We start from the raw sequence: 46,282 nt of genomic DNA on the forward strand, positions 1-46,282 counted from the left end.
ACAAGCTGGGCGCGGACTTCTACTACACCGTGAGCACCATCGAGGACCGGCTGCACGCCAAGCCGCTGGTCCTGCAGCTCCCGATCGGTGTGGAGTCCGAGTTCGAGGGCGTCGTCGACCTGGTTCAGATGAAGGCCCTGACCTGGCGTGGTGAGGTGTCCAAGGGCACTGACTACGAGGTCGAGGACATCCCGGCGGATCTGGCCGACAAGGCCGCCGAGTACCGGGAGAAGCTCGTCGAGGCCGTCGCCGAGACCGATGAGGCCCTCATGGAGGCCTACTTCAGCGGCGAAGAGCTGACCCAGGAGCAGATCAAGGAAGGCATCCGCAAGATCACCGTCGAGCGCAGCGCGTTCCCGGTCCTCTGCGGTACCGCGTTCAAGAACAAGGGCGTTCAGCCCATGCTCGACGCGGTCGTCGACTACCTGCCCTCGCCGCTGGACGTCCCCGCCGTGCAGGGCACCCTGCCGGACGGTGAGACCCCCGCGGAGCGCAAGCCGAGCACCCAGGAGCCGTTCGCCGCGCTGGTCTCCAAGATCGCGGTGCACCCCTTCTTCGGCAAGCTGACCTACATCCGGGTCTACTCCGGCAAGGTCGCCTCCGGTGCCCAGGTCATCAACTCGACCAAGGGCCGCAAGGAGCGCATCGGGAAGATGTTCCAGATGCACTCCAACAAGGAGAACCCGGTCGAGGAGATCCAGGCGGGTCACATCTACGCGGTGATCGGTCTCAAGGAGACCACCACCGGTGACACCCTGTGCGACTCCGCGAACCCCATCGTCCTCGAGTCGATGACGTTCCCGGCGCCGGTCATCGAGGTGGCCATCGAGCCCAAGACGAAGGCTGACCAGGAGAAGCTCTCCACGGCGATCCAGAAGCTCGCCGAGGAGGACCCGACGTTCCAGGTCAAGCTGGACGACGAGACCGGTCAGACGATCATCAAGGGCATGGGTGAGCTGCACCTCGAGGTGCTGGTCAACCGCATGAAGAGCGACTTCAAGGTCGAGGCGAACATCGGTAAGCCGCAGGTGGCCTACCGCGAGACGATTCGCAAGTCGATCGAGAAGTACGAGTACACGCACAAGAAGCAGACCGGTGGTTCCGGTCAGTTCGCGCGCGTGATCATCAAGCTCGACCCGATCGAGCAGACGTCCGACAGCGCGACCTACGAGTTCGACAACAAGGTCACCGGCGGTCGGATCCCGCGGGAGTACATCCCGTCGGTTGACCAGGGTGCGCAGGACGCCATGCAGTACGGCGTGCTGGCCGGCTACCCGCTGGTCGGCGTGAAGGTGACCTTGCTCGATGGCCAGTACCACGAGGTCGACTCGTCGGAAATGGCCTTCAAGGTCGCCGGTTCGATGGCGCTCAAGGAGGCGGCTGCCAAGGCTTCTCCGGCGCTGCTCGAACCGATGATGGCGGTCGAGGTGACCACGCCCGAGGACTACATGGGCGATGTCATCGGAGACCTGAACTCCCGCCGTGGCCACATCCAGGCCATGGAGGAGCGCAGCGGTACCCGCGTCGTCAAGGCTCTCGTGCCGCTGTCCGAGATGTTCGGGTACGTCGGCGACCTGCGGTCCAAGACCCAGGGTCGTGCCAACTACTCGATGGTGTTCGACTCCTACGCCGAGGTTCCGGCCGGTGTGGCTAAGGAGATCATCGCCAAGGCAACGGGCGAGTGACCCGCTGGTCGGCCTCGGGTGACCGGGGCCGGCCAAGAGGCGACGCCTCGCGAAGGCGACCGGGGAGCAATCCCCTCCAGACGGCGGCGAGCGGGCAGCGACCACTTCGGAAGCGATCCGCTCGTCACCTACCCGACAGGACTCCGCCTGGCACAACAAGTCGTACGGCGGAAAGTTAACAAGTCCAGGAGGACAATCCAGTGGCGAAGGCGAAGTTCGAGAGGGACAAGCCGCACGTCAACATCGGGACCATCGGTCACGTTGACCACGGCAAGACCACGCTCACCGCAGCCATCACCAAGGTTCTGCACGACAAGTACCCGGAGCTGAACCCCTTCACGCCGTTCGACGAGATCGACAAGGCGCCGGAGGAAAAAGAGCGCGGTATCACGATTCAGATCGCGCACGTGGAGTACCAGACGGAGAAGCGTCACTACGCTCACGTCGACGCTCCGGGGCACGCTGACTACGTGAAGAACATGATCACCGGTGCCGCCCAGATGGACGGCGCGATCCTGGTGGTCGCCGCGACCGACGGCCCGATGCCGCAGACCCGCGAGCACGTGCTGCTGGCTCGCCAGGTCGGCGTGCCCTACATCCTGGTCGCGCTGAACAAGTCCGACATGGTCGACGACGAGGAGATCCTCGAGCTCGTCGAGATGGAGGTCCGCGAGCTGCTGTCGTCCCAGGAGTTCCCGGGCGACGACGTGCCGGTCGTGCGCGTCTCCGCGCTGAAGGCGCTGGAGGGCGACGAGGAGTGGGCCAACAAGATCGTCGAGCTGATGACCGCCGTCGACGAGAACGTTCCGGACCCGGTGCGTGACACCGAGAAGGCGTTCCTGATGCCGGTCGAGGACGTCTTCTCGATCACCGGCCGCGGCACCGTCATCACCGGCCGCATCGAGCGCGGCATCATCAAGGTGAACGAGGAGGTGGAACTGGTCGGCATCAAGGAGAAGCCGCTCAAGACCACCGTCACCGGTGTCGAGATGTTCCGCAAGCTCCTCGACGAGGGCCAGGCGGGCGACAACGTCGGTCTGCTGATTCGCGGCATCAAGCGCGAAGAGGTCGAGCGCGGCATGGTCGTCGTGAAGCCGGGCACCACCACCCCGCACACCGAGTTCGAGGCGCAGGTCTACATCCTGTCCAAGGACGAGGGTGGCCGTCACACGCCGTTCTTCAACAACTACCGTCCGCAGTTCTACTTCCGGACCACGGACGTCACCGGCGTTGTGACCCTGCCCGAGGGCACCGAGATGGTCATGCCGGGCGACAACACCGAGATGTCGGTCCAGCTGATCCAGCCCATCGCGATGGACGAGGGTCTGCGCTTCGCGATCCGCGAGGGTGGCCGCACCGTCGGCGCCGGTCGCGTCACCAAGATCACCAAGTGACGTGACGAGGGCCCGCTTCCCTCGCGGGAGGCGGGCCCTCTCTTGTTTTGCGGTGACCTCGGTCCCGTAAAACGACCCCCGATTTTGGGTGGTGCAGAGGATGTGCCATCCTGTATGGGTTGCTCGTTCAGGGCGGCCGGAATTTCAGACTCGCGGATCGACGTGATCGGTCCTGGTAGTCGCGACGAAGCTCCGGCCGCCCTGGTGCGAGGGCCTCGCGCCCTTGTTCGGTGTTCGGCTCCGTTCTCTTTCGGAACCCGATCCCCCGGCCGCTTTCGGTCGGCCGAGCAGGGCACAAGAAGGTGTACGGGCTTTCGGGCCCACCCCATCGGCGACGTTCGAGGGGACCGGTATGCGACAGCTGGGCGACACGCCCGACCGCGTGTACCGGGCACCAACACACTTGAACAGGGGCGGACTGAGAGCTGTGACGGCTCCCGGTATCGGGGACGACACCACGCTGAGGGCCGTGAGGGGCACCGATGGGTGCGCCCTGCACCCATGTACCTGACCGCGGCACGAGACTAGAGGAACGGCAAGCCACCATGGCGGGACAGAAGATCCGCATCCGGCTCAAGGCCTACGACCACGAGGCGATCGACGCGTCCGCACGCAAGATCGTCGAGACCGTGACGCGCACCGGCGCTCGGGTCGTGGGGCCAGTGCCGCTGCCCACTGAGAAGAACGTCTACTGCGTCATCCGCTCCCCGCACAAGTACAAGGACTCGCGGGAGCACTTCGAGATGCGTACGCACAAGCGGCTCATCGACATCCTCGAACCGACGCCGAAGACGGTCGACGCGTTGATGCGCATCGACCTGCCGGCCAGCGTCGACGTGAACATCCAGTAAGGCACGGCGACGAGGTAGCGGAGAGAACGAGACCAATGTCTGACAGGCAGATCAAGGGGATTCTGGGCACGAAGCTCGGCATGACCCAGGTCTTCGACGACCAGAACCGGGTCATCCCGGTGACCGTCGTGCAGGCCGGGCCGAACGTGATCACCCAGATCCGGACCCCCGAGAAGGACGGCTACTCGGCCGTGCAGCTGGCGTTCGGCGCCATCGACCCCCGCCGGGTGAACAAGCCGCGTGGCGGCCACTTCACCAAGGCCGGTGTCACCCCGCGCCGCCACGTCGTGGAGCTGCGCACCGCGGATGCCGGTGAGTACGAGCTCGGCCAGGAGATCAGCGCGGACCTCTTCGAGGCCGGCGCGGTGGTCGACGTGGTCGGCACCAGCAAGGGCAAGGGCTTCGCGGGCACCATTAAGCGGCACGGTTTCCACCGGCAGCCGATGAGCCACGGTGCTCAGGCGGTGCACCGCAAGCCGGGTTCCATCGGCGGCTGCGCGACCCCCGGTCGCGTCTTCAAGGGCATGCGCATGGCGGGGCGGATGGGTTCCAACCGCGTCACCACGCAGAACCTGAAGGTGCACAAGGTCGAGGGCGACAACGGCCTGCTGCTGATCAAGGGCGCCGTGCCCGGTCCCAAGGGCGGCCTGGTGCTGGTTAAGAGCCCCGCGAAGGGTGGTGCGTGATGAGCTTGACGCTCGACGTCCGTACCCCGGACGGCAAGACCGACGGCACCGTCGAGCTGCCGGCCGAGATTTTCGACGCGCAGGCCAACGTGGCGCTGATGCACCAGGTCGTCGTGGCCCAGCTGGCCGCGGCTCGCCAGGGCACGCACGCCACGAAGACCCGCGGTCAGGTCTCCGGCGGCGGCAAGAAGCCGTACCGGCAGAAGGGCACCGGTAACGCCCGTCAGGGCTCCATCCGCGCCCCTCAGTTCGCCGGCGGTGGCACCGTCCACGGCCCGCAGCCGCGGGATTACACCCAGCGGACCCCGAAGAAGATGGTGAAGGCCGCCCTGCGCGGTGCCCTCTCCGACCGGGTTCGCGCCGGCCAGCTGCACGTGGTCACCGGCGTTGTCGGCGGCGAGCAGCCGTCCACGAAGTCGGCCAAGACCGCGCTGCGGAACTGGACCGAAGCCAAGAAGGTTCTGGTCGTGCTCGACCGCCACGAGGAGCAGAACTCGTGGCTGAGCCTGCGGAACCTGCAGAACGTGCACCTGATCGACCCGGGTCAGCTGAACACCTACGACGTGCTCAACAGCGACGACGTTGTGTTCACCAAGGCCGCCTACGACCGTTTCGTCGCAGGTCCGGCCAAGGGCCGGTCGGTCAAGGCCGCCGCTTCTTCCGCTGAGGAGGCAGAGCAGTGAGCGCCGACCCCCGGGACATCATCCTCAAGCCGGTGATCTCCGAGAAGAGCTACGGACTGCTGGAGCAGTCGCAGTACACCTTCTTGGTGGACCCGCGCTCGAACAAGACCGAAATCAAGATCGCCATTGAGCAGATCTTCGACGTCAAGGTCGCCAGCGTCAACACGATCAACCGCAACGGCAAGCGCAAGCGCACCCGCACCGGGTTCGGCAAGCGCAAGGACACCAAGCGGGCCATCGTCACCCTGACGCCGGAGAGCAAGGCGATCGAGATCTTCGGCGGTCCGGCCGCCTGACGGTGCTGATTAGGACGAGGTTGCTTTAGAAATGGGCATTCGCAAGTACAAGCCGACGACGCCTGGCCGTCGTGGCTCGAGCGTGTCCGACTTCGCCGAGATCACCCGGACGGAGCCGGAGAAGTCGTTGATCGTCCCGCTGAATCGCAAGGCGGGCCGCAACGCTCAGGGCAAGATCACCACGCGGCACAAGGGTGGCGGTCACAAGCGGGCCTACCGCCTGATCGACTTCCGCCGCAACGACAAGGACGGTGTGCCGGCCAAGGTCGCGCACATCGAGTACGACCCGAACCGCAGCGCTCGGATCGCGCTCCTGCACTACGCCGACGGCGAGAAGCGGTACATCATCGCGCCGAACGGTGTGAAGCAGGGCGACCCGATCGAGAGCGGCGCTCGGGCCGACATCAAGCCGGGTAACAACCTGCCGCTGCGCAACATCCCCACCGGTACCGTGATCCACGCGATCGAGCTCCGCCCCGGTCAGGGCGCGAAGATCGCTCGCTCGGCCGGTGCCCGGGTGCAGCTGGTGGCCAAGGACGGCCCGTACGCCCAGCTGCGGATGCCTTCGGGCGAGATCCGCAACGTGGACGCGCGCTGCCGTGCCACCGTCGGCGAGGTCGGCAACTCGGAGCACGCCAACATCAACTGGGGCAAGGCCGGCCGCATGCGGTGGAAGGGCAAGCGCCCGACCGTCCGCGGTGTCGTCATGAACCCGGTGGACCACCCGCACGGTGGTGGTGAGGGCAAGACCTCCGGTGGTCGCCACCCGGTCAACCCGAACGGTAAGCCGGAGGGTCGTACCCGTCTCCGCAAGCCGAGTGACAAGCTCATCGTCCGCCGCCGGCGTACCGGCAAGAAGCGCTGAGCAGGGAGGTAAGCAAACATGCCACGCAGCCTGAAGAAGGGCCCGTTCGTGGACGACCACCTGCTCAAGAAGGTGGACGCGCTTAACGAGTCGGGCAAGAAGACCGTGATCAAGACCTGGTCCCGTCGGTCGACGATCATCCCGGACATGCTGGGCCACACCTTCGCGGTGCACGACGGTCGCAAGCACGTCCCGGTGTTCGTCACCGAGTCGATGGTGGGGCACAAGCTGGGCGAGTTCGCCCCGACCCGCACTTTCAAGGGCCACGTCAAGGATGACCGGAAGTCGCGCCGCCGCTGAGCGGGTCTGTGACACGAACGAGTAAGAGCAAGGGGTAGCAGGATGACAGCCCGTTCCGACTCCACTGCCGCGGAAGCCCCGCGGGCAGTGGCGCGGGCCCGGTTCGTCCGCGTGTCGCCGATGAAGGCGCGGCGCGTGGTCGAGCTCATCAAGGGCCGGAGCGCCAGCGATGCCCTGGCTGTGCTTCAGTTCGCGCCGCAGACCGCCAGCGGTCCGGTGTCGAAGGTGCTCGCCAGTGCGATCGCCAACGCGGAGAACAACCTTTCCCTCGATCCCGAGACGCTGGTCGTGAACCACGCGTACGTGGACGAGGGTCCGACGTTGAAGCGGTTCCGGCCGCGCGCGCAGGGCCGTGCGTACCGGATCCGGAAGCGGACCAGCCACATCACGGTCGAGGTCGAATCTCGGCCCGCGGTGACCAAGTCCCGAAAGAGCCAGAAGGGGAGTGCCCGGTAGTGGGTCAGAAGATCAACCCGCACGGCTTCCGACTCGGCATCACCACGGACTGGAAGTCTCGCTGGTACGCCGACAAGCAGTACTCGGAGTACGTCGCGGAAGACGTCAAGATCCGCCGGCAGCTGTCTCGCGGGATGGAGCGCGCTGGGATCTCGAAGGTGGAGATCGAGCGCACCCGTGAGCGCGTCCGCGTGGACATTCACACCGCCCGGCCGGGCATCGTCATCGGCCGTCGCGGTGCCGAGGCGGACCGCATCCGCGGTGCGCTGGAGAAGCTGACCGGCAAGCAGGTTCAGCTCAACATCCTCGAGGTCAAGAACCCCGAGGCGGACGCCCAGCTGGTCGCACAGGGTGTGGCCGAGCAGCTGTCCAACCGCGTGTCCTTCCGTCGCGCGATGCGCAAGGCCATTCAGTCGGCCATGCGCTCGTCGCAGGTCAAGGGCATCCGGGTGCAGTGCGGCGGACGTCTGGGTGGCGCGGAGATGTCGCGCTCGGAGTTCTACCGCGAGGGTCGCGTCCCGCTGCACACGCTGCGCGCGGACATCGACTACGGCTTCTTCGAGGCCCGCACCACCTTCGGGCGCATCGGCGTCAAGGTGTGGATCTACAAGGGCGAGCTGGTCGGTGGCCTGAAGCAGAAGCAGCAGGAGTCCGAGGTCCGTCCGCCGCGCGGCGGTGGCAACGACCGCAACGAGCGTGGTGGCCGCGGTGACCGCGGTGGCCGTCGTCGTGGCGGTGCGGACCGCGGTGAGCGCGGTGCAGCTGACAAGTCCGCCAAGGCCGAGACCAAGGCCGCGGAGGGCGAGCAGCCGCAGGCTGCGCCGGCTGAAGAGAAGACGGAGGGCTGAGACGTGCTCGTCCCACGCAGGGTGAAGTGGCGCAAGAGCCACGCGCCGAAGCGTAAGGGCTTCGCCAAGGGTGGCACCCGGATCAGTTTCGGCGAGTACGGCATTCAGGCGATCGAGCACGGCTACGTGACCAACCGGCAGATCGAGTCGGCGCGTATCGCGATCACCCGGCACGTCAAGCGTGGCGGCAAGGTGTGGATCAACATCTTCCCGGACCGCCCGCTGACCAAGAAGCCGGCCGAAACCCGTCAGGGTTCCGGTAAGGGTTCGCCGGAGTCCTGGGTCGCCAACGTCAAGCCCGGACGCATCATGTTCGAGCTGACCTTCCCGAACGAGAAGACGGCGGTCGAGGCGTTGACTCGTGCGGCGCACAAGCTCCCGATGAAGTGCAAGATCGTGTCCCGCGAGGGTGGTGACTTCTGATGGCAGCGGGTGTCACCGCATCCGAGCTCCGCGAGCTGGACAACGAGGAGCTCGTGCAGCGGCTGAAGGAATCGAAGGAAGAGCTGTTCAACCTCCGGTTCCAGATGGCCACTGGTCAGCTGCAGAACAACCGGCGGCTGCGCGTCGTCCGACAGGACATCGCCCGGATCTACACCATCATGCGCGAGCGCGAACTGGGCCTGACGGTTAACCCCGAAGGCGCTGAGGAGGGCGCGGCATGAGTGAGAAAGGACAGGGCGTGGAGCGCAACAGCCGCAAGGTGCGCGAGGGCTACGTCGTCTCGGACAAGATGGACAAGACGATCGTGGTCTCCCTGGAAGACCGCAAGAAGCACGCCCTCTACGGCAAGGTCATGCGTCAGACCACCAAGGTCAAGGCGCACGACGAGGCCAACTCGGCCGGCGTCGGTGACCGGGTGCTGCTGATGGAGACCCGGCCGCTGTCGGCCAGCAAGCGCTGGCGACTGGTCGAGGTCGTCGAGAAGGCCAAGTAACGAACACCAGTGAACCGGCCGGTCGCCGGCAAGATCAGCGGCCGGCCGTTTCGCTTGTGGTAGTTGACCGCGCGTGTCAGGTCGGCAATTTGGCACGCCAGAGTGTGTCCGGGCACAAGGTTCGGGCACTTAGGGTCAGGAGTCATACGTGATCCAGCAGGAGTCGCGACTTCGCGTCGCCGACAACACCGGGGCCAAGGAGATCCTTACGATCCGTGTCCTCGGTGGGTCGGGCCGGCGCTACGCGGGCCTCGGGGACATCATCGTGGCGACCGTCAAGGAAGCCATCCCCGGTGCCGGAGTCAAGAAGGGCGATGTGGTCAAGGCCGTCATCGTCCGCCAGAAGAAGGAAAAGCGTCGCGCGGATGGTTCCTACATCCGGTTCGACGAGAACGCCGCCGTCCTGGTGAAGCCGGGTGGCGAGCCGCGAGGCACCCGCATCTTCGGGCCGGTGGCCCGAGAACTGCGCGACAAGAAGTTCATGAAGATCATCTCGCTCGCGCCGGAGGTGTTGTGATCATGAAGATCAAGAAGGGCGACACGGTCGTCGTCATCTCCGGTAAGGACAAGGGCGCCAAGGGCAAGGTCATCCAGGCCATGCCGGCGGAGCAGCGGGTCCTGGTCGAGGGTGTCAACCGGATCAAGAAGCACACCAAGGTCTCCCGGACCGAGCGTGGCGCGCAGTCCGGCGGCATCGTCACCCAGGAAGCCCCGATCCACGTGAGCAACGTGATGGTCGTGGACTCGGACGGCAAGCCGACCCGCGTCGGTCACCGCATCGACGAGGACGGCAAGAAGGTTCGCGTCTCGCGCCGCAACGGTAAGGACATCTGATCATGACTACTGCTGAGAAGATCGTCCCCCGGCTCAAGACCCGGTACCGCGAGGAGATCCGCCAGGCCCTGAACGAGGAGTTCAACTACTCCAACGTGATGCAGGTGCCGGGCGCGGTCAAGGTCGTGGTCAACATGGGTGTTGGCGACGCCGCGCGGGACAGCAAGCTGATCGAGGGCGCGGTTCGCGACCTCACCTCCATCACCGGCCAGAAGCCCGAGATCCGTCGGGCCCGCAAGTCCATCGCGCAGTTCAAGCTGCGCGAGGGCCAGCCGATCGGCGCGCGGGTGACCCTGCGCGGCGACCGCATGTGGGAGTTCCTGGACCGCCTGGTCACCATCGCGCTGCCGCGAATCCGTGACTTCCGCGGTCTCTCGCCGAAGCAGTTCGACGGCAGGGGCAACTACACGTTCGGCCTCAACGAGCAGTCGATGTTCCACGAGATCAACCCGGACAACATCGACCGCCCGCGGGGTATGGACATCACCGTCGTTACCACTGCCACCAACGATGACGAGGGCCGGGCGCTGCTGAAGCACCTGGGCTTCCCGTTCAAGGAGAACTGAGCGATGGCGAAGAAGGCGCTGGTTATCAAGGCGGCCCAGAAGCCGAAGTTCAAGGTTCGCGGCTACACCCGCTGCCAGAAGTGCGGGCGTCCGCGCTCCGTGTTCCGCAAGTTCGGCCTGTGCCGCGTTTGCTTCCGCGAGATGGCGCACGCGGGCGAGCTGCCCGGCGTGAGCAAGTCTTCCTGGTGAGCACCCGCCTGCTTCGGGGTCCCGGTTGCCCGGTCTGATCCGGCGACCCTTACCCTGAAGCAGGCGCTACCAGGGCTGATGCCCACGCTCCGCACGCGAGCCGTGCTTGCGCACGACTGAACAGGGCCCCGTCACCGTGGCGGGAGACCCCGAACTTCGTCCAGGCCAGAGTCCAGACGCCCGCCCTCCGGGTGGGTCGCGGTCCGGGCTCATCGGAACCAGACGAGAAAGGTTGAGCAGGTCATGACGATGACCGATCCGATCGCAGACATGCTGACGCGTCTGCGCAACGGAAACTCGGCATACCACGACGAGGTCGTGATGCCGCACTCCAAGCTGAAGGCGAACATCGCCGAGATCCTCAAGCGGGAGGGCTACGTCGCCGGCTCCCGCGTCGAGGACGGGGAGACTCACAAGAACCTCGTCGTCGAGCTGAAGTACGGCCCGAACCGCGAGCGGAGCATCGCGGGCCTGCGCCGGGTCTCCAAGCCCGGTCTGCGGGTCTACGCCAAGTCCACGAACCTGCCCAAGGTTCTCGGTGGTCTGGGCGTCGCCATCATCTCGACCTCCGGCGGTCTCGTGACCGACCGGCAGGCCATGAAGAAGGGCGTGGGCGGGGAAGTCCTCGCCTACGTCTGGTAAGGGAGGAGGAGCGGCTATGTCGCGCATCGGAAAGCTGCCGATCACCGTCCCCTCCGGCGTCGAGGTGAACATCGACGGCCAGGCGGTGACCGTGAAGGGCCCCAAGGGCGAGCTTGCTCACCAGGTCCGCGAGCCGATCGTCGTCGAGAAGGACGAGGACGGCGCGGTGCTGGTCAAGCGCCCCAACGACGAGCGGGAGAGCCGGTCGCTGCACGGGCTGACCCGGACTCTCGTGAACAACATGGTGATCGGCGTCAGCCAGGGATACCAGAAGGACCTGGAGATCATGGGCGTCGGTTACCGAGTGCTGCAGAAGGGATCGAACCTCGAGTTCTCCCTCGGCTACAGCCACCCCATCGTGATCGAGCCGCCGGACGGCATTCAGTTCGCGGTCGACGGCCCGACCAAGCTTTCGGTCAAGGGCATCGACAAGCAGCTGGTCGGCGAGATCGCGGCTCGTATCCGCAAGCTGCGCAAGCCCGACCCGTACAAGGGCAAGGGTGTCCGGTACGCGGGTGAGACCATCCGCCGCAAGGTCGGAAAGACGGGTAAGTGACCATGAGCGAGACAGCTACCAAGCGCAAGCCGGTTGGCAAGGACATCTCGACCAAGCGTCGGCTCGCCCGCGCCAAGCGTCACACGCGCCTCCGGAAGAAGATCCTGGGCACCGCCGAGCGCCCGCGTCTGGTCGTCACTCGGTCGCTGCGCAACATCACCGCGCAGGTCATCGACGACACCAAGGGCCACACCGTTGCGTCGGCCACGAGCCTGGAGTCCGAGCTCCGCGGCTTCGAGGGTGACAAGAAGGCCGTGGCCACCAAGGTCGGCGAGCTCGTCGCCGCCCGTGCCAAGGACGCCGGTGTCGAGAAGGTCGTGTTCGACCGCGGCGGCAACGCCTACCACGGTCGCGTGGCCGCTCTGGCCGACGCCGCCCGTGACGGCGGACTGGAGTTCTGACAAGTGCGTAAGAACGAGACTGGAAGGGACGCCTGATGCCTGGACGCACTCGGCGTGAAGGCGGCGGGGAGTCCGGCGGCAAGGACCGCCGGGACCGCCGCGACGGCGGCCGTGGCGGGGCGGCCCAAGAGAAGACCCCGCAGTTCGAACGTGTCGTGACCATCAACCGCGTCGCGAAGGTCGTCAAGGGTGGTCGGCGCTTCAGCTTCACCGCGCTGGTCGTCGTCGGCGACGGCGACGGCATGGTCGGTGTCGGCTACGGCAAGGCCAAGGAAGTTCCCGCGGCCATCGCCAAGGGCGTCGAGGAGGCGAAGAAGAACTTCTTCCGCGTCCCGCGCCTGGGCGGCACCATCACGCACCCGGTGCAGGGCGAGGACGCCGCCGGCGTCGTGCTGCTGCGTCCGGCCAGCGCCGGTACCGGTGTCATCGCCGGTGGCCCGGTGCGCGCGGTGCTGGAGTGCGCCGGTGTCCACGACGTGCTGAGCAAGTCGCTGGGCTCGGACAACCCGATCAACATCGTGCACGCCACGGTGGACGCCCTCAAGCAGCTGCAGCGTCCGGAGGAGGTCGCGGCTCGCCGTGGCCTGCCGCTGGAAGATGTCGCTCCGGCGTTCATCATGCGTGCGCGTGCCGCCGGGACGGGGGTCTGATCGTCATGGCACAGCTCAAGATCACTCAGGTGCGCGGGCTGGTCGGCTCGAAGCAGAACCAGCGCGACACCATGCGCAGCCTCGGCCTGCGCAAGATCCGTCAGTCCGTGGTTCGCCCGGACGACTCGAACGTGCGCGGCATGGTCAATGCCGTCCGTCACCTGGTGACGGTCGAGGAGGTCGACTGACATGGTCATCAAACTGCACGACCTGCGTCCGGCCCCTGGCGCCAAGCGCGACAAGATCCGCGTCGGCCGCGGTGAGGGCTCCAAGGGCAAGACCGCCGGCCGCGGTACCAAGGGCACCAAGGCCCGCAAGACCGTCTCCCCTCGTTTCGAGGGTGGGCAGATGCCGATCCACATGCGGCTCCCGAAGCTCAAGGGCTTCAAGAACCGCTTCCGCACCGAGTACCAGGGTGTGAACCTCGGCAAGCTGGCCCAGGCGTTCCCCGAGGGTGGTACCGTCGGTTTCGACGAGCTCGTCGCCAAGGGCCTGGTCAAGAAGAACGAGCTGGTGAAGATCCTCGGCGACGGGGACCTGGAGGGCGTCAAGCTGGACGTCACCGCTCACGCCTTCACCGGCAGCGCTCAGGAGAAGATCACCGCCGCTGGCGGCTCTGTCACCAAGCTCGAGCGCTGATCCAGTTCTGTAGAAGACCCGCCATCCAACCGGGATGGCGGGTCTTTTATTTTCTGGTGATTCCCACACATTCACGGACGCGATACCGTGTGCGCACGGGGAATCACCCTTGGCAGTTCACTTAGCCAGATCGCGATTCCCGCACGGCGACACGTCGGAATCCCCGGGCAGCTCTTCAGCCGAACAAGATCCACCGAAGAGTTTCAAGCGAAGGTGGGTTCGCACAGCTGCTCTTCGATGGTGTTGTCCCCGTCACAGGACTCCCTAGCTTTATCGACGCCGTTTCACCCGGACGGCGCTGATGAATCGAGGGAGGAGCGACGGCATATGCGACCACGACAGGTGGGACGGCGTGCCGTCCTGGTGATCGTCGCGGTGTTGGCCGCGGTTGTCCCGGGAACAGCGGTGGCCCAGGCCGGCGGGCCGGTGGCCCCGAAACCGGATTCGCACTGCAGCTATCACTTCAGCACCGGCGAAACGCTGTGCTTCAAGACGCTGGCCGAGGCCACCGCGCAGTCGAGGGACGCGCGTGGGGACGTCATCCAGGCGACGTTGTTCGCCGACCCCAACTACGGCGGCGGGAGCTTCACCGTCTACGGCTCCGGCATGTGCGAGAAGGACGGTGTCGTCAACTTCCAGATCAACCTGCCCGACGACTGGAAGAACGTCGTCTCCTCGGTTCAGCCGTGGGGCGGTTGCTGGATCTGGCTGTACCCGGAGCCCGATCTGGGCGGCGAGCGCGACGGGCCGTTCAAGGAGAACACGCCCGACGTCGGTTCGATGCTGAACGACCGCACCCAGTCCGTCGGTCTGAGCTGAGGGGAATTCGCCATGCGAGCACGAACGATTCGCACCCTGGTGGCGTCGGCGAGCGCGTTCGGCGCGCTGGTCGTGCCCGTCACCGCGAACGCGGCCGCTGAGGACGCGGGCGTCATCAACGCCCGGGGCGTCAACGCCGCCGAGGACCCGACCGTTCGCGAGCTGCTGGAGAAGTGCGACAACGGCACCGACAGCTGCGTGTTCCACCCGGCCGGCGAGCCGGAGTACTTCACCGCGGACAGCAAGCAGGTCGGCGACCCGGTCTACAACTGCACCCCGGACGACCAGCGCCACAGCGTCACCTGGTCGGACACCACGTCGCAGAGCAACAGCGTCGGTTTGTCGATGACCACCGAGGCCGGCTTCGGCAAGGTCTTCGCCGTCACCTACGAGCAGACCTTCCAGCACACCTGGGAGGAGTCGCACACCGAGTCGCAGTCGACGTTCGTCGACACCGGCTCGCACCAGGTGGGCTGGGTCGAGCGGGCCGCCCAGATGCAGAAGGTGCGCGGCACCTACGAGCTGCACTTCGAGGACAAGTTCCACGACCACTACATCTGGTACGTCAACGACTTCGAGGCGACCGGCCCCGCCCAGGACTCTTCGACCGCGGTCAGCCAGCACTCCCGGGACATGACCCAGGAAGAAGTCGACGCCTGCCCGTAACCGCCCACCAGGCCTGACCGGATCACCCCCGTATTCAGGCCCCCGATTACGGCAGTAATCCGTCCCCCGAAAACGGCCGTAGTCCGGTCTCGGAACACGGCCGCAGTCCGGTCTCCCCGAAAACGGCCGTAGTCGGGTTCCTGAGTACGGCCGTAATCAGGTTCCCGATTACTGCGGTAATCCGGGTTCTGGGAGGGGTCGGGACGGGCGTGGTGCGGTTCTCGGGGGCGGGGGTTGTTCGGTTGGTCTTCAAGTTGATCGAGAGGAACTCGATGATGAAGCGCATCGCGGTGAGCTGCGTGTCGGCGATCGGGGCGGCTCTGCTGCTGGCCCCGCCCGCCACGGCGGCCGACGAGCCCACGGTTCGCGAGCTGCTGGAGAAGTGCGACAACGGCACCGACAGCTGCGTGTTCCACCCCGAGGGCGAGGTGGAGTACTACCAGAACAGTTCGGAGGCGGTCGGCTCGCCGGTGTTCAACTGCACCGACAAGGAGCAGATGATGAACGTCGCCTGGTCCGACAGCACCGCGGAGAGCAACAGCGTGGGGCTGTCGATGAGCACCAGCTTCGGCGAGGTGTTCAAGGTGACCTTCAAGGCCACGTACGGTCACGAGTGGCGGTCCGAGCACACCGAGTCGCAGACCACCTTCATCACCGTGCGTCCCGGTGAGGTCGGGCAGGTCTACCACGGCCCGAAGATGCAGAAGGCCAAGGGAACCTACGAGCTGCACTTCGAGGACAAGTTCTACGACCACTACATCTGGTACGTCAACGACTTCGAGGCCAGCGGCCCGGCCGACGACCAGGGCGGGACGGTCACCCAGTCCACCCGGGCGATGACCGAGGAAGAAAAGCAGGCCAACTGCGGTTGACCCCGATGTGATCGTCGATCTTCGACAACACCGCAGGTCAAGCTGGGAATAACGGCAACCGCGCCTGACAGGGCGCGGTTGCCGCTGCTTGGCGGCGATGTTGCGAAACGTTGATCGTCGTGAGGGTTCGGTCGCTGTCCGTATCCACCTCGCGGCCTGCTAAAGTCGCGCGGTAGTGCCGTGGGTGACCACGGCCTTGTCCATGGAGTTTCCCGCCGTGCCGGCTGGCGAAGCCGGCCGCTTGTTTTCCGGCCGGTTCCGACCGGTTCGCGTACAGGAGGTTCGCGTGCTCGGCGCCTTCCGCTCGGCTCTGGCAACGCCGGACCTGCGCCGCAAGATCCTGTTCACGCTGGGAATGGTGGTGCTGTACCGCCTCGGTGCGACGATTCCGTCGCCCGGGGTGTCGTACCCCAACATCCAGCAGTGCATCGAGCAGATTCAGGGCAGCGGCGCTCAGAGTGTCTACTCTCTTCTCACCCTCTTCAGCGGCGGTGCGCTGCTGCAGCTGTCGGTGCTGTCGCTGGGCATCATGCCCTACATCACGGCGAGCATCATCATCCAGCTGCTGCAGGTGGTCATCCCTCGCTTCGAGCAGCTGAAGAAGGAAGGCCAGTCCGGCCAGGCCAAGCTCACCCAGTACACCCGATACCTCACGATCGCCCTGGCGGTCCTGCAGGGCACCGGCATCGTCGCGCTCGCGGTGCGCGGGCAGCTGTTCCAGGGCTGCTCGGTCTCGCCGATCCCGGACGACTCGGTCCTGAACCTGATCACCATCGTGGTCGTCATGACCGCCGGTGCGGCCGTCCTGATGTGGATGGGCGAGCTGATCACCGAGCGCGGCATCGGCAACGGCATGTCGCTGCTGATCTTCGTCTCGATCGCCTCGCGGATCCCCGCTGAGGGCGGCAACATCCTGACCTCGCACGGCGGCCTGGTCTTCGCCATGGTCTGCCTGTTCGCGGTCGCGATCATCGCCACCGTGGTGTTCATCGAGCAGGCGCAGCGCCGGATCCCGGTGCAGTACGCCAAGCGCATGATCGGCCGCAGGATGTACGGCGGCACGTCCACGTACCTGCCGCTGAAGGTGAACCAGGCGGGTGTCATCCCGGTCATCTTCGGTTCGTCGCTGCTGTACCTGCCGCAGCTGATCGGTCAGCTGGCGGGCAACCAGGACAGCTGGTGGGCGCGCTTCCTGCAGACCTACATCGTCGATCCGGCCAGCTGGGTGCACATCCTGCTGTACATGCTGCTGATCATCTTCTTCGCCTACTTCTACGTGTCGATCACGTTCAACCCGGAAGAGCGGGCGGACGACATGAAGAAGTTCGGCGGGTTCATCCCCGGTATCCGCCCCGGTCGTCCGACTGCGGAGTACCTGAGCTTCGTGCTCTCCCGCATCACCCTGCCCGGCTCGCTGTACCTGGGCATCGTGGCGATCCTGCCGATGTTCTTCCTGGGCCTGACCGGTGGTCAGGGCCAGAACCAGAACTTCCCGTTCGGCGGCACCGCGGTGCTGATCATGGTCAACGTCGGTCTGGACACCGTGAAGCAGATCGAGAGCCAGCTCACGCAGCGCAAGTACGAGGGTTTCCTCAGGTAAGGTGGAGCGTCCGGGCGTGTGCTGCACACGGCCGGACCAGCGTGCTTGCCCTTGCGCGGACTTCCGCATGGGCGTGTTCGCCCGCCCCTCGTCAATGCGTAGGGTGGTTGGGATCGCAGCGCCGTCGGTACGGGGCGGTGCCGCGTAGCTCGTCAGCAGTTGGCGCGCGATGGTGAGGATTCGGAGGCAGACCCTTGGTGCGATTGGTTCTCGTCGGCCCGCCTGGTGCCGGTAAGGGTACCCAGGCGGCTGTGCTCAGCGAGAAGCTCGGTGTGCCGCACATCTCCACCGGAGATCTGTTCCGCGCGAACATCGGCAACTCCACGCCGCTCGGCCAGAAGGCCAAGAGCTACATGGACGCCGGTGAACTGGTGCCGGACGAGGTCACCAACGAGATGGTGCGCGACCGCCTCGGCGACGAGGACGCGGCCCAGGGCTTCCTGCTCGACGGCTACCCGCGCAACACCGCTCAGGCCGAGGTGCTCGGCGGCATCCTGGGCGAGAAGGACCTCGCGCTGACCGCGGTCGTGCAGTTCGACGTCCCGGAGGAGGAGCTGGTCAAGCGCATGCTGGCGCGCGGCCGCTCGGACGACACCGAGGACGTCATCCGCCGCCGCCTCGCGGTGTACCACGAGGAGACCGAACCGATCCTGGGCTACTACCAGGACAAGGTCATCAAGATCGACGCCATGGGCTCGATCGAGGAGATCACCGGCCGCGCTCTGGAAGCGCTGCGCAGCCACCAGTGAGCGTTCGCGCGGCCGGTCACCGATGGTGGCCGGCCGTCGCATTTCCCTCGCCGGGCGCGAACCGGCGTCGTCCAGCAATACTTCGAAGGTGAGTGCCTTGTTGCGTCGGGGTAAGGGCATCGAGCTCAAGTCGCGCGGTGAGATCGAGGCGATGCGAGCCGCCGGACTGGTCGTCGCGCGTGCGCTGGCGGCCGTCCGGGAGAAGGCCGTGCCGGGTGCGAGCACCGGCGAGCTGGACGCCATCGCCGAGCAGGTCATCCGCGACGCCGGTGCGGTTCCCTCGTTCAAGGGCTACCACGGCTTCCCCGGTTCGATCTGCGCTTCGCTGAACGAGAAGGTCGTGCACGGCATCCCGTCGGTGCGCGAGGTGCTCTCCGAGGGCGATCTGCTGTCGGTCGACTGCGGCGCGATCCTCGACGGCTGGCACGGCGACTCCGCCGTCACGCTGGCCATCGGTGAGATCAGCGACGCCGACCGCGCGCTGTCGGCCGCGACGGAGGCGTCCATGTGGGCGGGCATCGAGAAGGTGCGCGCCGGCAACCGCCTCACCGACATCTCGCACGCCGTGGAGACCGCCGCGGTGTCGGCGGCTGCGGCCGACGGCCACGACTACGGCATCATCGCCGAGTACGGCGGCCACGGCATCGGCACCCAGATGCACATGGAGCCGTTCCTGCCGAACCTCGGCAAGCCGGGCCGCGGGCCGAAGCTGCGGGTGGGCATGGCGCTGGCGGTCGAGCCGATGCTGACCGGCGGCACCGCCGAGACCGAGGAGCTCGACGACGCCTGGACCGTCGTCACCGCTGACGGCTCCCGTGCGGCCCACTGGGAGCACACGGTCGCCATCACCGAAGACGGTCCTTGGGTCCTCACGGCCCCGGAAGAGGCCTGAGCCCTCAGCCCTTGGGCCGGCGGCAGGCGTAGACGCGCGCTGGCGGCACGTTGCGCCAGACGGCGCTGCGGGGGAACACCTCGTCGAATGTGTCGTCGAGCGCGCCGATGAACTCCTTGGTCTGCGCGCGCCACAGCGTCGTCAGGTAGGTGACGGTGGTGAACACCCCGCCCGGGGTCATCACCGCGGCGGCCTCGTGCAGCAGTTCGCGCTGCTTGTCGCCGGGCAGCAGCGTCCACGGGATCGAGCTGATCACCGCATCCACCCTGTCCACGCCCGCGTCGGCGAGGAGTTTGCGCAGGTCGGAGGCGTCCCCGTGGATCACCTCCAGCCACGGCTTGGTGCGGTTGAGGTAGCGGACCAGCTGCGGATCGATCTCCACCGCCAGATGCCGCGACCCGGGTGCGACGCGCTCCCGGATGGGATCGCTGAGCGCCCCGGTGCCGGGGCCGAGCTCCAGCACCGTGCTGGGGCCGTGGCTGGGCACGACGTCGGCGACCGCGCGGGCCACGTGTTCCGAGGTCGGCAGCACCGCGCCGACCTTCGACGGGTTCTGGACGGCGCGGCCCACGAACATCAGGTACTCGCGTGACTTGCTCACGGCTCTCCTGCCCTCCCCGGGTTTGATGCCGCCCGACCGTAACCGGTCCGCAATCGGACCTCCACGTCGACCGAAAATCGGCCTTTCGCCTGGAAGTACCCGGTTGTCGGAATGCTCAGACCAGGGGACGGCGGCAGATGTAGTGCAGGATGGGCGGGAAGTTGCGCCACGTGGTGTGGGTGAGGACCTCGTCGAAGGTCTCGTGCAGCCGCTCGCGGAAGCGGCGCGCGTTGCGGGTGCGCTCGGCCGGGACGTAGGTCAGGGCCGTGAACGCGCCGTTGGGCGCGAGGACCTCGGCCGCCTGTTCGAGGATGTGGCCCTGGGCCTCGTCGTCGAGCAGCGACCACGGGATGCTGCTGACCACCGCGTCGACCCGGTCGATCCGGTGTTCGGCGAGCACCGACACCAGGTCCCCGGCGTCGCCGTGCACGACCTCCAGCCACGGCTTGTGCTCGCGCAGGTGCGCGACCATGTCGGCGCCGAGCTCGATGCCCAGGTGGCGGGCACCCGCGGGCAGGCGGGCGTGGATGCCGTCGGACAGCGATCCGGTCCCGGGGCCGAGCTCGACCACGACGGGGCTGCCGGTGCTGGGCACGACCTGCGCGACGGTGGCCGCCACGGCGGCTGAGGTGGGTGTGGCGGCGCCGACCATGTGCGGGTTGCGGACCGCGGTGCTGAAGAAGGTCCGGTATTCGGCGAGCTTGCCGGCCAACGCCTGCACCGTGCTGCCGGTGGGCTGCTGCTGCGCTGTCACGCTGCTCCTCGGGTGTTTCCGGGGTGGGCGCGCCTCGACACCGGTGTCGAGGGTTCGAGTATGTGGTCGAAAGTAGTGAGGGCCCGAAGATCGGCGCAAGCCGCCGCTGGCGGCGGATGCGGTGTGAGCAGCCCCGATGTGTGGTGCTCATCGGGCTGCGCGTACGATGGACTATCGGCGCACGAGTGGCGCCGGTTCGTTGTGCCCGGAGTGTCCGTCCGCGCGACTCTGCTCAAGAGTATCCGGATCGGGTGGTCATCGGTATTTCGAATCGGATCCCGCGTGTGTCGGTCATGCGTGCCGGGGCCTCCGGTTCGTGTGGCAGGGGCTTCGCCCCGCAAACCGTCACCGTCACGAAACGCGGAGGACATGGGCAAGAAGGACGGGGCCATTGAGGTCGAGGGTCGGGTGATCGAGCCGCTTCCCAACGCGATGTTCCGTGTCGAGTTGGAGAACGGCCACAAGGTCCTCGCACACATCAGTGGCAAGATGCGCCAGCACTACATTCGAATCCTCCCCGAGGACCGGGTTGTGGTGGAGCTCTCGCCTTACGACCTCTCCCGTGGGCGCATCGTCTACCGCTACAAGTGACCTCCACGGTGTCCGGGGAGACCTGGACACGCGTCCAACAGGAGAGCACGACCGTGAAGGTCCAGCCGAGTGTGAAGCGCATCTGCGACAAGTGCCAGGTCATTCGTCGTCACGGACGAGTCCTGGTGATCTGCGACAACGCCCGACACAAGCAGCGTCAGGGCTGACCGCAGACCACTGAGGTCGCAGCAAGCGAAACAGAGAAGAACTCCCACGACCTGTCGGCTCGCGAGTTGAGCCGGCTGACCTCCGGACCAGGCCGGGGCTCCGCACATCCCGTGCGGGGGCGGCGTGGGAGCAGACCTGGACTGACATAAGGAGAAGGAGCCGACATGGCACGGCTCGTTGGCGTCGACCTCCCGCGCGAAAAGCGCATGGAGATCGCGCTTACCTACATCTTCGGGATCGGCAAGACCCGGGCCAAGGAGATCCTCTCCGGCACCGGCGTCTCGGCCGACGCGAAGCCGCGTGACCTCGACGACGAGCAGCTGACCAAGCTGCGCGACTTCATCGAGGAGAACTACCGGGTCGAGGGTGACCTCCGCCGCGAGGTCCAGGCCGACATCCGCCGGAAGATCGAGATCGGCTGCTACGAGGGTGTGCGCCACCGTCGTCACCTGCCCCTCAACGGGCAGCGGACGAAGACCAACGCGCGTACCCGCAAGGGGCCGAAGAAGACGGTCGCCGGCAAGAAGAAGGCCGGGAAGAAGTAAGCCTCGCTAGGAGAAAGCTAAAGCTATGCCACCCAAGGCTCGCGCTGGCGCCGTCAAGAAGGTGCGGCGCAAGGAAAAGAAGAACGTTGCCCACGGGCAGGCTCACATCAAGAGCACGTTCAACAACACGATCGTTTCGATCACCGACCCCACCGGTGCGGTGATCAGCTGGGCCTCGGCCGGCCACGTTGGGTTCAAGGGCTCTCGCAAGTCCACCCCGTTCGCCGCGCAGATGGCCGCCGAGAACGCGGCCCGCAAGGCCGCCGAGCACGGCATGAAGAAGGTCGACGTCTTCGTCAAGGGTCCGGGTTCGGGCCGGGAGACGGCGATCCGCTCGCTGCAGGCCGCAGGCCTCGAGGTGGGCACCATCCAGGACGTGACCCCGCAGCCGCACAACGGCTGCCGCCCGCCGAAGCGTCGTCGGGTCTGAGCCGCGGGAAAGGAGTAAGGATCACCAATGGCTCGTTACACCGGTCCCGCGACCCGCAAGTCCCGTCGTCTCAAGGTTGACCTTGTCGGCGGAGACCAGGCATTCGAGCGTCGCCCGTACCCGCCGGGGCAGCACGGTCGCGCGCGCATCAAGGAAACCGAGTACCTGCTGCAGCTCCAGGAGAAGCAGAAGGCCCGGTTCACCTACGGCGTGCTCGAGCGTCAGTTCCGCGCGTACTACGAGGAAGCCAACCGCCGCCCGGGCAAGACGGGTGAGAACCTCCTGCAGCTGCTGGAGAGCCGGCTGGACAACGTCGTGTACCGCGCTGGTCTGGCTCGCACCCGCCGCATGGCGCGTCAGCTCGTCAGCCACGGTCACTTCCTGGTCAACGGCAAGAAGGTGAACGTCCCCAGCTTCCAGGTTTCGAAGTGGGACATCATCGACGTCAAGCCGAAGGCCCTGGGCACCACGCCGTTCCTGATCGCCAAGGAAACCCTCGGCGAGCGCCCGGTTCCGGCCTGGCTCCAGGTCGTGCCCTCGAACCTGCGCATCCTGGTGCACCAGCGCCCGGAGCGCGCGCAGATCGACACCCCGGTCACCGAGCAGCTCATCGTCGAGCTCTACTCGAAGTGACGCGTCCCGCCAGCGGCCTTCCAGAGGCGGCCGCCGGCGGTCCGCAACCAGCGGTGGCGGTGCAGGAATCCGTCGCCGGCCCGCGATTCTCTCGCGGGCATGCCGTTCCATCGGCGTCAAATAGCGGGCGCCGTGAGGAAAGGAATACGAAGTGCTCATCTCCCAGCGACCCACACTGTCCGAAGAGGCCGTGTCGGAGACCCGTTCCCGGTTCGTCATCGAGCCGCTGGAGCCGGGCTTCGGTTACACCCTGGGCAACTCGCTGCGTCGTACGCTGCTCTCCTCCATCCCGGGGGCGGCGGTCACCAGCCTGCGCATCGACGGTGTGCTGCACGAGTTCACCACGATTCCGGGTGTGAAGGAGGACGTCACCGACGTCATCCTGAACATCAAGGAGCTCGTCGTCTCCTCCGAGGAGGACGAGCCGGTCACCATGTACCTGCGCAAGCAGGGCCCGGGTGAGGTCACCGCCGCGGACATCGTCCCGCCGGCCGGTGTCACCGTGCACAACCCCGAGCTGCACATCGCCACGCTCAACGCGAAGGGCAAGCTGGAGATCGAGCTCGTCGTCGAGCGCGGTCGTGGCTACGTCCCCGCGATGCAGAACAAGCAGACCGGTGCTGAGATCGGCCGCATCCCGGTCGACTCGATCTACTCGCCGGTTCTGAAGGTGACCTACAAGGTCGAGGCCACTCGTGTCGAGCAGCGCACCGACTTCGACAAGCTGATCCTCGACGTCGAGAGCAAGCCGTCCATCACGCCCCGCGATGCGGTGGCGTCGGCCGGACGCACTCTCGTCGAGCTGTTCGGGCTCGCCCGCGAGCTCAACGTCGATGCCGAGGGCATCGAGATCGGCCCGTCGCCGGCGGAGGCCGACACCATCGCGGCCTACGCGATGCCGATCGAGGACCTGGACCTGACGGTTCGCTCTTACAACTGCCTCAAGCGGGAGGGCATCCACACCGTCGGCGAGCTGGTTTCGCGCAGCGAGGCCGACCTGCTGGACATTCGCAACTTCGGTGCGAAGTCCATCGACGAGGTCAAGATGAAGCTGGCCGGTCTGGGCTTGGCCCTCAAGGACAGCCCGCCCGGGTTCGACCCGTCCGCAGCTGCGGCCGAGTACCCCGCGGAGAGCTGGACCGCCGAGGACGAGGTCATCGTTGGCTCGGCGGGTCCCGTCGAGGACAACGGCTACGACGACGGTCAGGACTACGCGGAGACAGAGCAGCTGTAGCTGTGTTGCGCGTCCGGGGTTCACCGGCGCGCCCTCGAGAGGAGCAACCGATGCCCACCCCGACCAAGGGTCCGCGTCTCGGCGGGTCCCCGTCGCACGAGCGGCTCATCCTGGCCAACCTGGCCACCTCGCTGTTCGAGCACGGTCGGATCACCACCACCGAGGCGAAGGCGAAGCGGCTGCGGCCGATCGCCGAGCGGCTCATCACCAAGGCCAAGAAGGGCGACCTGCACAACCGTCGCGAGGTCATGAAGACCATCCGCGACAAGGACGTCGTGCACAAGCTCTTCGCCGAGATCGGCCCGTTCTTCGCCGACCGCAACGGCGGTTACACCCGCATCATCAAGACGATGCCGCGCAAGGGTGACAACGCGAAGATGGCCGTGATCGCGCTGGTTGCGGAGAAGACCGCCACCGCCGAGGCCGAGGCCGCCCGCGGCACCAAGTTCGCCGCTGACGAGCCGAAGGCCGAGGAGCCCAAGGCCGAAGAGACCGTGGAAACCACCGAGTCCGCTGAGGCTCAGGTGGAGACCACTGAGGACACCTCCGCCGAGAAGAAGGACGAGTCCTGATTCTGGCCGGTGATGCTGTGAGCGAGCCCGCTGTTCCCGCTGGGGACGGCGGGCTCGTTCGCGTGCGCCTCGACCTGTCCTACGACGGCACGGACTTCAAGGGCTGGGCCAAGCAGCCGGGCCTGCGCACCGTGCAGGGGCTGGTGGAGGACGCGCTCGCCAAGCAGCCCCCGGGTCGTGAGGTGCCCAAGTCCGTCGTGGTCGCCGGTCGCACGGACACCGGTGTGCACGCGACGGGTCAGGTGCTGCACTTCGACGTCGTCCCGCTGGATCCCGAGGCGCCCGGTCGCCTGGCGGTCGATTCGAGCGGGATCCCGGACCTGACGCGCATGGTCCACCGGTGGAACCGGATCCTCCCGCCGGACGTGCGGGTCCTCGGCGCCCAGGTGGTCCCTCCGGAGTTCGACGCCCGCTTCTCGGCGCTGCGGCGCCACTACCGCTACCAGGTCTCGGACGCCCCGTGGGGCGCCGATCCGCTGCGGCGCAAGGACACCCTGGCCTGGAACCGTCCGCTGGACGTGGACGCGCTGAACGAGGCGTCCCGAGAACTCCTGGGCCTCAACGATTTCGCGGCCTACTGCAAGCCACGGGAAGGGGCGACGACGATCCGCGAGCTCCAGCGCTTCACCTGGAACCGCGTGGAGGACAACCTCATCGTCGCCGACGTCTCGGCCGACGCCTTCTGCCACTCCATGGTCCGCAGCCTCGTCGGCACCCTCCTGATGACCGGCGACGGCCGCCGCGCGGAGTCCCACCCGGCGGACCTCCTGGCGGCGCAGACCCGCACCACGGCGGTGGCCCCACCCCACGGCCTCACCCTCCGCGCCATCGACTACCCCGCGAACTCAGAACTCGCGGCGCGGAAGCACCAAACCCGAGCGACCAGAACCCTCCCCTGACTCCGAGACGGCCACCCTCCAGAGCACTCCCGTTCGAATTTCGCGCGAAATTCGAACGCCACGCGCGACGCTCGAATTTCGCGCGAAATTCGAATCGTCGTCTCACGGTCCCATGCCGAGGGCGCTCTTGACTGCGGTGACCACCGCGCTCGGGTCCCCGTACAGGTCGTCTCGGGTGACGACGATGATGGTCCAGCCGCACTCGCGGAGTCGTTGCCGCCGCGCTTCGTCCTTCGCCCGCTGCTCGGGTTTGGCGTGCCAGTTCCCGTCGTACTCGACAGCGACCTTCTCCTCCTCGAAGGCGAGGTCGAGTCGTGCGACGAATCTGCCCAGCAGGTCGAACACCTCCACTTGTGGCACCGGGCTCAGCCCTGCCTGGACCAGCTCCACCCGGAGCATCGACTCGGGGATCGACTCGGCGCGCGCGTCCACCAGCGCCAACGCGCGCAGGGCCTTGCGGTAGCCGTAGTAGTGCCGTTTGGCGAGGAAGTTGTGCAATGACGTCTCGTCGATGAGCCTGGCGCGCAGCATGGCGTCGCAGTTGGCCACGGCGAAGCGGACCGTGTGCCTGGCGAGCACGTCGAAAGCAGCACGGGTCATCCGGGCGATGTTGATGCCCTGCCAGGGAACGTATTCGTCCTCGTTGCTCTTGCGCGCCCACGCGCGGATCCCGGCTCGGCGGTTCATGTACTTGTGGTCGCTGACCAGCACCTCGACGTCGTCCTTCGGCCCGGCGAGGTCCGCGCCGAGCAGGGTTGCCGCGGACCGGCCGGTGATCACCGCGTCGGGTGGCAACGTCATCGCCGCGGCGAGGCATCGGAGTGCGTGGGTGATGGGTGCATCACGGACGGTGTAGATCCCTTGCAGCACGCGGACGCAGTACGCGGCCAGCTTGTAGTCGGAAACTCCCTGTTCCTGCGCCTGAGCGCGAGTGAACAGCGGTGGGTAACGGCGGCGGTCGAAGCTGAGAGCAGTGATGTCCATGAAGCACAGAGTGACCACGAAACCTGGGCTCTAGCACTGAGAAGAGCAATATCCGTGGACAACATGGCGACCTGTGCACAACTCGGAGTCACCGTCTGGGTGGCTATTCGAATTTCGCGCGAAATTTGAACGCTACGCGCGCGACTCGAATTTCGCGCGAAATTCGAATCCCAGCTCGGGACGTGACCTGGTGCGGGGCGGCTTGAGGGGGAAAGAAGGAGCCCGCGGACCGGGTCCGGGGGCTCCTTCATCGTTCAGCGCGGAGGTCAGTCGCCTCGGCGGATGGGGCCGAGGATCTCCTTCTCCTTCTGGTTGGTCACCAGGCGGATCATCGTCCAGGTCATGTTGCCCAGCGCGATGAGCTGGTCGTCCTGCAGCTGCGTGAGCGGCTGCACCTGGTGGTTGCGCAGGCTCCAGATGCGCTGGGCGAGCTGGGCCTGGTTGAGCGGCAGGCGCTGCAGCAGGACCAGGTCCGCGGTGTTGGCCGCGGTGCCGCTGCTGACCTGCGGGTGCAGGTACGGCAGCACGTACATGGTCGTCTGCCACGGCGCGCGCGGCGGGAACAGCTCCTGCGGAACGGCGCCGCCGTCGTGGATGACCAGCAGCGGGGTGTCCTCGGAGGACCGCGGCAGGTCGAACGGGGCGAGCCGGCGGATCTGCACCAGCGGAACGGGCTTGCCGTCCGGGGTTTCACCGGCGGCGCGCTCCAGCATCTTCCACGCGGCGGGACGTCCGGTCGCGACGATCACCCACGCGCCGGTCGCCATGGCCCGCAGCGCGAGCTGGCGGGCCAGGTAGAGACCGCCGACGGTGACCATGCGGGTCGGCATCGAGCGCAGGATCGACGCCGCCTGGGCCTCGCCCTGCGGGTCGGATCCGATGATCACGCCACCGCGGTCGCCGGACGGGCTGATGGCGTCCAGCGTCTCGGGTGTGACGAGGAACTCCGGTGCGACGCCCTGGCTTCCGGGAACGTCGATCGTCCTGCTTCGGCTCATGCCGCACCTCCGAGCGGCAGCGTCGCTGCGTAACCGGCCAGCTGCGAACCGCGCAGCGGCGTGAGGGTCAACCCGAGTCGGTTGCTGATCGCCTTCAACCGCGCGTCGGCGGTGTCCAGCTCGGCGGGGGTGCGGGCCGAGACCCGCACCAGACCGCGCAGACCGACCTCGTTCTCCTCACCGACCGGCGAGACCGACAGGGCGATGCTGGTGGACAGCGCCCGGATGCCGGTGAGCGCGTTGAGGCTGTCGTTCATCTGGTTCGGCCACGAGGTGATGGCGTAGCTGGAGTGGCCGACGCCACCCGCGGTGACGCCGTCCCAGCGCTCCTTGAGACCCACGGGCCGCTGCGAACCGAGCACGCTGTGGAGCTCGGCGGAGGAGATGCCCGCCTGCAGCAGCTCGTCGGGGTCCAGCGGGCGAGCCGGAATTCCGCGCTGCTCCAAGGAGGAACGCACGCGGGACAAGGCGCCGATCAGCGCGCGCTGGGCGCCGAGCACACCGCCGCCGCGCTCGCCGATGGCCTTCGCGCACCGCTGCGGGTCGAGCCGCACGGCGATCCAGGTGGTGCGGCGGGCCGCGGCGGGAAGCCGGCCCAGCACCTCCAGGTAGGAGTTCAGCGCCGGGGAGTTCGACGGCAGGGCCGCGCTTCCCGGGTAGCAGTGCCAGATGACCTGGATCGCGTCGAGCACCACGCCGCGGTCCTCGAGGCACGGCACGAGAACGCCCAGCGGCAGGTTCGGCGCGTTGTCCACGGGGTTGAGCAGCGAGGGGGTCGGCTCGACCATCAGCACCGCGGTCCACTTGCCGTTGTGCCAGGACATTCCGACCGGGTTCCGGTCGTGGTCCTGGGTGCGGGCGATCACGAGGTCTTCGACGACCAAGCGCAGCAGGGCGACCCGGTGGTTCTCGTCCGGGCCGATGATGCCGTCGCCGTCCTTGTCCTCAGCGGGTTCGGCGATGTCGACGTTCGCCGGCTGCGAGGCGCGGGTGTGGTTGCGGCTGCGGTATTCGAGCACCAGCCCGAACCACTGCGTGAACCACCGGCCGCGACGGCGAAGCAGCGCGATGATCAAGGCCAGCAAGGCGATTCCGCCCGCGATGGACCACATGACGGGGTCTCGCGGGTTGATCAAGAAGACGCCGGCGCCGATCCCCAGGCCGACTTCGATGAGCACGATGTTGGCCGCCGGGATCCCGGCGAGCGTCACGCCGTTGATCCGCCGACGGCGCGCGCGAATCCGGGCGCGGGTCGGGCTGACGGCCCCGGGAGCCTTCGGCTGGGCCGGATGTTGTGTGGGCACGGACATCCGTTCGGTCTCTCCCCCTCGCAGGTAGGTGCGGCGGACGCGTTCGTCGGAGTTGAGCCGCGTGCAGAGAATACTGACGGAGTCCGCCGAACCGCACCCATTCGGTATATCTCAGCGACTATCCTGCGAAACCGTACCTCGGACGGGAGAGCTGTAGGCGAAGAATGGCATCAACACCCACAACGAAGTCACAGGTTCAGGCCTATCGGTTCGTGCTTCGCCGCATGGAGTCGGCGCTGGTGCGGAAAGACGCGGTGATGCTCCACGATCCGATGGGCTCGCACAAGCGGGCCACGGTCGCGGGTGCGGTGCTGGCGGCCGTCGGCGTAGTCGGGTTCCTCGTCTGGGGCCTGTTCGGCGGCAAGGGCACGGTTCCCGAACCAGGGAACATCGTCGTCGCGAAGGAGAGCGGCAGCGTTTTCGTCGTCACCTCTGATGACAAGGCGCAGAAGCGGCTGATCCCGATGCTCAACATGGCATCGGCGAAGCTTCTGGTGATGCAGCAGGGCGGTAAGCAGGGCAGCGGTGCGGTGCCGACGACCACGGTCAAGGAAGCGGCGCTGGCGGACTTCCCGCGCGGCCCGCTGACCGGCATGGTCAACGCCCCGACCTACGTGCCGAGCGCGGACAACCCGGCGGAACCGTCGTGGGCGATCTGCGATGTCGGCCAGGTGCAGGGGAATCTGAGCTCCTCGCGCGTGGAAGCGGCCACGAAGGTCGAGACGACCGTCATCGGCGGTGACGGCAACCACGGCGTCGAGCTGGACCCGAGGCAGTCGCTGTTCGTCAAGGACCAGAGCTCGGGCGACGAGTACCTCGTCTACCGGGTCGGCCGCGACGACAACACGCACGCGGTGAAGTCGAAGATCGCCAAGAGCGAGACCGTCGTTCGCGACGTCTTCGGCCTCAACGGCGTGACCCCGCGCACGATCAGCACCAACACGCTCAACGCGATCCCGAGCGTCCCGGAGCTGTCGGTTCCGGAGATCGACGGTGCAGGACAGCCCGCCTCGTACCTGAACCGCTACAAGGTCGGTGACGTGGTCAAGCGCAGCGTTCCCGGTGAGCCGGAGCAGTTCTTCGTGCTGCTGCAGGACGGCAAGCAGGAGCTGAGCGCCGAAGGTGCGGCCGCCGTGCTGCACGCGGGCAAGGTCTCCAGCCGCGAGATCCCGAACGTCACCGGTGCCATCACCGATGCTCAGCGGACGGAGAACCCGCTGAACCTCGACTACTTCCCGATGTCGGTGCCGAAGCCGGTTTCCTTCCAGCAGGCCGACACGTCCTGCCTGAGCTGGAAGAACGTCGGCGGGGCGCAGGTGATCACGGTCACGCTGAACAAGGGCACCCCGGCGGTCAAGCCGGCGGTGAAGCTGGCCCAGTTCGACGGTTCGGGCCCGCAGGTCGACTACTACTACGGCGCGGCGGGCAAGGCGGCCGTCGTCCGCGGCACGTCCAACGAGGCCGGTGCCGAGAGCGGCCCGATCTTCCTGGTCTCCGACCAGGGCGTGCAGTACGGCGTCAAGGACCTCGCCACCGCGCAGGGTCTGGGCGTCGCCAAGAGCGCCGGTGACATCAAGGCGGGTCCGTCGTGGCTGATGCGGAGCCTTCCGCGCGGCGACTTCCTCGACCCGGCCGCCGCCAGCGTCACCTACGACTCGGTCCCGGTCCTGCCGGGCGGTGTGAACCGCCCCGCCCCGAAGCCGCAGGCCGGAGGAGCCGCCGGAGGCTGATTCGCGCGGGTGAGGTGGGGAGTTTCAGCGAAAACCCCTCGCCTCGCCCGGGAACCGAACCGCCTGTGTCGAACGTCCGAGGGAACGAGCGAACCGCCCGCAGCCACGGTGAGCTGCGGGCGGTTTGTCTTGGAAGCGAGATCCGATCTTGGAGGTGGGCGGATGTCGGGGATCAGGATCGACATCGAGTGGCTGTCGACCCACGCGCGGCAGGTGACGCAAGCCGGTGAGGACATCACCACCGGCCGGGCGAAGCTGGCGGAGGTGGAGCTCACCGGTGCGTCCTTCGGCGAGATCGGCCGGGAATCCGGTGCGCCCGAGGCGTATCAGCAGCTGTGCGAGCAGCTGCTCGACCGGCACCGCAAGGCCGCCGAGACGCTGACCAGCGCGGGCGACGCGCTGCGCGAGGTGGTCGACCACCACTCCGTCGGCGACGACGACAGCGCTGTTGACCTGCGCAGACAGGAGGCGTGACGATGTCGACCGAGCACCAGCACTACCTCGCGGGCATCGCCGAGGAGCTCGACGTCCCGTACTTCTCGTCCACCGCCATCGACGAACTCGTGGGCAGGCCGGCGGATTTCCGCGCGGCGGCCCAGGTGTGGCGCGAGGCCGCCGAGGTCGTCGAGCAGTCCACCGGTGACGTCGACGGCGAGCTGGGCGGGATCGACACGGCCTGGCAGGGCGCGGACGCGGAGGCGTTCGTCGCGCACGTCCGCGACGCCGGGCTGGCGGGCAAGGACCTCGCCGATGCGATGACGGGGCTCGCCGACGCCCTGGAGCACACCGCGGAGGGCGTCGGTGCGCAGGAACGACGCCTGAACGAGCTGGTCGCCAGGACCGCCGACGACGTCAGGGCCGCCATGACCGCCGCCGACGCGGAGCGCGCCCGCAAGCACCTGGCGGACCTCGCCGAACCCGCCCGCGAGCTCCTGGAGTCCATCGCGGACTACTACATGGCCTTCACCCGGCTCTGCGACGACATGGCCGGAGTCGCGACCCGCGAACCCGGCCGCTGGGAGGCTCAGGCCCCGGCCGAGGTCTCCGCTGGAACTCCGGCCGTCCCGGGGATTTCCGACGTCGCGGGGACCACGCAGCCCGCGGGGACCACTGCGGCCTCGGCGGAGTCCGAGGAGGAGGACCAGCCCGGTGCCGGTGCCGCTGCGGGCGGCATCGCCGCAGGCGCGGCCGTGGGTGCGGCAGGCGTGGGCATGGGCATGATGCCGATGGGCATGATGGGCGGAATGATGGGTCAGCGGGGCGGCGGCAACCAGGAGCGCCAGAACTCCTCCCGCCTCAAGTCCAACCCGGACGACCTCTTCGGCGCCCAACCGGACGTGCCCCCGGCAGTTTTCGGCGAGCCGGCGAAGTCCCAGCAGCCCCAGTCGGATCAGAAACCCCAGGAGCCGCAGGCGACGCCGGGGAAGCTGGACCTGCCCTCGACCCTGCAACCGGCACCGCCGAAGCCCTCGATCGACGAGGTCCTGGCCCCCAAGGCGGAAGCCAAGCCGAAGCCGGAGACGGGCACCGCGGGCGTCGGCGACGCCCCACCCCCGAAACCCCGAGGCTGATCCGCTCCGCGCTCGCGAGGGCCACGGGCGGTTCTGGTCCGAACTGACCAGGCAGAACGGTCATCGATCATGGACGGGTTCGGACCAAGACCGCCCGCTGCCGCAACACTTCACCGCGAATTGGGGGTGTTGTCATGTTTGGGCGAGATGTACGTTGTGTGGCGCGCGCGGTGTGGGTGTGAGAAAGGGCCGTCTCCCCTGGGAGACGGCCCTTTCTCGGTCGTGCGAAGCGGAGGTTGCGCCTCAGCGCTTTTGGCGTGCTCGGGCGCGGACGCTGCGGACCGCGTTGGTGAGGAACGCCGTGAAGACGATGCCCGCGATTCCCGCTCCCGCACCGCCGATGGCGACGATGATCGCCGGGAAGTCCTTCTGCTGCAGGGCATCCGCCGCGAGGTGCGTCGGCTTCTTCGGCGGCGCCTGCTTGCCGTGCTCGGCCGGGACCACGTCCTGCAGAGCGGCCATCGGGTCGATCATGCCGTAGCCGACGATGTCGTTGCGCCCGTTGACGCCGCCCGGGTGCAGAGCGGTGGTCTTGATCCGCTCCATGACCTGGGCCGCCGACATCGTGGGGAACTTCTGCTTGATCAGCAGGGCCAGCCCGGACACGTACGGAGCCGCGAAGCTCGTGCCCTGGATCGGGGCCATCTTCCCCTGCTCGCCCTCGGAGATCTGGCTGACCAGGCCGTTGCCGCCGTTGCCGGGGTCGAGCGCGATCAGGTTCTCGCCAGGAGCCGCCACGTCGACCCAGGGGCCCGGGACGGTGAACTCCGACGGCGCTCCCTGCTGGTTCAGCGAGGCCACGGTGAGCACCTCGTCGTCGAACCACGCGGGCAGCACGGCCGTCGACGGACTGCCGGGGGAGTTCTTCTGGCAGTTCCCGCCGACGTTGCCCGCGGCGGCGACGATCACGATGTCCTGGTTGTAGGCGTTCTTGACGGCGTTGTGCAACATCTGGTTGCCGTAGTCGTCGTACCTGCTCGCCTGCGCGATCGGCTGGCACGAGGACTGCGAGATGTTGATGACCTTCGCGCCGCGCGAGGCCGCGAGGTTGATCGCCTGCGCCATGGTCTCGGTGGTGCCGACCGTGGCGTTGGTCTGGTCGTCGACGAAGAGGTTGGACGTCTGCCGGATCGACAGGATCGTCGAGTCCGGCGCCACACCGACGTAGCCGGTCTCACCGGTCGGATCGGGATCGGCGGAGATGACGCCGGCCACGATCGTTCCGTGCCCGTCGCAGTCCTGCGTGCCCCGGCCGTCGGAGGTGATCGACGTGCCGCCGGGCACGACCGAGCCCAGCCGCGGGTGGTTGTTCACCCCGGTGTCGATCACGGCCACCATCTCGTTGGCCCCGGTGTATCCCAGCTCGTGCGCCCGCTCGTAACCGAGGACCAGCTGGCTCCAGGGCTTCTCGGGGATCGTGCTGCCGGGACTGCCGTTCATGCAGCCCTGCTTCTGCGGGAAGTTCTGCGGCTTGAGCGACGTCCCGGTCTGCTGACTGGGGTCCAGCCGCGGCGGCCCCACCTGCTGCGCGAGGGCCGGGGCCATCGGTCCGCTGAGCCCGAGGACGCCCACCGCGGCGCACAGCGCGAGTCCGCGCCGTGCGCCGCGAGAGCGGGGGTGCTTGAAGCCCATGTGCGAGGTCCCTCTTAGAAGTTCAGGTTCAGGTCGCGGATGGCCATGTAGAGGTCCATCGCGGCCAGCGCCAGCGGGAGCACCAGGGCGATCAGGACGGCTTCGAGGATGTCGACCATCCGGCGCTGCACCGGCGAGAACCGGCGGTTCGGGAACACCACGCCGAAGATCACCGCGAGACCGCCCAGGATCAGCAGCGGCGGGAACACGGCCGCCACGAACACCGGGTTGTCGGCGACCTGCACCAGCAGTCCGACGGCGATGCCGGCCGAGGCCAGCAGACCGTTGAACAGCAGCGCCAGCGCCTGGCTGCCGTTGGCGTAGTTGCGGCCGCGCAGCAGCAGGACCGCGGCGACGACCACGGCGAACGCCGAGCCCCAGATGGGGTTGGTCGCGGCGGCGACCATGGCGCCGACGGCCGCGACGACGCCGCAACCGATGATCAGACCGGTCATGTACTGGTGGGCCAGTCCGGTCTGCCGCTCGATCATCCGGTAGTCGGGGAACCCGGAGTCCTCCTTGAGGTCCTCCGCGCTGCCCGGGACGTGCGGCAGCGGCAGCTTCGACAGCTGGATGGTGATGCGCGGCAGCAGGGAGATCCCGGCCAGTGCCACGGCACCGGCACCAGCGGCGACGCTGGAGGCGCTGACCTGCGTGAAGATCGTCGCGACGGCGAAGGCGATGGTGCCGAAAGCACCTGCGGTGGCCGCTGCGATGAACGTCACGATGCCCGCGCCGATCACCATGATCGAGATCGAGGCGAAGATGAACGCCAGCGCGCTGCCCAGCAGCAACCGCGGTTCCAGCGTGTTGCCGGGAACCATGTTGAAGCCGGCCACGAACGCCATCGGCAGACCACCGGCACCGGCGATCACGGTTCCGGTCGTGGAGGCCGCGTAGGCGCGGGTGACCATCGAGCCGATGCCGGTCGCGAAAATCGCGATGACCATCGCGGTCACGGCCGCCGCCAGCTGGAACACGACCGCGGTGGTGCCCTGGATGGTGGTCGGGTGCAGCATCCCGGCGGGACCTGCGAGTCCGAGACCGGCGGCTGCGGCGATGAGACCCAGCGCGCCGGCGGCGTGACCGACCTTCGCGGAGGTCTCCTTGGTCCACGGCCGGTAGCTGCCCGGTTCGGCCTCCGCGAGCGCGTCGACGACGTCGTCGTAGAGCGGCGGCGGCGGGTCGTCCGACCGGCGGCGCAGTTGCAGGATGTCGCCGTCGACAACTCCCTGCGACGACAGCGACTGACTCGGATCGAGGGCCGCGCTCTCACCGAGCTTGGCCAACACCCAGCCGCCGTGCCGCGAACCGCCGTCCGGGGTCATCTCGCGGGCCATATCCAGCAGCATCGGCAGCAGGTCCGCCACCGATACGTCTGAAGGCAGCGCCAGGTCGATACGAGTTGTAGGCGCCACCACCGTCACGCGGCTGAACACCGTGGTCCCGGTCGCCACTTGGGCCCCCTACTCCCTGAAGTTGATTGCCTTGCATTCGTTTGTCGAGGGCTCGATCCAACCAAGGCCGGGTTTTCTTGTCGAAACCCACCCGCCCGATCGGAGAGCGCCCCTAGTATGGCCACACCGACCGTCCACGGGTGACGGGTTTGGCGGAACTCGTGTCAACTACTTGGTATCTGGTTGGTCACGCTGAGCCGCACCCCGTTATCCAGAGCTGCGCGGCAGTGAACAATGCTGGCTGCGAGTTCGACGAGCACCGGAGGTCTTCTGGTGTTTTCAGGCACGTCTGAGAAAGGTTGTTGCGTCCGGTGAGCACGCTGCAGTTCAAGCGAACGCCACGCCTGGCCGCTCCCAGGCCACCGGGCGGGGAGGTGCACCTCGAACCACCGCCGGAGATTCCGCGGACCATCCCGGGAAACATCGTTCAGAAGGTCCTGCCGGGCCTGATGATCGTGGCTTCGCTGGGAATGATGGCCTTCATGTTCACGCGGGCCCAGAACAACCCGATGATGATGATGATGCCGATGATGATGCTCATCTCAACGTTCGGGATGATGGCCGGCGGTGGCCGGGACGGCAGTCAGAAGAAGGCCGAGATGGACGAGGACCGCAAGGACTACCTGCGGTACCTCGGCCAGATGCGCGACCGCGCCCGCGAGGCGGCGGACGAGCAGCGCTTGGCCCGCGAGTGGGTGCACCCCGATCCGCAGACCCTGTGGTCGCTGGCGGCCGGCAGCCGCCGGATGTGGGAGCGCCGCCCCAACGACAACGACTTCTGCCAGGTCCGCGTCGGCCGCGGTTCGCAGCGGCTGGAGACCCGCCTGGTCCCGCCGCAGACCGGCCCCGTCGACGAGCTGGAGCCGATCACCACGCTGGCGCTGCGCCGCTTCGTGCGCGCGCACTCCTTGGTGCAGGACCTGCCGATCGCGACGTCGCTGCGCGGTTTCGCCGCGGTGGGCCTGCAGGGCGACAAGGAGCAGGTGCGCGGTCTCGCTCGCGCGATGATCTGCCAGCTCGCCACCTTCCACACGCCCGAGGACGTGATCATCGCGGTCGCCAGCTCCGGCCAGGCGCGCCGCGAGTGGGAGTGGGTGAAGTGGCTGCCGCACGCGCAGCACCCCACCGAGACCGACGGCATCGGCCAGATGCGGTTGATGGCGGGTTCGCTGGCCACGGTCGAGAGCATGCTCTCCGAGCAGCTCGCCGACCGCCCGCGCTTCCAACGCAACGCGGCTCCGCCGGACGGTCAGCCGCACGTCGTGATCCTGATCGACGACGCCGAGATCAGCCGCGAGGAAGCCCTCTACGTCGAGGGCGGCCTGGCGGGCGTCACGATGATCGACCTGTCCGACCTGCTGGGTCCGCTCACGGCTCGCCGCGGCATGCGGATGGTCGTGGAGGAGGACCGCATCGGTGCCCGCGGTGGTTCCGGTGTGGAGTGGTTCGGCAAGCCGGACACGCTGACCGAGGAAGAGGCGACATCGCTGTCCCGCCAGCTGGCCCCGTACCGGGTCGCCGGTGGTCCGGCCCTCGACACGGACTCGGGCAGCTACGAGCCGCTGACCACGCCGCTGAACTACATCGAGCAGCTGGGTCTGGCCGGTGACGTGGTCACCTTCGACCTCAACGAGGCGTGGCGGCCGCGTCCCACCGACGACCTCTACAAGGTCGCGATCGGCCCTGGTGAGCAGGGCGAGATCGTGCACCTGGACATCAAGGAGACCGCCTCGGGCGGTATGGGTCCGCACGGTCTGTGCATCGGTGCGACCGGTTCCGGCAAGTCGGAGTTCCTGCGCACGATCGTGCTGGGCCTGATGGCCACGCACTCCTCGCAGATGCTCAACTTCGTGCTGGTCGACTTCAAGGGTGGCGCGACGTTCAACGGGTTCGACACCCCGCACGTGTCGGCGTCGATCTCCAACCTGGAGGGCGACGGCTCGCTGATCGACCGGATGCAGGACGCGCTGGCCGGTGAGATGAACCGCCGCCAGGAGGTCCTGAACAAGGCGGGCGCGAAGAACGTCTGGGACTACCGGAAGATGGCCGAGGCGGGCGACGAGCACGCGCAGGAGCCGCTGCCGGCGCTGTTCGTGGTCATCGACGAGTTCTCCGAACTCCTCTCGCAGCAGCCGGAGTTCGCCGAGCTGTTCGTGATGATCGGTCGACTGGGACGTTCGCTGCAGGTCCACCTGCTGCTGGCTTCGCAGCGCCTGGAAGAGGGCAAGCTGCGCGGTCTCGACTCGCACCTGTCCTACCGGATCGGTCTGAAGACCTTCAACGCCGCGGAATCCCGTGCGGCGATCGGTGTTCCGGACGCCGCAGACCTGCCGGCCACCGGTGGTCACGGCTACCTCAAGCACCCCAACGGCATGGACCGCTTCCGCGCGGCCTACGTCTCCGGCCACCTGCACCAGACCAGCGGTCGTCGTCCGACGATGCTGGGCGGGGCTTCGCCGGTCACCGGCGAGAAGATGCCGCGCTACTTCATCCCGGACTTCATCGAGAAGCCCCCGGAACCGGAGACGTCGGACGAGCCGGAGGTCAAGGAAGAGGCCCAGCCGGAGTACACCGACTTCCAGATCATCGTCGACAAGTTCAAGAAGCTGGCCGCGCCACCGGCGCACCAGGTCTGGCTGCCGCCGCTGGACGCTCCGGCCACTTTGGACACCCTGCTGCCGCCGCTGCAGTCCACCGACGACCGCGGCTACACCGCCGCCGGCTACTCGGGCAGCTCCCGGTTGCAGATCCCGATCGGCATCATCGACGTTCCGTACCACCAGCGCCAGGACGCGATGACCCTCGACCTGTCGGGTCAGGGTGGTCACGGTGCCGTGGTCGGTGGTGTGGGTTCGGGCAAGTCGAACACGATCCGGACGATCATCGCTTCGGCGGCGTTGACGCACACGCCGCAGGAGATGCAGTTCTACTGCGTGGACCTCGGTGGTGGTTCGCTGACCACGCTGCGGGGTCTGCCGCACGTGGGTGGTTACGGCTCGCGTCGTGACCCGGACACGGTGCGCCGTTCGATCGCCGAGCTCAAGGCGGTGCTGGCCGAGCGCGAGGGCCGGTTCCAGCAGCACGGCGTCGAGGGCATGAACGACTACCGCAACCGCAAGCGTCGTGGTGAGTTCGACGACGACCCCTACGGTGACCTGTTCCTGGTGATCGACGGGTGGCGGGCGTTCCGCGAGGAGTTCGAGACCCTCGAGCAGGACGTGCTGAACCTGGCGTCCAACGGTCTGGCCTTCGGTGTGCACGTGTTCATCACGGCCACCCGGTGGGCGGAGATCCGGCCGGCGATGAAGGACCTGATCCAGACGCGCATCGAGCTGCGGCTGGGTGACCCGAGCGAGTCGGAGATCGACCGCAAGGCGGCGGTGAAGGTGCCGCAGGGCCGTCCGGGTCGCGGTATGCACGAGTCGAAGCTGCACTTCCTGACGGCGTTGCCGCGTGTGGACAGCGAGAAGATCGGTGATCGGATCGCGGTCGAGGGGCAGGCCGCCGAGGACGAGCGGCGTCCGGCCCGGATGGGCTGGGAGCTCTACAACGACGACGTCTCCGAGGGCGTGGCCGACCTGGTCAACCGGGTCAAGAGCTCGTGGAAGGGCCGTCCGGCTCCGCAGGTGCGCCTGCTGCCGGAACTGCTGCCCTACCAGCAGCTGCCGCGTCCGGAGCAGCAGCCGAACCCGAAGCTGGTGCCGATCGGCATCAACGAGGACGGCCTGCACCCGGTCTACCTGGACTTCCGCGCCGAGCCGAACTTCTACGCCTTCGGCGAGCGGGAATCGGGCAAGACCGCGCTGCTCAAGACGATCGTGCGGGGCATCACCGAGCGCTACACCCCCAAGGAAGCGCTGATCCTGCTGGTGGACTACCGGCGCTCGATGCTGGGCTTCCTCAACTCCCACCTGCTGGAGTACTCGGTCGGTGCCGATCAGCTCAAGAGCAACGTCAAGGACGTCTGCGCCTCGCTGAAGAAGCGCCTGCCCGGACCGGACGTCACGCAGGAACAGCTGCGCGACCGCTCCTGGTGGAAGGGCCCGGAACTGTTCGTCGTCGTCGACGACTACGAACTGGTCGCACCGCAGGGGAACAACCCGCTGGCCCCGCTGGCGGAGTTCATCCCGCAGGCAGCCGACGTCGGTCTGCACGTCATCCTGGCCCGCAACTCCGGCGGTGCGGGACGCGCGTTGTACGAACCGCTGATCGGCAAGATGCGCGAAACGTCGGCCCCCGGCCTGGCGATGAGCGCGAACAAGGACGACGGTCAGCTGGTCGCCAACATCAAGTCCCGCCAGCTGCCCCCGGGCCGAGGCACCCTCGTCAGCCGCACGCTGCGCGGTGGCCCGCAGATGATCCAAACAGCCATGATCACCGAACAACAGCAGTGATCAGGCGCTGAAAAAGCCTCCCCTCGAACCCGGTTCGAGGGGGGCTTTTCGTTGCGCGGCTACCTGGCGGGCGGGTCGTCCGCCAAGTGCTTCCAGCAGTCCATGCAGGTGGGTTCGAGGATCCAGGCGATCTCGTTGAGATCGTGGAGCTTCGCGGCTTCGACCTCGGCTCCGCAGTAGGCGGTCGCGGTCTCCTCGGGGTCGAGCTTGGTCGCGGCGACCGGAAAGGCGTGCCGCTTCCCGGGAACGGGCCGCCACACGTAGGTCAGGTATTCAGGCATCGGAACTCCCCAGTGAGTTGGATTTTGGCAAGATTGCCAGCGGCGCTCTGGCTGATCAATTACACGAAAGAGGGAGGTCAGGAAGGCCCTTCGCCGCTCGTAAGCTGTTGCCATGGCCGACACACCAAGGGCACGCGCGCTCGCGAAGGAACTCCGCGCCGCACGATTCGCGACGGGGCTGACCGCGCGAGAGCTCTCGCGAATGCTGGGCTGGTCCGAGGCGAAGGTCAGCCGACTCGAAACCGCGCGCCGGGGCATTCACGTCGAGAGCGTCGAAGCGATCCTCAAAGCCCTGAAGGTGAACCGCTCCGAGCGCGAACGCCTCGTCAAGCTGGCCCGCGAGATCCGGGAACCCGCCTGGTGGGAGGTCGGCCGCGAGATTCCCGAGCAGTTGACCGCGCTCCTCGACGCCGAACAGCGCGCGAAGCGCATCACGAGCGTCCAGCTCAACCTCGTTCCCGGGCTGCTGCAGACCCGCGAGTACACCCGGCAGATCATGACGTCGTCCGAGCTGGATGACGACACCGCTGAGGCTCGGGTCGAGATCCGCATGAAGCGGCAAGAAGTCCTGGACCAACGCAGCGCCGTTCAGCTGCGAGCCTTCCTCGACGAGGCCGTGTTCTTCCGGCCGATCGGAGGATCGGGCGTCATGGCCGAGCAGATGCGCCACCTGCTCAAGGTCAGCGACACCAGCAACGTCGAGATCCGCGTTCTCCCGCGGTCGATCGGCGCGCACGCGGGGATGAGCGGTGCGTTCCTGCTGTTCGAGTTCGATCGATCAAGGCCCGTGGTCTACATCGAGGCCCGTCGATCAGGTGCTTTCATCGACGAGCCCGAGGACGTGGGTCTCTTCCTTGGTTCAGTCGAAACGTTGGAATCTCAGGCAACGGATGCTGACGACTCGCGCGCGATAATCCTCTCGTACCTGCGGAAGTACGAGGGTGAGGCGGCATGACGAGCGAGTTATCCGACTGGAAGAAGTCCTCCTACAGCGGCGTCGAAGGTGACTGCGTCGAGGTCGCGATGGCTCCGGAGCGCGTAGGCGTCCGGGACTCGAAGAACCGCGATGGGCACGTCCTGGAGTTCCCTGCGGAACGCTGGGTCGATTTCGTGGCAGTGCTGCGGCGTCTGAGTTAGGTCCCACCGCCCTTCCTCGCTTCGGCAAGCTGTGCGAGACGTTGGCTCCTGCGCTAAAAATCTTCCCCTCGAAGCGTCTTCGAGAGAAGGATCCGGTTGGAAGATGCGGCTTTTCGCTCATGGACGACGCCTCCCGTCGCTAGGCTTGAACCGTGTCTGATCTCACGGTGACTCCGGCTGACCTGCGTGGGTGGAGCGGTGACTGCACGGACGTGGCGAATCGAATCAAGAGTCAACTCGAGCCGGCCGATTCCGCTTGTGCGGACGTGAGGAAGGCACTGGATGACTGGGATATCGCGGACGGGGTCTCAGGTCTTCAACAGCGCTGGGAGGCGCTGAACGAGCTGCTTCGTGACGAGCTCGACGATGCTGCGGAAGCGTTCGAGGAGAGCGCCGACCAGTACGACGATGACGAACTCCGGATCGTCGAGTGGTTCCGGCACCTGTTCTGAAACGCGCGCAAATCACTGGGGGTGCTTGGGAATGGTCGACTTCGGGCAGGTGCGCGACTTGGACGTCCGTGCGTTGTCAACGTTCGCGGAGCGTTGGCGCACGATCGCCGGAAAGCTCCAGGACGCCGGACGCGAGTTCGATGAACAGGTGGGCAAGCCGCTCGGCGAGGAGAAGTGGAAGGGCGAAGCCGCCACAGCGGCGCGCAATCGCGTCAAGGAGATCGACCGGGAGATCGGTGCGGTCGCCAAGCAGGCCGCTGCGGTAGCCGCCTACGTGGAGAAGGTCCTGGTGGGCGATGCCGAAAACGATAGCCTCACCGAGTTGCGGCGCCGAGCGCACGAGCTCGTGGACGCGGCCAGCGCGCGAGGTGCGCGCATCAGCGACGGCGGGGAGGTCTCTGGTCCAGGTGACGTCGGCGAGCTCGAGAAGGAGGTGAAGAAGGTGGTCGACCGGGCGACTGAGGCCGATGAGTTCATCGCTAACGGTCTGCGCGTGGTCTTCGGTACGGAGGACAACTTCGATTCGGAGTCGCGAATCTTCGGTAGCGACCGGGACGAGGCAGGCATGGGTGACGATGTGACGAAGTTGAAGATGCAGGGCGTCGAGGCGATGATGCGACACCACTACGAGTGGACCGACGCTGCCGACCTCCTTCAACACTGGCTGGATGGGAGCGGCAAGCCTTACGAGGTCAACGCCCAGAAGATGCTCGACGACATGCCGAACTTTCAGAAGGACGTCAACGAAGACCTCGCCGAGGTGAAGAAGGGCGAGGACGGCTCGTTCGCCACTTCGTGGTCGGACAGCAAACCCAATCCGGACGACGGCCCGAAGAACCTTAACTGGTACTACGCCCTCAACCACTTCGAATACCGTCTGGTCGGGGAAAAGCACGGTGACCAGGTCGACTACCGCGTCGAGGTCCGCAAGGAGTATGACTGGGGCACCCCCAGCGAACATCGATCGAACGTGGAGAAGGGGCCCATCGAGATGGAGCAGGCGGACATCGCCCACCTCCACTCCGCGGGCATGGCCCGTGACTTCCACGTCCACGGCAAGACCGGACAGCTCCGAGGATGAACATGACGCGGCAGAAGAAGCTGTTGTTAATGGTCGCTGCGATCGTTGTCGTGGTGGTGTTGCTGGCTCTGGGGGCCTGGTCGGCTTGGCTATCGTTCGACTACGACATGCAGCATCCCCAAGAGTCGGAGTGGATGGACTGACTCGGACCGGGTTCGGCCCCGAGGGACGTCGGTCTCTTCCTTCGTTCAGTCAGAACGTCGGAATCTCAAGTCTCTGACGCTGACGACTCGCGTGCGATGCTTGAGCAGCACAAGATCGAGGCGACATGACGAGCGAGTTATCCGGCTGGATGAAGTCTTCCACAGCGGGGCACAGGCCGATTGCGTCGAGGTCGCGGTGGCTCCGGAGGTCGTCGGGGTCCGGGATTCTAAGAACCGCGACGGCGATGTCCTGGTGTTTCCCCAGCAGAGGTGGGCCGACTTCCTCTCGGGACTACGCCGTTCTCGTTGACCGCTTGGGCTGAACGGCTGTTGTGTGAGCTACCTCCCGTGAATCCCGCCCCACGGCAGGTCACTGACTTGTACCCTCTGCGTTCGTGATCGCTCGGTTGAGTGACGTTCATGATCACGAACGTGGAGGGGGCTCTCGATGACCACCGGGATGGAAGGCTTAGCCGCCGGCGCCTCAGCGCTCGCAGGCCAGTCGGCTGGACTCCGTGCCGCCGTGGACAACGGCCAACTCGTCATGGACCCGGAGAGGGCCGAAGCCGTCGCCAAGGTCTACGAGGAGAAGGCGGACGAGCTCCGCAAAAAACGTTTGCGTACGGACCAGTTGATTGCACGTAACGCATACGGTGACTGCTTCGTCGGTCGGCAGCTTGGCCAGAAGTTCCAGGACAAGGTCAACTTGCCGGACACGGGTCTGGTCGCGTTGCTGACGAAGATGGAATCGATCCTGAAGGACATGGCCCAGGCCTACCGAGATTCCGCACGTGACATGAAGAACGCGGATGACGAGAACGCCCGAAATCTGAACGTCTGATCTGATGGTGGTTATGCGTACGACTGGAATCACGCTGGTATCAGCCGCTGCGGCCGCACTGCTGCTGGCTGGATGTTCGGGCGGAAGCGGCACTGGTGGCACCCCAGCTCCCGCGCCCGTGAACAAACTCGCGAGCTTCGACCCGTGCACCGTTCTTTCAGACACGGAGCTCCAGAAGTTCGGGGCCTCTGGCCCGGGGGAACCTGTCGACCAAGGCGTTGGTGAACCCGGTTGCGATTTCGACGCGGGCGACTTCGTTCTGACCGTCTACAAGGCCGAGGGCAACGGGCTGGACTATTGGCAAGGCCAGCGCGGTCAGTTCGGCATTTTCGAGCCGAACAAGGTCGGTTCGAGCAACGGGATCAAGGCCGTGACCAGCGGATCGCAGGGGCAGGGAATCTGTCGCCAGATCATCGAGGCTGGAGGCGGCACCGTCTCTGTTTCGGTCGGTTACAGCGCTGACAAGATCCCGGGCGACGACGCCACCTGCGCCAAGGCGATGGAGATCGCGCAGGTCGTCGAGCCGAAGCTGCCCAAGTAGGAACTGTCGAGGGGGAACGACATGGGGAACGGGTTCACCGAGTGGGCCGGCGGTGTCGCAACGTCCGCCGGCGATTTGTTCACCGGCCTCGCCGGAGGTGAGACCTCTGCGCAGGAACAGGCTCGGTTGGCGCAGGAAGCTGCGGCCAAGGACGGGCGCCAGGACCTCAAGGCGCTCAACCAGCAGCAGCAGAACCTCCAGCTCAACGGCCACGACCCCGCGTCGATCACCCAGCAGGACAACTGGAAGAACTGGGACCAGGCCCGGCTCGCCGACCAGCTCAAGCCTTCGCTGAATCCCGAGCAGATCGCGAAATCCGGTCGTGCATGGGAGAAGCTGGGCAACGACATCGCCGAGATCTTCGGTGACCTCGACCAGAAGGCCCGCGCCGCAGCAGGTGACGGGATGCGCGGTCAGGCGGCCGAGGCCGGGTTCAACGCGGCGAAGCCGTTGCAGGAGTGGGGTCGTGCCTTCGGCGACTCGGTGCGCGGAACGGGCCTGAAGATCCAGGAGGCCGGGGTCGCCGCCGAGCAGACCAAGGCGTCCCTGCAGCCGCCCGCCGGGTACGACACGACCCGCGGTGTGATCGCGACCGCGATGGGCCCGGCCGGTGGCCTCATGGACGGCGCCGCGCAGATGCGCGAGCAGCAGGAAGCCGATCAGCAGGCGCGGCAGATCGCCGAGAACGTCTACGGCAAGGGCTACCAGGCCGTCGACACGAGCACTCCGACGTTCCCGCCGCCGGTGAACCCGCTGGCTCCTCCGCCGCCTCCGCCTGGGTCGGGTGGCGGTGCGGTTCCTGGCGGTTCCGGTTCGGGGTCCGGTGGTGGTGGCTACTCCGGCTCGTCGGTCGGCGGTGGGTCCGCCGGGGGTTCCTCGGGTGGTTCGTCTCCTGCTCAGAGCAGTTCGCAGTGGTCCTCGCCGACGCCGACCGGTCCTGGTGCCGGGGGTGGCACGCCGCCCGGGATGAATCCCGGTCCGGGCGGGCCGTCGGCCGGTTTCGTCGGCGGGATGCCGCCGGGAGCCGGTGCGGGCGCTGGCGGTCGTGGTGCCGGCGGCATGGGCGGTGCTCGCGGTGCGGGCGCCGGCATGGGTGCCGGTGGCAAGGCCGGTGGCGGCATGGGCGCTGGTGGCCGGGCCGGGATGGGCGGTCTCGGCGCTGGTGCCGGTGCGGGCGCTGCGGGTGCGGGTGCCGCTGGTCGTGGTGCCGCGGGTGCTCCCGGAGCCGGTGCCGGTGCGGGTCAGCGCGGCGAAGGCTCCGAGGACAACGAGCACGAGCGTCCCTCGTGGCTCGAAGAACAAGAAGACATCTGGATGGACGACATGCCGAAGACCGCGCCTCCCGTTTTCGGCGAGTGACGAGCGGTTTCGGCGCAGCTGGGGGAGGAAAGCGTGTCCGAGCGTTGGCTGCTGCCACCGCTGTGGTTCGACCTGTGCTGGGAGATCGGCGGGTTCGACGAGTACCCGTTCCCGATCTCCGTCCGCTCCCACGGTGAGACGCTCGAAGAGCGCGCCGTGCTGCGTCAGCGCAGCCTTCCCGAGCTGCAGAAAGCCGGTCTGCTCGGGCAGAACGGCCTGACCCAGCGCTTCGCCGAAGTCCTCGGGCAGCTGGCGAAACCGGGCTTGTGGATCGAAGGGCTCTGGATGCCCGACGACACCGCCGAATCGCCGTTCAGACTGCTGTCGGTGGCCACCGAGCAGGGCGCGCTGCTGCTCGTCCAGCAGTCCGGCGACACCGAGAACTACGGCGGTGACCTGCGGATCTCGGTCCTGCCGCGAACCTCGGTGGCCGCCGCCGCGGTGCAGGGCATGCCGCCCGCGCCCGTCGGCAAACGTCCCCGCCTGGCCGTCCCGTCGGCCGACTTGGCAGCCCAGAAGCCGTCGGACGACTTCGAGAACATCGACCACATGCAGTCCGCGGGCCCGCGCAAGGCACCGGCCGCCGAGGCCCTCCGCGCCTTCGTCGAGGCCAAGCACCACCGCGACGGCCAGTTCACGGCCAACCTCCGCGACCGCCTGGGCCGAACCCACCGCTCAGCGGTCCTTAAGTGGTTCGACGCCCCAGAACCCGACGGCCGCTACGGCCTGACCCAACAACAACGCCCAGGCGTGGGCCCGGAGATCGTCCTAGCAGGCCTGGGCGCCCCCGAACTCACCGCAGCCCTCGAAAACCGAGTAGCAGAAGTACGAACCCAAGCCAAGAACTAACCACCCCCGAACCCCACCC

59 protein-coding genes (1 of these 59 running past the window's edge) are annotated in these 46,282 nt (G+C 67.1%); 51 read left to right on the forward strand and 8 right to left on the reverse strand.

Annotated elements, in window-relative coordinates:
* From fusA to map, 29 genes are all read left to right on the forward strand, one after another.
* Positions 1-1,685, forward strand: partial view of an elongation factor G gene (gene fusA / locus E1181_RS11275; RefSeq protein WP_132673936.1) — the 3' portion only. It extends 418 nt beyond the left edge of the window; the window shows 1,685 of its 2,103 coding nt (coding positions 419-2,103); the start codon falls outside the window, past its left edge; it ends in the stop codon at positions 1,683-1,685.
* Between the two features lie 200 nt (positions 1,686-1,885).
* Positions 1,886-3,079 carry an elongation factor Tu gene (tuf, locus tag E1181_RS11280; protein WP_132673937.1) on the forward strand — a complete coding sequence of 398 codons (1,194 nt, stop codon included), beginning with the start codon at positions 1,886-1,888 and terminating at the stop codon, positions 3,077-3,079.
* A 545-nt stretch (positions 3,080-3,624) separates the two neighbouring features.
* Positions 3,625-3,930, forward strand: a complete 306-nt coding sequence (gene rpsJ, locus E1181_RS11285) for a 30S ribosomal protein S10 (RefSeq protein ID WP_009948626.1) — start codon at positions 3,625-3,627, stop codon at positions 3,928-3,930.
* A 35-nt stretch (positions 3,931-3,965) separates the two neighbouring features.
* Complete coding sequence (gene rplC / locus E1181_RS11290) at positions 3,966-4,616, forward strand: 50S ribosomal protein L3 (RefSeq protein ID WP_132673938.1); 651 nt, start codon at positions 3,966-3,968, stop codon at positions 4,614-4,616.
* Positions 4,616-5,299 carry a 50S ribosomal protein L4 gene (gene rplD / locus E1181_RS11295; protein ID WP_132624358.1) on the forward strand — a complete coding sequence of 228 codons (684 nt, stop codon included), beginning with the start codon at positions 4,616-4,618 and terminating at the stop codon, positions 5,297-5,299. Before rplC ends, rplD begins: the two co-directional genes overlap by 1 nt.
* Positions 5,296-5,595 (forward strand): 50S ribosomal protein L23, encoded by a 300-nt coding sequence (rplW, locus tag E1181_RS11300; protein WP_093414194.1) that lies wholly within the window; start codon positions 5,296-5,298, stop codon positions 5,593-5,595. The genes rplD and rplW overlap by 4 nt, the downstream gene beginning before the upstream one ends.
* A gap of 31 nt (positions 5,596-5,626) precedes the next feature.
* Positions 5,627-6,460 (forward strand): 50S ribosomal protein L2, encoded by an 834-nt coding sequence (gene rplB / locus E1181_RS11305; RefSeq protein WP_132673939.1) that lies wholly within the window; start codon positions 5,627-5,629, stop codon positions 6,458-6,460.
* Between the two features lie 18 nt (positions 6,461-6,478).
* On the forward strand, positions 6,479-6,760 hold the full coding sequence (gene rpsS, locus E1181_RS11310) for a 30S ribosomal protein S19 (protein ID WP_132673940.1): 282 nt from the start codon (positions 6,479-6,481) through the stop codon (positions 6,758-6,760).
* Positions 6,761-6,802: 42 nt separating this feature from the next.
* Complete coding sequence (gene rplV, locus E1181_RS11315) at positions 6,803-7,216, forward strand: 50S ribosomal protein L22 (protein WP_132624362.1); 414 nt, start codon at positions 6,803-6,805, stop codon at positions 7,214-7,216.
* Positions 7,216-8,064, forward strand: a complete 849-nt coding sequence (rpsC, locus tag E1181_RS11320) for a 30S ribosomal protein S3 (protein ID WP_132624364.1) — start codon at positions 7,216-7,218, stop codon at positions 8,062-8,064. The genes rplV and rpsC overlap by 1 nt, the downstream gene beginning before the upstream one ends.
* 3 nt (positions 8,065-8,067) lie before the next feature.
* Complete coding sequence (gene rplP, locus E1181_RS11325) at positions 8,068-8,487, forward strand: 50S ribosomal protein L16 (RefSeq protein WP_132624366.1); 420 nt, start codon at positions 8,068-8,070, stop codon at positions 8,485-8,487.
* Positions 8,487-8,729, forward strand: coding sequence for a 50S ribosomal protein L29 (gene rpmC / locus E1181_RS11330; protein WP_132624368.1), 243 nt, complete (start codon positions 8,487-8,489; stop codon positions 8,727-8,729). Before rplP ends, rpmC begins: the two co-directional genes overlap by 1 nt.
* Positions 8,726-9,001 carry a 30S ribosomal protein S17 gene (gene rpsQ / locus E1181_RS11335; RefSeq protein WP_132624370.1) on the forward strand — a complete coding sequence of 92 codons (276 nt, stop codon included), beginning with the start codon at positions 8,726-8,728 and terminating at the stop codon, positions 8,999-9,001. The genes rpmC and rpsQ overlap by 4 nt, the downstream gene beginning before the upstream one ends.
* A 148-nt stretch (positions 9,002-9,149) precedes the next feature.
* Entirely contained in the window at positions 9,150-9,518 is a 369-nt protein-coding gene (gene rplN / locus E1181_RS11340; protein ID WP_010315405.1) for a 50S ribosomal protein L14, read from the forward strand.
* Positions 9,519-9,520: 2 nt separating this feature from the next.
* Positions 9,521-9,835, forward strand: coding sequence for a 50S ribosomal protein L24 (gene rplX, locus E1181_RS11345; RefSeq protein ID WP_132673941.1), 315 nt, complete (start codon positions 9,521-9,523; stop codon positions 9,833-9,835).
* 2 nt (positions 9,836-9,837) lie between these two features.
* Positions 9,838-10,401: a 50S ribosomal protein L5 gene (gene rplE, locus E1181_RS11350; RefSeq protein ID WP_132673942.1), complete on the forward strand. Its 564-nt coding sequence runs from the start codon at positions 9,838-9,840 to the stop codon at positions 10,399-10,401.
* Positions 10,402-10,404: 3 nt separating this feature from the next.
* Positions 10,405-10,590, forward strand: coding sequence for a type Z 30S ribosomal protein S14 (locus E1181_RS11355; protein WP_132624378.1), 186 nt, complete (start codon positions 10,405-10,407; stop codon positions 10,588-10,590).
* A 243-nt stretch (positions 10,591-10,833) separates the two neighbouring features.
* Positions 10,834-11,232 carry a 30S ribosomal protein S8 gene (gene rpsH / locus E1181_RS11360; protein ID WP_132624380.1) on the forward strand — a complete coding sequence of 133 codons (399 nt, stop codon included), beginning with the start codon at positions 10,834-10,836 and terminating at the stop codon, positions 11,230-11,232.
* 16 nt (positions 11,233-11,248) lie between these two features.
* Positions 11,249-11,788 carry a 50S ribosomal protein L6 gene (gene rplF / locus E1181_RS11365; protein ID WP_132673943.1) on the forward strand — a complete coding sequence of 180 codons (540 nt, stop codon included), beginning with the start codon at positions 11,249-11,251 and terminating at the stop codon, positions 11,786-11,788.
* Positions 11,789-11,790: 2 nt separating this feature from the next.
* Positions 11,791-12,189: a 50S ribosomal protein L18 gene (rplR, locus tag E1181_RS11370; RefSeq protein ID WP_165943816.1), complete on the forward strand. Its 399-nt coding sequence runs from the start codon at positions 11,791-11,793 to the stop codon at positions 12,187-12,189.
* Between the two features lie 35 nt (positions 12,190-12,224).
* Complete coding sequence (gene rpsE, locus E1181_RS11375; protein ID WP_132673945.1) at positions 12,225-12,839, forward strand: 30S ribosomal protein S5; 615 nt, start codon at positions 12,225-12,227, stop codon at positions 12,837-12,839.
* Positions 12,840-12,844: 5 nt separating this feature from the next.
* The gene (rpmD, locus tag E1181_RS11380) at positions 12,845-13,027 is read left to right on the forward strand and encodes a 50S ribosomal protein L30 (protein WP_132624388.1); all 183 of its coding nucleotides are present in this window, start codon (positions 12,845-12,847) and stop codon (positions 13,025-13,027) included.
* 1 nt (position 13,028) lies between these two features.
* Positions 13,029-13,478 (forward strand): 50S ribosomal protein L15, encoded by a 450-nt coding sequence (rplO, locus tag E1181_RS11385; RefSeq protein ID WP_132624390.1) that lies wholly within the window; start codon positions 13,029-13,031, stop codon positions 13,476-13,478.
* Positions 13,479-13,805: 327 nt separating this feature from the next.
* Complete coding sequence (locus E1181_RS11390) at positions 13,806-14,297, forward strand: hypothetical protein (RefSeq protein WP_132673946.1); 492 nt, start codon at positions 13,806-13,808, stop codon at positions 14,295-14,297.
* Positions 14,298-14,309: 12 nt separating this feature from the next.
* Entirely contained in the window at positions 14,310-14,963 is a 654-nt protein-coding gene (locus E1181_RS11395; RefSeq protein ID WP_132673947.1) for a hypothetical protein, read from the forward strand.
* 272 nt (positions 14,964-15,235) lie between these two features.
* Positions 15,236-15,835 carry a hypothetical protein gene (locus E1181_RS11400; RefSeq protein WP_132673948.1) on the forward strand — a complete coding sequence of 200 codons (600 nt, stop codon included), beginning with the start codon at positions 15,236-15,238 and terminating at the stop codon, positions 15,833-15,835.
* Positions 15,836-16,121: 286 nt separating this feature from the next.
* Complete coding sequence (gene secY / locus E1181_RS11405; RefSeq protein ID WP_132624410.1) at positions 16,122-17,435, forward strand: preprotein translocase subunit SecY; 1,314 nt, start codon at positions 16,122-16,124, stop codon at positions 17,433-17,435.
* A 194-nt stretch (positions 17,436-17,629) separates the two neighbouring features.
* Positions 17,630-18,184, forward strand: a complete 555-nt coding sequence (locus E1181_RS11410; RefSeq protein WP_132673949.1) for an adenylate kinase — start codon at positions 17,630-17,632, stop codon at positions 18,182-18,184.
* Positions 18,185-18,281: 97 nt separating this feature from the next.
* Positions 18,282-19,076, forward strand: a complete 795-nt coding sequence (gene map, locus E1181_RS11415; RefSeq protein ID WP_132673950.1) for a type I methionyl aminopeptidase — start codon at positions 18,282-18,284, stop codon at positions 19,074-19,076.
* 4 nt (positions 19,077-19,080) lie between these two features.
* On the opposite strand, the gene E1181_RS11420 is transcribed toward map, so the two are convergent.
* Both E1181_RS11420 and E1181_RS11425 read right to left on the reverse strand, forming a co-directional pair.
* Positions 19,081-19,677 (reverse strand): class I SAM-dependent methyltransferase, encoded by a 597-nt coding sequence (locus tag E1181_RS11420; protein ID WP_235876685.1) that lies wholly within the window; start codon positions 19,675-19,677, stop codon positions 19,081-19,083.
* A gap of 115 nt (positions 19,678-19,792) precedes the next feature.
* Positions 19,793-20,431, reverse strand: coding sequence for a class I SAM-dependent methyltransferase (locus E1181_RS11425; protein WP_328590876.1), 639 nt, complete (start codon positions 20,429-20,431; stop codon positions 19,793-19,795).
* Positions 20,432-20,800: 369 nt separating this feature from the next.
* Between E1181_RS11425 and infA the strand changes: the two genes are divergently transcribed.
* The 8 genes from infA (at position 20,801) to truA (ending at position 25,503) form a co-directional block, all read left to right on the forward strand.
* A complete protein-coding gene (infA, locus tag E1181_RS11430; protein WP_009948665.1) occupies positions 20,801-21,022 on the forward strand; it encodes a translation initiation factor IF-1 in 222 nt (73 codons plus the stop codon).
* A 53-nt stretch (positions 21,023-21,075) separates the two neighbouring features.
* On the forward strand, positions 21,076-21,189 hold the full coding sequence (gene rpmJ, locus E1181_RS11435; protein ID WP_010315372.1) for a 50S ribosomal protein L36: 114 nt from the start codon (positions 21,076-21,078) through the stop codon (positions 21,187-21,189).
* Positions 21,190-21,354: 165 nt separating this feature from the next.
* Positions 21,355-21,735, forward strand: coding sequence for a 30S ribosomal protein S13 (rpsM, locus tag E1181_RS11440; RefSeq protein ID WP_093414155.1), 381 nt, complete (start codon positions 21,355-21,357; stop codon positions 21,733-21,735).
* A 25-nt stretch (positions 21,736-21,760) separates the two neighbouring features.
* Positions 21,761-22,165: a 30S ribosomal protein S11 gene (rpsK, locus tag E1181_RS11445; RefSeq protein WP_093414154.1), complete on the forward strand. Its 405-nt coding sequence runs from the start codon at positions 21,761-21,763 to the stop codon at positions 22,163-22,165.
* A gap of 27 nt (positions 22,166-22,192) precedes the next feature.
* The gene (gene rpsD, locus E1181_RS11450) at positions 22,193-22,798 is read left to right on the forward strand and encodes a 30S ribosomal protein S4 (RefSeq protein ID WP_132624414.1); all 606 of its coding nucleotides are present in this window, start codon (positions 22,193-22,195) and stop codon (positions 22,796-22,798) included.
* Positions 22,799-22,949: 151 nt separating this feature from the next.
* A complete protein-coding gene (locus E1181_RS11455) occupies positions 22,950-24,032 on the forward strand; it encodes a DNA-directed RNA polymerase subunit alpha (RefSeq protein ID WP_132624416.1) in 1,083 nt (360 codons plus the stop codon).
* Positions 24,033-24,082: 50 nt separating this feature from the next.
* Complete coding sequence (gene rplQ, locus E1181_RS11460) at positions 24,083-24,604, forward strand: 50S ribosomal protein L17 (protein WP_132673951.1); 522 nt, start codon at positions 24,083-24,085, stop codon at positions 24,602-24,604.
* A gap of 17 nt (positions 24,605-24,621) precedes the next feature.
* A complete protein-coding gene (truA, locus tag E1181_RS11465) occupies positions 24,622-25,503 on the forward strand; it encodes a tRNA pseudouridine(38-40) synthase TruA (protein WP_132673952.1) in 882 nt (293 codons plus the stop codon).
* 102 nt (positions 25,504-25,605) lie between these two features.
* On the opposite strand, the gene E1181_RS11470 is transcribed toward truA, so the two are convergent.
* From E1181_RS11470 to eccE, 3 genes are all read right to left on the reverse strand, one after another.
* On the reverse strand, positions 25,606-26,487 hold the full coding sequence (locus E1181_RS11470) for a DUF559 domain-containing protein (RefSeq protein WP_132673953.1): 882 nt from the start codon (positions 26,485-26,487) through the stop codon (positions 25,606-25,608).
* Positions 26,488-26,753: 266 nt separating this feature from the next.
* Positions 26,754-27,485: a hypothetical protein gene (locus E1181_RS11475; RefSeq protein WP_132673954.1), complete on the reverse strand. Its 732-nt coding sequence runs from the start codon at positions 27,483-27,485 to the stop codon at positions 26,754-26,756.
* The gene (gene eccE / locus E1181_RS11480; protein WP_132673955.1) at positions 27,482-28,795 is read right to left on the reverse strand and encodes a type VII secretion protein EccE; all 1,314 of its coding nucleotides are present in this window, start codon (positions 28,793-28,795) and stop codon (positions 27,482-27,484) included. Before eccE ends, E1181_RS11475 begins: the two co-directional genes overlap by 4 nt.
* 164 nt (positions 28,796-28,959) lie before the next feature.
* On the opposite strand from eccE, the gene eccB reads away from it, so the two are divergent.
* From eccB to E1181_RS11495, 3 genes are all read left to right on the forward strand, one after another.
* A complete protein-coding gene (gene eccB / locus E1181_RS11485; protein ID WP_132673956.1) occupies positions 28,960-30,525 on the forward strand; it encodes a type VII secretion protein EccB in 1,566 nt (521 codons plus the stop codon).
* 162 nt (positions 30,526-30,687) lie between these two features.
* Positions 30,688-30,999 carry a hypothetical protein gene (locus tag E1181_RS11490; protein WP_132673957.1) on the forward strand — a complete coding sequence of 104 codons (312 nt, stop codon included), beginning with the start codon at positions 30,688-30,690 and terminating at the stop codon, positions 30,997-30,999.
* 2 nt (positions 31,000-31,001) lie between these two features.
* Positions 31,002-32,096 (forward strand): WXG100 family type VII secretion target, encoded by a 1,095-nt coding sequence (locus E1181_RS11495; protein ID WP_132673958.1) that lies wholly within the window; start codon positions 31,002-31,004, stop codon positions 32,094-32,096.
* Positions 32,097-32,339: 243 nt separating this feature from the next.
* Here the strand turns inward: E1181_RS11495 and mycP are convergent, their stop codons facing one another.
* Both mycP and eccD read right to left on the reverse strand, forming a co-directional pair.
* Positions 32,340-33,728 carry a type VII secretion-associated serine protease mycosin gene (gene mycP, locus E1181_RS11500; RefSeq protein ID WP_132673959.1) on the reverse strand — a complete coding sequence of 463 codons (1,389 nt, stop codon included), beginning with the start codon at positions 33,726-33,728 and terminating at the stop codon, positions 32,340-32,342.
* Positions 33,729-33,742: 14 nt separating this feature from the next.
* Positions 33,743-35,185, reverse strand: a complete 1,443-nt coding sequence (gene eccD, locus E1181_RS11505) for a type VII secretion integral membrane protein EccD (protein WP_132673960.1) — start codon at positions 35,183-35,185, stop codon at positions 33,743-33,745.
* 311 nt (positions 35,186-35,496) lie between these two features.
* Here eccD and eccCa point away from each other — a divergent pair, with 311 nt between their 5' ends.
* Positions 35,497-39,579 carry a type VII secretion protein EccCa gene (gene eccCa, locus E1181_RS11510; RefSeq protein ID WP_132673961.1) on the forward strand — a complete coding sequence of 1,361 codons (4,083 nt, stop codon included), beginning with the start codon at positions 35,497-35,499 and terminating at the stop codon, positions 39,577-39,579.
* A 59-nt stretch (positions 39,580-39,638) separates the two neighbouring features.
* Here eccCa and E1181_RS11515 read toward each other — a convergent pair whose 3' ends face one another.
* Complete coding sequence (locus tag E1181_RS11515; protein WP_132673962.1) at positions 39,639-39,860, reverse strand: zinc finger protein; 222 nt, start codon at positions 39,858-39,860, stop codon at positions 39,639-39,641.
* A 112-nt stretch (positions 39,861-39,972) separates the two neighbouring features.
* Here E1181_RS11515 and E1181_RS11520 point away from each other — a divergent pair, with 112 nt between their 5' ends.
* From E1181_RS11520 to E1181_RS11560, 10 genes are all read left to right on the forward strand, one after another.
* Entirely contained in the window at positions 39,973-40,815 is an 843-nt protein-coding gene (locus E1181_RS11520) for a helix-turn-helix domain-containing protein (RefSeq protein ID WP_132673963.1), read from the forward strand.
* Positions 40,812-40,997, forward strand: a complete 186-nt coding sequence (locus tag E1181_RS11525) for a DUF397 domain-containing protein (RefSeq protein WP_132673964.1) — start codon at positions 40,812-40,814, stop codon at positions 40,995-40,997. Before E1181_RS11520 ends, E1181_RS11525 begins: the two co-directional genes overlap by 4 nt.
* A 152-nt stretch (positions 40,998-41,149) precedes the next feature.
* Positions 41,150-41,449 (forward strand): hypothetical protein, encoded by a 300-nt coding sequence (locus E1181_RS11530; RefSeq protein WP_132673965.1) that lies wholly within the window; start codon positions 41,150-41,152, stop codon positions 41,447-41,449.
* A 31-nt stretch (positions 41,450-41,480) separates the two neighbouring features.
* Positions 41,481-42,530 (forward strand): hypothetical protein, encoded by a 1,050-nt coding sequence (locus E1181_RS11535; RefSeq protein WP_132673966.1) that lies wholly within the window; start codon positions 41,481-41,483, stop codon positions 42,528-42,530.
* 2 nt (positions 42,531-42,532) lie between these two features.
* Positions 42,533-42,673: a hypothetical protein gene (locus E1181_RS31415; protein ID WP_165944592.1), complete on the forward strand. Its 141-nt coding sequence runs from the start codon at positions 42,533-42,535 to the stop codon at positions 42,671-42,673.
* A gap of 196 nt (positions 42,674-42,869) precedes the next feature.
* Positions 42,870-42,983: a DUF397 domain-containing protein gene (locus tag E1181_RS32760; protein ID WP_328590877.1), complete on the forward strand. Its 114-nt coding sequence runs from the start codon at positions 42,870-42,872 to the stop codon at positions 42,981-42,983.
* A gap of 138 nt (positions 42,984-43,121) precedes the next feature.
* Positions 43,122-43,514 carry a hypothetical protein gene (locus E1181_RS11545; protein ID WP_235876687.1) on the forward strand — a complete coding sequence of 131 codons (393 nt, stop codon included), beginning with the start codon at positions 43,122-43,124 and terminating at the stop codon, positions 43,512-43,514.
* Positions 43,515-43,527: 13 nt separating this feature from the next.
* Entirely contained in the window at positions 43,528-44,055 is a 528-nt protein-coding gene (locus tag E1181_RS11550) for a DUF3558 family protein (protein WP_132673967.1), read from the forward strand.
* A 126-nt stretch (positions 44,056-44,181) separates the two neighbouring features.
* Positions 44,182-45,414, forward strand: coding sequence for a hypothetical protein (locus E1181_RS11555; protein ID WP_165944593.1), 1,233 nt, complete (start codon positions 44,182-44,184; stop codon positions 45,412-45,414).
* A gap of 33 nt (positions 45,415-45,447) precedes the next feature.
* Positions 45,448-46,263, forward strand: a complete 816-nt coding sequence (locus E1181_RS11560) for an ESX secretion-associated protein EspG (protein WP_132673968.1) — start codon at positions 45,448-45,450, stop codon at positions 46,261-46,263.
* Positions 46,264-46,282 lie beyond the last annotated feature (19 nt).

Origin of the sequence: Saccharopolyspora terrae (genome assembly GCF_004348435.1) — a bacterium.
GTDB classification, from domain to species: Bacteria; Actinomycetota; Actinomycetes; order Mycobacteriales; family Pseudonocardiaceae; genus Saccharopolyspora; species Saccharopolyspora endophytica.

Coding starts and splice junctions, on each gene's coding strand:
- rplE (WP_132673942.1), top strand. CDS start 9,838: ATGACTACTGCTGAGAAGATCGTCCCCCGGCTCAAGACCCGGTACCGC.
- E1181_RS11355 (WP_132624378.1), top strand. CDS start 10,405: ATGGCGAAGAAGGCGCTGGTTATCAAGGCGGCCCAGAAGCCGAAGTTC.
- eccE (WP_132673955.1), bottom strand. CDS start 28,795: ATGTCCGTGCCCACACAACATCCGGCCCAGCCGAAGGCTCCCGGGGCC.
- E1181_RS11395 (WP_132673947.1), top strand. CDS start 14,310: ATGCGAGCACGAACGATTCGCACCCTGGTGGCGTCGGCGAGCGCGTTC.
- rpsS (WP_132673940.1), top strand. CDS start 6,479: ATGCCACGCAGCCTGAAGAAGGGCCCGTTCGTGGACGACCACCTGCTC.
- E1181_RS11550 (WP_132673967.1), top strand. CDS start 43,528: ATGCGTACGACTGGAATCACGCTGGTATCAGCCGCTGCGGCCGCACTG.
- eccB (WP_132673956.1), top strand. CDS start 28,960: ATGGCATCAACACCCACAACGAAGTCACAGGTTCAGGCCTATCGGTTC.
- rpsK (WP_093414154.1), top strand. CDS start 21,761: ATGCCACCCAAGGCTCGCGCTGGCGCCGTCAAGAAGGTGCGGCGCAAG.
- E1181_RS11525 (WP_132673964.1), top strand. CDS start 40,812: ATGACGAGCGAGTTATCCGACTGGAAGAAGTCCTCCTACAGCGGCGTC.
- E1181_RS11400 (WP_132673948.1), top strand. CDS start 15,236: ATGATGAAGCGCATCGCGGTGAGCTGCGTGTCGGCGATCGGGGCGGCT.
- E1181_RS11515 (WP_132673962.1), bottom strand. CDS start 39,860: ATGCCTGAATACCTGACCTACGTGTGGCGGCCCGTTCCCGGGAAGCGG.
- E1181_RS11545 (WP_235876687.1), top strand. CDS start 43,122: ATGACCACCGGGATGGAAGGCTTAGCCGCCGGCGCCTCAGCGCTCGCA.
- mycP (WP_132673959.1), bottom strand. CDS start 33,728: ATGGGCTTCAAGCACCCCCGCTCTCGCGGCGCACGGCGCGGACTCGCG.
- rplB (WP_132673939.1), top strand. CDS start 5,627: ATGGGCATTCGCAAGTACAAGCCGACGACGCCTGGCCGTCGTGGCTCG.
- rplC (WP_132673938.1), top strand. CDS start 3,966: ATGTCTGACAGGCAGATCAAGGGGATTCTGGGCACGAAGCTCGGCATG.
- E1181_RS11470 (WP_132673953.1), bottom strand. CDS start 26,487: ATGGACATCACTGCTCTCAGCTTCGACCGCCGCCGTTACCCACCGCTG.
- rplX (WP_132673941.1), top strand. CDS start 9,521: ATGAAGATCAAGAAGGGCGACACGGTCGTCGTCATCTCCGGTAAGGAC.
- rpmC (WP_132624368.1), top strand. CDS start 8,487: ATGGCAGCGGGTGTCACCGCATCCGAGCTCCGCGAGCTGGACAACGAG.
- rpsH (WP_132624380.1), top strand. CDS start 10,834: ATGACGATGACCGATCCGATCGCAGACATGCTGACGCGTCTGCGCAAC.
- rpsD (WP_132624414.1), top strand. CDS start 22,193: ATGGCTCGTTACACCGGTCCCGCGACCCGCAAGTCCCGTCGTCTCAAG.
- rpsM (WP_093414155.1), top strand. CDS start 21,355: ATGGCACGGCTCGTTGGCGTCGACCTCCCGCGCGAAAAGCGCATGGAG.
- rplO (WP_132624390.1), top strand. CDS start 13,029: ATGGTCATCAAACTGCACGACCTGCGTCCGGCCCCTGGCGCCAAGCGC.
- rpsJ (WP_009948626.1), top strand. CDS start 3,625: ATGGCGGGACAGAAGATCCGCATCCGGCTCAAGGCCTACGACCACGAG.
- infA (WP_009948665.1), top strand. CDS start 20,801: ATGGGCAAGAAGGACGGGGCCATTGAGGTCGAGGGTCGGGTGATCGAG.
- E1181_RS11490 (WP_132673957.1), top strand. CDS start 30,688: ATGTCGGGGATCAGGATCGACATCGAGTGGCTGTCGACCCACGCGCGG.
- E1181_RS11475 (WP_132673954.1), bottom strand. CDS start 27,485: ATGAGCCGAAGCAGGACGATCGACGTTCCCGGAAGCCAGGGCGTCGCA.
- rpsE (WP_132673945.1), top strand. CDS start 12,225: ATGCCTGGACGCACTCGGCGTGAAGGCGGCGGGGAGTCCGGCGGCAAG.
- rpmD (WP_132624388.1), top strand. CDS start 12,845: ATGGCACAGCTCAAGATCACTCAGGTGCGCGGGCTGGTCGGCTCGAAG.
- E1181_RS31415 (WP_165944592.1), top strand. CDS start 42,533: ATGACGCGGCAGAAGAAGCTGTTGTTAATGGTCGCTGCGATCGTTGTC.
- rplQ (WP_132673951.1), top strand. CDS start 24,083: ATGCCCACCCCGACCAAGGGTCCGCGTCTCGGCGGGTCCCCGTCGCAC.
- rpsQ (WP_132624370.1), top strand. CDS start 8,726: ATGAGTGAGAAAGGACAGGGCGTGGAGCGCAACAGCCGCAAGGTGCGC.
- E1181_RS11520 (WP_132673963.1), top strand. CDS start 39,973: ATGGCCGACACACCAAGGGCACGCGCGCTCGCGAAGGAACTCCGCGCC.
- E1181_RS11390 (WP_132673946.1), top strand. CDS start 13,806: ATGCGACCACGACAGGTGGGACGGCGTGCCGTCCTGGTGATCGTCGCG.
- rplD (WP_132624358.1), top strand. CDS start 4,616: ATGAGCTTGACGCTCGACGTCCGTACCCCGGACGGCAAGACCGACGGC.
- rplF (WP_132673943.1), top strand. CDS start 11,249: ATGTCGCGCATCGGAAAGCTGCCGATCACCGTCCCCTCCGGCGTCGAG.
- E1181_RS11535 (WP_132673966.1), top strand. CDS start 41,481: ATGGTCGACTTCGGGCAGGTGCGCGACTTGGACGTCCGTGCGTTGTCA.
- rplV (WP_132624362.1), top strand. CDS start 6,803: ATGACAGCCCGTTCCGACTCCACTGCCGCGGAAGCCCCGCGGGCAGTG.
- rplR (WP_165943816.1), top strand. CDS start 11,791: ATGAGCGAGACAGCTACCAAGCGCAAGCCGGTTGGCAAGGACATCTCG.
- E1181_RS11495 (WP_132673958.1), top strand. CDS start 31,002: ATGTCGACCGAGCACCAGCACTACCTCGCGGGCATCGCCGAGGAGCTC.